This window comes from bacterium, from assembly GCA_016702305.1.
In the GTDB taxonomy this organism is placed as follows: Bacteria; Electryoneota; RPQS01; order RPQS01; family RPQS01; genus JABWCQ01.
In genome coordinates, this window is record JADJEH010000002.1 from 634,388 (window position 1) to 692,058 (window position 57,671).

Here is a 57,671-nt window from a genome sequence, read left to right on the forward strand (position 1 = left end):
TTTTTTACAATCTTGACCTTCGTCCGGTTCCCGATCATGGTCTCGCCGTCTTTGATTGAAGCCATGCGGCGAATCTCCATACGCACCGAGCTGTAGAACTTCAGGGCATTGCCGCCGGTCGTCGTTTCCGGGTTTCCAAACATGACGCCGATCTTCATGCGGAGCTGATTGATGAAAATCAAGCATGTTCGTGAACGAGCCACCACGGCGGTCAGCTTGCGCATGGCCTGACTCATCAGGCGGGCCTGCAGGCCGGGCAGCGAGTCGCCCATTTCGCCTTCAATTTCGGCCTTCGGCACAAGCGCCGCCACCGAGTCAATGACAATCACGTCCAGAGCCCCGGAACGGATCAGCATTTCGGCGATATCGAGCGCCTGCTCGCCAGTATCGGGCTGCGACACGAGCAAATCGTCCAGGTCCACACCCAGTGCGCGCGCATAGTTTGAATCGAGCGCATGTTCGGCGTCAATAATTGCCGCCTTGCCGCCTTTTTTCTGTGCTTCAGATATGATCGTCAGCGCCAGCGTTGTCTTGCCCGACGATTCCGGACCATAGATTTCCACGACGCGTCCGCGCGGCACACCGCCCACTCCCAACGCTGCATCGAGCGATAGCGCGCCGGTCGAGATCACGTCAATCCGCTGCACCTGGCCGTTGTCCCCCAAGCGCATGATCGAGCCCTTGCCATACTGCTTGTCAATCTGTGCCAGCGTCAGATCGAGATTTTTCTGTTTTTCCGAATCCAGTGGTTTGCTCATAGCTATGTCTCTCGAGGGTTTGGATTATACCGAACGGCCCGTCTCGGCGTAGGTCTTTAGCCGCTCGAACCACAACTTATATTGCGACAGGAAGGCGCCCATGACCACTTTCTCAAGCATCTTGTTCATGAAGCCCTTCATTTCATAGTCAATGGTGAAATTCACCGCGCAGCGCTTCTCGGCCAATTCAATGAAGCGGAAACTGGTCCTCAGGTGCTCGACCTTTTCATGCAGCCCGGCACTGCCGCCCGTAACTTCTTCGGCATAATACTCGCCGTTCGCGTAATGCGTCACCCGCGTCTCGAGGGTCACGTCTTTGCCTGCCAAATCGAGCGTGAAGATGCGCATGGCGTCCTTGCCAAAACCGCCGACGGGTTCAATCCGCAAGTCGCGCACGTTGGGCGCCCAGGTTTCAACTTCCTTGGGTACGGTCAGAAGCTCCCACAAGCGCGCCGTCGGAGCTTCGATCTCAGTGGTTATAGTTTGCTTAGGCACGAGTCTTCCCAGTCTCGTTAGGTTGGGTTGAGCAATGAGCTCAACGGAAAATTTCTTAGGACCGAATAGATTGGCCCTTCTTGCCGGAGCGTACTCTTCACCAGACTGACTTCGGTAACGGTGAAGGAATCGCTCTGCAACGCGAAGTTCAGAAATGCCTGTGTCATCCGCTCCTTGCCGATCGGCTCTTTGATTCGAGCGACCGTCAGGTGCGGCACGAATTCCTTTTCTTCCGGTTCGAATCCCAGTGCATCCATCCGCTCGGCGATGCCGCCCTGAAGCGATTTCAGCGCCTTGGAAGGCGTCAGACCAGCCCAATAGGCGCGAGGTCTGCTCTTATTTGGGAAACAACCGACGCCTTGAATGGCCAGCTTGAACGGCCCGATATCGCGGCAGACTTCCTCAACATCGCTCTCGATGCGAGGCAGCAAGTCATCGGGCGTGTCGCCCAGGAATTTGAGCGTCAAGTGCAGGTTCTCGGGTTCCACCCACTTCACGCCGCGTCCGAGCCAGCCGATCTTCTCTTGCGGCTGCCTTAGAATCACCTGCCATTGATCCGGCAGCATTATAGCGATGAACAGTCTCACGCGCTATCGCTTGCCGGTCAGTTGCTTAAACAACAGATAGAGCGCGAAATGGGCCGCGCGTGTGCGCACCAGCTCCCGGCTCCGGCTGCCCACCTGGATTTTTTGGGAGACCGTTGTGTGTGCAGAGGCGATTCCGATCCAAACCGTTCCCACCGGCTTCTCATCCGTGCCGCCATCCGGACCCGCAATCCCGGAGACGCTCACTGCCCAATCCGCTCGCGCCGTTCGCAACGCTCCTTCGGCCATGGCCTGTACTGTCTCTTCAGAGACGGCGCCGTACTGTTCCAGCGTTGCCGCGGGCACGCCGAGCAATTCTTGTTTAGCCTCATTCGCGTAAGTCACGAAACCGCGATTGAACCAGCGCGAAGCTCCCGGCGTGTCGGTCAACATGGCGCTGATCAAACCGCCCGTGCAGCTCTCTGCCACCGTCAGCCACTGGCCGCGGTTGACCAAGACATTCCCGATGACTTGCGCTAACGTGTCCCGTCCGGTCGCGTAAACATGTTCGCCTGCGCGTTCGCGAATATAATGCTCGGCGAATGCGATATCGGCCTCCGCCTCGTACGCGTCCGTTGCTCGCGAAGTCATCCGTAGGTCAAGCAGACCTTGGTGGGGCAAATACGCCAACTCAACCCGCCGGGCCAAAGCATCGAGGTCGCCCAAGCGCTCCATGAGCAGCGACTCACCAATGCCCGCCATGCGCAGCGTGCGCGCGAAATATTTCGCTCCGCCAAACTGGCGCTGCACGATCGGCTCTACCTGTTCATCCATCAACCGTTCAAGCTCCGGCGGCACACCGGGCAACGCAAACAGGTGCTTGCCCTTGCGTTCCAAATATATTCCCGCCGCAGTACCCAGCGGGTTCGGCAAGCGCAGCGCTCCCCCGAGCACGAGCACCTGATTCGACGAGGCTGTAGGTATGGCGCGTCCCAGCTTGCGAAATATCTCCTCGACATGCACCCGCTGTTCCGCCGACTCCACAAGCGGCAAATCGAACAACCTGGCGATGGCGTCGCGTGTCAGATCGTCCGGTGTCGGACCGAGTCCGCCTGACAGGACAATGACGTCAGCCCGGTTCAGCGCCAGACTGATGGCCGCCTGAATCTCGGCCACATCGTCCGCCACGCACGACGACCATTGTACGGGAACTCCGCACTCGGCCAGACGCTGCCCAAGGAATGCCGCATTGCTATTGATGGTCCGGCCCAACAGCAGCTCGTCGCCAATCGTGATCACTTCGCTGCGCAGTCGCTCGCTCATCAAAATGCGCTCAGCAGTTCCGGCTGCCAGTAATGCAATCCGTACAAGCACAGCGCTGCCCACAGCCCGGCCAAAACATCGTCGAGCATCACGCCCCAGCCGCGCGGCAGCTTCTGCAATTGCCCGGCGCCCAGCGGCTTGAAGATATCAAAGGCTCGAAAAGCGAAAAATGCCGCGCTGAAGCCGAGGATCGTATGCGGAACGGCAAGCAGCGTTATCCACTGCCCGACGAGTTCATCAAACACGACCGGATCGGGATCTTCCTTCTTTGGATTCTTCCGCCGTACCAGAGCAAACCTCCCGGGGTCACGAACTTCGTAGCCGTCGATGTAACGGTTTGACAGCCACACACCGACGAAGGTCAGCAGCCCCAGCAGGATCAGCATCCATGGTGACTGCGCACGCGGTACAAACCACAAGATGCCTGCTACCAGCGCCGAGGCGACGGTCGCGGGAGCCACCGGTGAATAGCCCGTCCACAATACGGTCGTGACGGCCTCTTCGAAGCGAGTGATCATTTAGATGGGCCGTCCACGATGCCGGATTTCGCGTAGCAGCTCGCGGTTGCCGTGCAAATACTCAATCAGGGTAAACACTGTATAGGCCGTCACACTGGCCAGAATCCACCAGACAATCTTCTCAAAATACGGGACAGGTGTCACGCGGGCATGCACCCAATGGAGCGTGAGGATAGTCAGCGCCACCGCGCCCTGTAAAATTCCCTTCCACTTGCCGCTGGTGCGCCGCCCCATCGCAGTGCCGGTCAGCGCGGAAAAAACGCGCAGGTAGGCCACAACCACGTCGCGGTAGACAATAATCGCAACCATCCACGCGGCGGCGAAGCCCCACACGAGAAAACTGATGAAATAGGAGATGCGGGCAATGGTGTCACTCATCGGATCCAGCAGTTTGCCCACGTCTGAGACCTGCTTGCGCGATCGCGCCGCGATGCCGTCGGCTACGTCTGTCGCCTCAATCAGTACCGCAACTCCCAGCGCCAGTTCGATCGAGTACTTAAACTCGCCCAAATAGGCTATCAGAAATAGCGGTCCCAATGCCAGGCGCGACAGCGTGAGCTGATTGGCCAGATTAAACCCGGGAATCATAGGTCAATTGTCCATCCGCGTACGTTCAGCCAGCGCCCGCGCCAGCGTCACCTCATCCACGTGCTCGAGTTCGGCACCGATGGGGACGCCGCGCGCCAGCCGCGTGGCGGGAATCTGTTTCTCTTTCAACTCACGCAGCAGGTAGAGCGACGTCGCATCACCGTCCGCAGTCGGACTGATCGCCAGGATCACTTCACGAAAAGTTTCGTGCGTCGTGCGCGTCCACAGTTCAGCCATGCGCAAGGCTTCCGGTCCTACGCCATCGAGCGGGCTCAGCACGCCGCCCAACACGTGGTAGACGCCCCGGTATCCCGTTGCCTTCTCCAGCCGCAAAATATCTTGTGGCGACTCCACAATGCAGAGCATTTGCGAATCGCGCTTCGGGTCCGCGCAGATGACGCACAACTCGCTTTCAGTCAGATTGCCGCAACGCGGGCACAAATGCAACCGCAGTTTGACTTGCATGATCGCTTCGGCCAACGCCCGGGCGTCGGGTTCTGACTGCTTCAGAATGTGCAATGCGATGCGCAGCGCGGACTTCTTGCCCAGGCCCGGCAGCTTTGCAATCTGGTCAATCAGCCGCTCAAGCGTCGGCGACATTTGTGACATGCTACTTCTTCGCCTTCTCGACGCGTGAGGTGACGTCCTCGCCGCCAAACTGCGACATGACGCTGCTGAAAAGGTCGCCGCCTTCCGCGGCAGCATCGCCCGACTCCGCCTTGCGCGGTGCCGCCGAGGTCTTCGCGGTCGGTGCAGGATTGTCGGCCGCCGCTGCCGCTGCCGCCACAATCTTAACTCGTGCGCCCGTGACCTCGAGGATCGCCTGTTCGAGCGCCGCCGAGTTACTCTTGATGTTATCGAGATGGAACTTGCCCGGATGGCGCGGTCGAATAGTCAACGTCGTGCCTTGCAGGCTGACCGTCTCCCAATCGTTGTGGGCGAAGGCCGCCGCGGCCGAGCTGATCCTTTCGATCGCATCACAGATTCCAGCCCATGCTCCGTTCAGTTCGTCCAACTCCAGCGCTGTTGTGCGCGTCGGTGGGGGTGGGGGGGCGGTTGGTGCGGCTTGTGCCGTCGGCGCTTTGGGTTTGGGTTGCGTCACCGTTCGCGGAGTCTCAGCCTCTTTGGGCACCGTCGGTGCGGCCGGGCGCGGAGCGGCCGGAGCGGGCGAAGCGGGCCGCGCTGACTGCGCCACCGGAGTATCGCGCTCCACCTGGCCCAAGAGCTCCTTGATGCTCACCGCACGATCCAGAGTAACCCAGCGGAGCACCGAAATCTCAAACCGTGTTCGCGGCGAAACGGACCACTTGATATCGTCCTCGAGATTCGCGGCGAGACGAATCAGCCGGAACATGTCCTCAATCGTCAGATCACCCATCGCACTGCGCAGCGCCGCACACTCGTCGGGACCCCTCCCCGGTATCGGCAGGTTCTGCAGCAGAAAGACTCCGTCCGTCCAATAGGACTGCAATTCACGCAGAAGCAGGCTGTAATCCGAGCCTTGTCGCGCCAGTAGACCGAAAAACTCCGGCAGTCCATTCATGTCCTGCGTTGCCACCAACTGCGTTGCCCGTTCAAGCACGGCGGCTGACAGCGTGCCCAGCACGTTGCGGGTCTCGTCGAGAGTGATGTTATTCGCGCAGAACGCTACGACCTGATCCAGCAGTCCTTCTGCGTCGCGCAACGATCCGTCCGCAGCGCGCGCGATCTGGTACAAGGCCTCCGGCTCGGCTGCCCAGCCTTCCGCTTGCGCGATATGGCCGAGATGATCGGCAATCTCGACCGGAGACAACGGCCTGAAGTCAAAGCGCTGAACGCGCGAGCGAATGGTCGCCGGCACTTTGTGTACGTCGGTCGTCGCCAAAATAAAGATCACATGCGAGGGGGGCTCTTCAAGCGTTTTTAAAAACGCATTGAACGCCTGCGTCGTCAGCATGTGAACTTCGTCAATGATGAAGACTTTCTTCTGACCTGCGGCCGGCGCCAGCCGCGCCGCTTCGTTGATACGGCGGATGTCGTCCACCTTGTTGTACGAAGCGCCGTCAATCTCGACGACGTCCAATTCACGATCCTCGAGCAGTGCGCGACAAGTCTCGCATTCGTTGCACGGTTCGACGGGTTGGAGCTGCCCGGCCCGTTCACAGTTAATCGCTCGGGCCAGAATGCGCGCTGTCGAGGTTTTCCCCACACCGCGCGGACCCGTAAACAAGAAGCCGTGCGCAAGTCTCGACTGCGCAATGGCATTCTGAAGCGTGCGGGTGATATGCTCTTGGCCGACCACGTCAGCGAAGCGCTGTGGCCGCCAGCGGCGGGCGAGTACCTGATAGCTCATGGGAATGTGAGGAGTGGCGTCTGGCAACGGACGGGTATCGGTGTGCGTCTGGAACAACGCGACACGTAACCACGAAAGTAGCCGTTTTTCCCCGGAAAGTCAACGGTTGGGGATAAATATCTAAACACATGTTCAAATATAAGATAAGTGTTTACAATAAAATATGTGAAACCACCCTGATTACAAGCGCGGTGCGCCTCTACCGTCCGGCCAACCTGGCCGAGTTAGGCTCGGCGGCAAGCACATCGCGAATGCACAGCAGACCGGCCAAAAAGCAGCTCGCGCCGACCAATTCGCACGACTCTTCGAGAATTGGCAGGTAGTGGTGTGCGTTCGCTGATACCCCTGAAACAGTGAACGGGACGACCTCGGCCACCAGCGCCCCGCACCATAAGCCCACTCCGCACCACAGCCAAAGAGTCGCACTTGGAAAGACAGCGGACAATCTCTTCATGGCCCAGATGAGAGCCAGAAGTGCCGCCATGACCGCCGGAGCAAAGTAGAGTATCCATGGGGCGCCGCCAAAACTCAACTCGGTGCCATGCAGCTTCCAATACGCGACGCCGCCCAACCGTTCGTGAAGTGTAGCAGTTTCCGAAATCGAGATAGCCAGAAAGAGCAGCGCAGCCGCTCGCATCGGCCATTTCAAACGCCCCACTTGGCTGGCCAAACTACCTGCTAATAGTGCCGCGACCAGCAATTTCGCACTGCTGACCCAGACTGCGAGGTTGCTCTCCATATCCAGATTGACCAAATCGTCCACCAGCTCGTTTCCGACTGGGAAAAGGTTGAGCAATATGAGGATTGCGTCAGCCGTGAAAGCTGACTTTGTCACAAAAGAGGAGGACTGAAAACGGCCAACCATGCGGCAAGGAGGGAGAATTCGGTGAACGGCGGTGGATAAGTCGGGCAGGGATGGCTAAGGTTCTGACAATCAGCGCAGTACGCCGCAAATATAGTAAGCCGTCCTCGCACACATACTATACTTCGAAAGGCAAGGTTTTTAAGAAGATAGCATCACGGGATTTGTGCATTTTCGTGACGGTTAGCTTCACACTCTGTACATTGTTGAAGCCAATACGGGCCGGAGCGTTGCTTGCGAGTTGGGACAGGGTTGTCGCCAAAAAAGTCTCGGCAGACATCGCCAGGCGGTCCGTACACAGCGATGAACCACTTACCGTTGCTACCTTCCGGTCCTGGCGGGTTTGGGCGGTCACCTCTTGTACGGGGCCCGGCGATATCTGCCGAGGAATTGGAAACGCCGAAGGCGTTAGTGGAGCAGAGCGGGATCGAACCGCTGACCCCCACGTTGCGAACGTGGTGCTCTCCCAGCTGAGCTACTGCCCCAGAAGACGCGCAATATACGGAGCCGAAGACGGAATGTCAAGCTCCAAGCCGCCGAGGGTTCACTATGGACCATCGGGGATTTTTTACGTTGATTGAACGATTACAATATGTTAAGCAAGGAGAAGGTACGATGAAGAAACTTGTGAAGCGTGTACCGACACTCTTCTTGTTGGGCGGGTTGGTTTGCCTGCTGGCCCTTGCCGGTGGTGCATTGGCCCTCAACCCCAATGAAGAAGAGATTAATGATCCGAATCGCGGCAGCGTGGCACTGGACGAGTGCGGCGATTGCACCTGGGACTACACGGGGCTGCGTTGGCTCGGCAGTGGCGGTCAAGGCGGTCGTGGCACCATCCATTGGCCCGGCGGCCAGACCGGCAACAACTACGGCCAAATGTGTTTCACGACCGATTGCGAAATGTCCCCGAATCCGTCGTACGCATGGTGCGTTGACCTGTACCATCCGGCCCAGTCCGCTCCGTATGGCGTAGACGTTTATCCCGGCGTAATTAGCGGTGACAGTTGCCATGCGACGCAATTGCAGGCTCTGGCTTATCTGTTCGCCTGGCATACGCCGGCTTCGATCTTTGAAGATGACGCCTATCAGGTTGCGATCTGGAAGCTGACCAGCTTCCTTGACGGCGGCCCGAACCAAGGCTTGCCGCATTTCTGCTACGACGCTGGTCGCGGCTATCCGAATTTTGCCGACACTCCGGTCTACCCGTATGTCAATACGGTCTACTGCACCAATGCGCCGCGCAACGATCAGGCGAACAGCTGGGCTTTGGAGGCCATTGGCAAGAACGTCGTTCTCCCCGGCGACGTGTGGGGCGACGCCTGCTACGGCCCGGCCATTGAAGGCGACTATGCCACCGTGGATATCCGTCTCTGCCTGACGCGCGGCGATTATGCGTGGTCGCTGAACAACACGGACCTCGAGAATATCAAGGTCGAATTGGCGATTCAGATTGGCGATGGCCCGGTTGAAAACGGTGTGTTCTATACGGATGAAGACGGCTGCATTCACCTGAGCGTGACGCAGTTGATCGCGGAGCGCGCTCCGGTCACGGTTTCGCTGTGCTCGCGCACCGCTTGGCCGTACGCCGTTATTGGCTGCAACGAGTCTGATCGCCTCAACAAGCAATGGCTTGTGATCGAAGGCGAGACCGATACGCTGTGCCAGCGTTGGGTGTTTCCGGGCGACAAGTGGTTGTCGGTGGAACTGGCAGGCTTCGACGCATACACGACCGCGGATGGCGTGGACTTGCAATGGACGACGGCCTCCGAGTCCAATGCCGATCATTGGGAAATTGAGCGTTGTGTGAACGGCACCAGCACGTTTGAGAAGCTGGCCGAGTTGGAAGCGCAGAACAGCGCGTCTGGCGCGACGTATCGTTACGCTGACCGCTATGGCGTGGCCGGCACGACGTACGACTATCGCCTGATTGACGTTGATGCCAGCGGCGTCCGCACGGCGCACTCGACGGTTTCGGCCCGCTTCGGCGAAACCCCGGCTGCAGTGCTCGAATACAATCTGGCTGACGCCTATCCGAATCCGTTCAACCCGAGCACGACGATCTCCTTCACGGTGCCCGAAGTTAGCGAAGTGACCTTGCGTATCTTTGACGTCTCGGGCCGCGAAGTCGCCTCGTTGCTGAATGGTCCTGTGAACGCGGGCGAGCATGTTGTGGAATGGAATGCCGAAGGCCTGCCCTCGGGAACCTACTTCTACAGCTTGACGGCCCCGAACTACACGGCGACCAAGAAGCTCTTGCTGTTAAAGTAAGCTGCCGACGGACGTAGTTTGTGACCAACGACCCCGCCCCGGCGGGGTCGTTGCGTTTCCCGGGCGTCCCTTGCAACTCAGTTAGGGAAGCCTTATACTTAGGGTATTCACTTCACACGAGAATCACGATGCTTCGACTCATACTTCTGCAACTTCTGCTTGCGGCCGTAGCCGCCGCACAAGAAACTCCCCTTCGCGGCCCGGACATTCCGTTTGATCAGGCGAACGCCGTTGTGCGCTACGACTGCACGAGCGTGGTGGTCAACCGGGACGGCTCGGGCGAGACCCTGCGGCGCTACCGTGTTGCCTTGCTGACGGACCGCGCGGTGCGGCAATATGCCCAGGATGAGACGATGTACAATCTCGGCTATGACACCGTGGAAGTCGTGGCCGCCCGTGTATACTTGCCGGACGGCCGGACGATCACGGTGGATTCATCGGCGATCAAAGACGTGCCGTTGCCCGCTTTTGGCAAGTTTTACCTGAACAATGTTCGCGAGAAGATCATCACCTTTCCGGCGCTTGAAAAGGGGGCTGAGGTGGAAGTCGTCTACAAAGAGATCACGCGCGAGCCGCCAATGGACGGGCATTTCAATCTTTCGGAGTATTTTGAGCATACCGACCCGCTCCAGCAGAAAGTTGTCGAAATTACGCTGCCAGACAGCATGACCGTGAACTGGAAGGTGCGCGGCGGAGACGGTGTTAGCCATGTTAAGGCCCACCGCGAAGGCCGTGACTACCATGTGTGGACGATCAAGGACGTACCGCAAATTGTTCCCGAACCGGGCATGCCGCCGTTTCCGGAGACAGCTCGGCAGTTATTGGTTACGACGATTCCCGATTGGGAAACGTGGTCGCGCTGGTACACGGACTTGGCCGAACCGGAAATGGTCGCCGATTCCGCGATCCGTGCGGAAGTCATTGCGCTGACAAAAGGGAAGAGCCGGGAAGACGCAATCCGGGCGATTTTTCAATTCGTATCGAACAGTATCCGCTACGTTGACACCGCGTTAACTGGTCGCAAGGCCGGCTACAAGCCGGAGTCGGCGGCGGTTACCTATCGGAACAAATACGGCGTTTGTCGCGATAAGGCGGCGCTCATGGTAACGATGCTGCGCGAGGCGGGTATAGACGCAGACATTGCGTTGATGAACCCGTCGTGGAAAATTGACGGTGACATCGCCGTGGATCAGTTCAATCACGCGATCGTGTCGGTGCCTGATGGCAAGGGCCGACGCTATATTGATCCGACAGTAGAGAAGACTACGGAGTACCTCGCCGCCAACGAACAAGACCGTGCTGTCCTGACCTGCACGGCGCAAGGCAATCCACTGGCCTGGACGCCGGTGGAAGATCCGAGCAACAATCTCTATCGTGTGGCCGCCACCAGCAAAGTGGACGATCACGGACTGCTGACCTCGACGATCCTGATTGAACCGCGCGGCTTCCCGGACCTCGTATTGCGTTCACATTTGCAGTCCATCTCGCCGCAAGAACGCGAAATCCTCTTCACCGGCTTCGTTCAGGGCTTGGCACCGACGGCGCGATTAGACGGCCTGTCCATCAGCGATCTGCTGGATCTCGATCTGCCCTTGCGGATCGAGCTGCGGGTAAGCGCAACAGATTACGCAATTCAGGCCGGCAAATTCTGGATGTTGAACTCGGTGGCGCAAGGCCGCAAACTGGATTTCCTATCCAGTTATCTCCTGTCGGGTTCTGAGTTGACCGACCGCCGTTATCCCTTGCGTCTCGAATCCACGTTTGCCGTGCAGATGACCGAGACAGTCGAGTTTCCGAAAGAATACATTGTACGCAGTCTACCGGATCCGGTGGAGATCAACGAATCGGAGTTTCGTTTGTCGCGCACATCCAGCTCCAAGGGTCAGTCTGTCACGCTCAAACAGTCCCTTGAAGTGGGTGCGTTGGATATTCCCTTGTCGCGATATCCCCACCTGTTGGCGATGGTCAACCGCCTCGACCTGTTGGAGCGTGGCAAAATTGTGCTGACAACGCGATCTTAGCCGAATATCGTTGAGTTTTGCAGATTGGCTCGTTCGGCGGGATTCTTGCGGTAGCCATCTCCCATGGAAGACTTACGCGAAGCCCCACTGCAGACGACCCAAGAGCAGGTCGAAATCCGCAACCGCAAGATCCTCTGGTGGTTCTTGGCCATCCTTGCGACGTTCGGCGGCACCGTGATGCCGTTCATGCTGGATAACCAGGCCGGGACCATTGCCTGGTCGTTGGGTATTGTGCTGGCTGGGCTTGTGCTGGGCCTTTTGGACTCCCGCCGCCCGTGGATCTACCCGCTTCTGCTGGCCGCTGGTTATACCGTTGTGGGTACGCTGTTGGGCGGTATCGATCAGTTGTCGGATCTTGCCATTCGACTGCAATTGGGTGCGACTCTGGCTGTTCCCGCCGCTATCGGCTCGTATGCCGGCGCGGTGATTCGCAAATTGCTGCGCGGCAGATTGCGATGGGGTGGTCCGGAGACGCCGCGAAGTGCACGCTGGATTGCCTTGACCATTGGTTCTATCGCATCCATCATCTTCATCAAGATGCCCGGCATAGACGGCATGATCGTGGCTTCAGTCCTTCTGCTGGGTGCAGCGGTCTTTCTGGGCTACCGCTATAGTGACCGTCTGTGGCGCTGGGTGATTCTGCTTGGCTTCGGCATTCCCATGGTGGCATTTCTGCGCACCTGCCTTGAGCTTTACTACTATCCTGAGGCGAATGGCCTCTTTCCGATCGAGCTGTCCCTGACGATGGTCCTCGCTGTGCTGCCGACCCTGTTGGGCACCATGGCCGGCCGGGCGTTACACCGCTTCCGCCTCCGGACTCACTGACCTCCTCGCAAACTTTCCGTCCCACTCATTCGGACCTTCCATGTCGAAGCGTTACGTCGTTTTCGTTATTTTGCTGCTCGCCTCATCGCGAGCGTTTTCTGTCTCTGTCCCCGATTGGCTTGAAGCCATGGCCTCAACGGCTGCGGGCTCTGGAGACTTTCCGAACGCATCTGTTCTTGTGCTGCGCGACTACCGTCAGCTAAATGTGGACTCGGGCGGCGCGGCCACGTCGTATGTTGAGCAGTGCTTGAAGCTGCTGGACGATCGGGCCAAAGATGAGCAAGGCGACCGTTCGATTCGCTTTGACTCCGAGCGTGATACGGTGATCTTCGATGCCGTGTATACTCGGCAGGCGGACGGCAGATGGATTGAACCGGAAAAAGACGCGTTCACGGTGACGAGTGCGCCCGAAGTGCAGTGGGCTTCGGCATATTCACAGTTGAAACAGCAAAACGTCAGCTTTCCGGGGCTGGCTGCGGGCGCGGTGATCTACTGGAAGTATCGCGTTGTTCCGAAGTCGGGTCGCACGCCCTGGGCCGATGACTATCAGAGCGGTATCGTTACGTTCGGCGGATTCGAGCCAGTTGCCGATCAGCGCTTCGAGATCGTCGCGGACACGACATACCCGCTGCGGTATGAGATGCAGAATTCGCCCGTCACGCCGACGCAAGCTGTGGATGGTGTGCGTCGCACCCTAACATGGTCGTTCCAGAACCTCAGACAGTTGACACCGGAACCGGACATGGTGGGCATCTCGCACTTGGTCCCGCGGCTGATTTTCACGACATTCGAAGACTGGAGCGAGTTGGGGCTATATGTTGGCGAGCGCTTCTGGCGGGCCGTTGAGCACGCCTCCTACGCGCAGACGCAATATGCTTTGATCTCCACTCCCGGTACGCTGTCGGGGCACCCCTTGGCCCGCAACATTGCCTTTTGGGTGCAGCAGAACATCCGGACGGTTCCGTTGGGATTGGGGGCCGTCGGCTACGAACCGAACGACGCCGACGACGTGTGGGCTAACCGTTACGGCGACGTGCGCGACAAACTGGTGCTGCTCTCGGCGTTGTTGGGTGCCTATGGTATCAACTCTTATCCAGTGTTGTTGCAGGCGAGTAACGCGCCGTTCAGCCAATTACCCTCTCTCGATCAGTTCAATCAGATGGTCTTGGCCGTGCCAGTAGATGCGGACACGATTTTCCTGGACCCCTTGCCGAAGTTCTCGCCGCCTGACGAGATTACGTACGGTCGCTCGGTCGGCATGAGCTGTCAACTAATTCTTGGCGCACCTTTACTCGAACCGGCCGGAGATCTCGTGCGGCAAGAGCGCCGCGCAACGGTGAGCATGTCCCTGACGCTGGACACCGTTGGCACATTAGCCGGGCAGGCGCGTTGCGATGTCATTGCCGATTTTGCGGCATCGGCGCGCGCGACGTTTACGGACCAGAAACAGCAGGAGCGTGAAATCTACTTCCAGCGCGCCGCTTCCCGCATTGGGCAAGGCTGCGAAGTTATTCGGTCGGAGGTCTCTGATCCCAAGCAGTTGGCCCAGCCGATGCGGGTGAGCATGGATTTCTCGTGCCCGGACTTTGCGGTCAAGCAAGGTGATCTGCTGCTCGTGGACATTCCTGTCTCGCCGTTCGCGTTCGCCTCCGCCGGCTTCTACCCATCGTTGCCTACCGTTAAGTATCCGGTTGACCTGCCAATGATGTGTACGGTTTCGCAGACCATCATCGTCTCTTATCCCAAGGGATATCAAGTGGCCTACCTGCCGAACCGCCTATTGGTCGCCAATCCGTTCATGTCCATCGAAGTTGTGCCCAAACAGTTGGCCGACCGCATTGAGTGGCAGCAGTCGGTCACGTATAGTGCGGACATGGTCTCGGTCGAAGACTACCCGAGCCTGCGGGCGGCCTTCGAGAGTCTGATTGCCCCCAAGAACCGTATGTTCGTGTTAGAGAAAGCTAAGTAGTTTGCCCGGCTCAAAGAACGGGAGTCAGTTGACAAAGCCAAAAGTTTTCCGTAGTTTACCGCACAATTAGGCAGGATGCGTTCAACGGGCAACATGGCGCAAGAGTTTGAAATCGCTTAACATGCGATATCTTGAGGCGATGGGTGCTGAAAAACGGGGACTTGAACATCCGTCTCGTGAATTTTGTAGCAAGCCTTGGCCTCCTCCCGCACCCCCATGCCGGACGCCCTTCACTCCAATAATCTTGTCGTCTTTTTGATCCTGTCCGGGGCGGTTGCCGCCGTGGTCGGGCTTTTTGTGGCGCTGACTGTCCTCTTTGGACCGAAGCGCCCGAACGAGACGAAAAATGCACCGTTCGAGTCCGGCTGGATTAGCAAGTCGGACGCATCGCAGCCGTTCCCGATCAAGTACTACCTCGTGGCCATCTTGTTTGTCGTGTTCGACATCGAGGTGGCCTTTTTGTATCCGTGGGCGGTCAGTTTCCGCGAGATCGGGATGATCGGGTTTATTTCGATGAATGTGTTCCTGGCCATTCTTGCGGTCGGGCTTTACTATGCTGTTAAGAAGCGCGTCCTGGAGTGGAAGTAACATGAGCGAACTGATCCAGAGCCCCATGATGGATATGTCGCGCTCGCTGTCGGGGAATGTCCTGACGACGAAGTTCGACAAACTGCTGGGCTGGGCGCGGAAGTACTCGCTCTTTCAGTATCCGTTTGTGACGGCCTGCTGCGGCATGGAGTTCATGTCCACGGCCTGTTCGCATTACGATATTGACCGCTTCGGCGCGGCCTTCCCGCGCTTCTCGCCGCGGCAGGCGGACGTCATCTGGGTGGTGGGCACGATCAGTCACAAAATTGCCCCGATTCTCAAGACCGTCTATGAGCAGACCGCCGATCCCAAGTGGGTGGTCAGTTTTGGCGCCTGCGCCAGTTGCGGCGGCCCGTATGATAACTACGCGACCGTGCAGGGCATTGACACGATTATTCCGGTGGATGTCTATATCGCCGGCTGCCCGCCGCGCCCCGAAGCCGTCCTCGACGGACTGTTGAAGCTCCAGCACCTGATTCAAAATCAGAAGCACGAGTGGAAGTAGCGTGCGCTTGGATCTGGGGCGATCGCCGGCGGCCATGCTCGAGCGAACGATTTAACTGGTAAAGTTAGCATTACGGGTAAATAAGAAATACAAGTATTGCCAGATATAGCATTGTGAGCAAATTCCCGAACATATCGCGATTGAGAAGACGCTGCCTGCGGCGGTGCTGGATTGGCACGAGCGGTTTGGCCAGCGGACGATCATTATTGATAGCCGCCACGTGCTGGCGATCATGACGCTCTTGCGTGACAGTTTTGGCTATGATATGCTGTGCGATCTGACGGCTGTGGACTATCATCCGCGCCGCCCGCGCTACGAGGTGGTGTATCATCTGTTAAACATGACGAACCACGATCGTCTGCGCGTGAAGGTTCAGCTTGAAGATGGGCGTCTGCACATCGCCAGCCTGACGCCGCTCTACCCGATTGCCGACTGGCTTGAGCGCGAGGTGTGGGACATGTTCGGTGTGAAGTTTGACGGGCATCCGTCACTGAAGCGTATTTTGCTTTACGAAGAATTTGAAGGCCATCCGCTGCGCAAGGACTATCCCAAGACGAAGCGCCAGCCGTTGATCGGCCCGCAGAACTAACCATGCAGCATACCGAGCACCTACCGACTCTTGACGCGGCCGTAGAGGCCCACGAGCCCGAGTTCCAGCAGAAGGAAATGCTGCTGAACATCGGTCCCGCGCATCCGGCGATGCACGGGATTATCCGCATCGTGGCCAAGCTGGAAGGCGAGCTGGTGGTCGGGTCGGAAGTGGAGATCGGCTATCTGCACCGCGCGTTTGAGAAGAGTTGCGAAGAGAGCACGTGGAATCAGGCGATCATCTATACGGATCGTTTGAACTACGTCTCCTCGCCGATCAACAACGTCGGCTACTGCATGGCCGTTGAGAAGCTGCTCGGCATCGAAGTCCCGCCGCGGGGACAGTACATACGCACGCTCATGTGCGAGATCGCGCGAGTCAGCGATCATCTGACCTGTGTGGGCGCCTCGGCTATGGAGCTGGGCGGCTTCACGGTGTTCCTCTACATGATCAAGGGCCGTGAGTATTTGTGGGAGTTGATCGAAGAGTATTGCGGCGCGCGCGTCACGACGATGGCAGCGCGGGTCGGCGGCATGCCGCACGATCTGCCCGAGGGTTGGCTGGACAAGTGCCTGTGGGTGGTCAAGGAGATTCGCGAGATTCTGCGCGAGTGCGACATCCTGCTGACGAATAACCGGATCTTTGTTGAGCGCATGGAAAACGTCGGCGTGATGAGCGCTGAACGCGCGATTGCCTGGGGCTGGACCGGCCCGTGTCTGCGCGGGAGCGGCGTGGCTTACGATGTGCGCAAGGATTTTCCGTATCTGGTCTATGATCAGCTTGATTGGGAAGTGCCGGTCGGTCGCAAGGGTGACAATTTGGATCGTTACCTTGTGCGCATGGAAGAGATGGAGCAAAGCTGCCGGATTATCGAGCAATGTGTCGCAAAGATACCCGGTGGGCCGATTAGCTGTGACAACAAGAAAGTGGTCCTGCCCGACAAGAAGGACACATACGGGAATATCGAAGGCCTCATGAATCACTTCAAATTGATCATGTACGGCCACGGCATCCGCGTTCCCGAAGGCGAAGTCTATTTCCCGGTCGAGGGCGGCAACGGCGAACTTGGGTTCTATATTGTTAGTCATCCCGACGAGCATTCGAAGGACGGCTGCAACGACCGCGCGTGGCGCGTTCGCTGCCGACCGCCGTGCTTCCCGATGGTCGCTTGCCTGCCGGAGATGATCAACAACTACATGATCGCCGACATCGTTCCCACGTTTGGTTCCGTGAATATGATCGGCGGCGAGTTGGATCGCTAACCAATTCTCATGCAAATCCCCGATACACTGAAGAAGAAGGCCGCTGAGATCGGCTTTCGCTACCCCGAGGACAAACGTCAATCGGGTCTGATTCCGCTGCTGTTTGAAGTGCAGCGCGAATTGGGCTGGATTACGCCCGAGGCGGAAGCATGGGTTGCGGAAACGCTCGGCGTGACCGAAGTGAAGGTGCGCGAGGTCATCACGTTTTATTCGATGATGCGCGCCGAGCCGAGCGGCAAATACCTGATTCAGGTTTGTCAGAATATCGCATGCTGTCTGACCGGCGGGGAAGAGCTGCAGCACCACATCGAGAAGAAGTTGGGGATCCACCCGGGCGAGACGACCAAAGACGGCATGTTCACGCTGAAGTGCGTGGAATGTCTGGGCGGTTGTTCGTGGGGGCCGATGATGCTCGTAAACGAGGATCAGTATTTCCAATTGAGCAAGGAAAAGGTTGACAAGGTGATTGACGGGCTGCGCGCGGGAGAACCGCTGGTAGCCGACAATCCGACGCCTCTGCTGGGCAACGTAGCCGGAGAGACAGTGGCATGATCGGCAACGGCTCTGTGCGGGTGATATCCAAGAATTTTGCCGTGGCCAACATGGCCTCGTTGGACGTGGCCCTGAAGAACGGCGCGTATGATCAGTTCAAGCGCGCGCTGAAGATGAAGCCCGAAGAGGTGACGCAGATCGTGAAGGATTCGGGTCTGCGCGGTCACGGCGGCGCAGGCTTTTCGACGGGCACGAAGTGGGGCTTCATCCCCAAGGACAAGTTCCCTCGCTATGTCACGGTGAATGGCGACGAGTCCGAACCGGGAACGTGCAAAGACCGTTTGATTCTCGAACGCGATCCGCACCTGTTGCTCGAAGGTGCGCTGATCTGCGCGTATGCGGTGCAGGCTGAACGCGTTTACGTCTATATTCGTGGCGAGTACTTTTATCCGACGATGGTGACCGCCAAGGCCGTGCAGGAAGCGTATGCAAAAGGCTTCGCGGGCAAGAACATACTGAATAGCGGCTGGTCGTGCTCAATTCACATGCATAATGGCGCCGGCGCGTACATTTGTGGTGAAGAGACCGGTCTGCTTGAGTCCATGGAAGGGAAGAAGGGCTGGCCGCGCTTGAAGCCGCCGTTCTATCCCGCGGCTATTGGTCTGTGGGGTCAGCCGACGATTGTGAATAACGTCGAGACGCTCGCCTTCGTGCCGCGTGTCTTGGAGATGGGCGCGGAGAAATTCGCCGCGTTGGGCTCGCCTAAGAATGGTGGCACGGCGCTCTATTCACTGTCAGGTCACGTCAACAAGCCGGGCGTCTATGAATTGCCGATGGGCACGCTTCTGAGTGACTTGGTTTACAAGTATGGCGGCGGCATTCCCAACGGTCGCAAGCTTAAGGCTGTAATCCCCGGCGGGTCGTCGTCGCACATTCTGACCGCAGAAGAGTGTGAAAATCTCCCGCTGGATTTCGAATCGGTCGCTGCTCGCGGTTCGATGCTCGGCAGCGCGGCCGTGATGGTGATTGATGACACCGTGTCAATTCCCAAGCTCATGCATTGGATGGTGCGGTTTTACGCGCACGAAAGCTGTGGTCAGTGCACGCCGTGCCGCGAAGGTTGCGACTGGCTGTTGCGCCTGTCGAAGAAGTTCCTTGATGGCAGCGCCCGCAAGCGCGACATTGACGACATGTGGGAAGTTGCCAATAATATTGACGGCAAAACGATCTGTGCGCTTGGCGCGGCTGTCGCCTGGCCCACGAAGAGTTATCTGGAAAAGTACCGCCACGAGTTTGAAGCGGTTTGCAAGAGTTAACGTCACCAACCTGATCTCCTACCTTGCCCTGGCTTGAAATAGACGGTAAACCGGTTGAAGTGCCGGCGGGAATGAACCTCATAGAAGCGGCTCGGCTTCTGAATGTGGAGATTCCGCATTACTGCTACCACGCGGGCCTGACCGTTGTGGGCTCGTGCCGCATGTGTCAGGTGGAGGTGGAGGTGGGCGGCCGTAAGAGTGTGGCCATTGGCTGTAACACCAAGGCCGCCGACGGGATGAAGGTCTATACTAAGACCGAAGTCGTCCACAAGCTGCGGCAGTCAATTCTTGAGTTCTACCTGCAGCACCACCCGCTCGATTGCCCGATTTGTGACGACGCCGGCGAGTGCGACTTGCAGAACTACTACATGGAGCACGGTCTCCACGAGAGCCGCGTGGCGCTGGCCGAGAAGAAGCACAAGCATAAAGTGGTAGATGTCGGACCGACGGTCGTGCTCGACAGCGAACGCTGCGTACTCTGTTCGCGATGTGTGCGCTTCTGCCGGGAGATTACAGGCACCGATGAACTTGGCATATTTAATCACGGTCGCGACGCGGAATTGCTGACGACGCCGGGCAAGCGCCTCGACAACGACTACTCCGGTTGTGTGGTGGATTTGTGTCCCGTTGGCGCGCTGACAGACAAAGATTTCCGTTTCAAACGCCGCGTTTGGTACATGAAGCGCACTGCGTCGGTATGCACCGGTTGTTCGCGCGGCTGTAATATCTTCATGGACTGGGAAATTGACCGCCGTTACAAAGACCCCGAGCGCCGCATTCAGCGTCTGAAGCCGCGTTACAATCAGATGGTCAATGAGTGGTGGATATGCGACCAGGGCCGGTACAGCTACCACGCAGTGGACGCTGCCAATCGTCTGCTGGCGCCCGTAACCAAGTCCGCGAGCAACGGTCACGCGCCGAGCATTGATGAGGTCATTGCGTCCGTCGCGGAGAAGTTACAGGCCGTCGTGGCGAAGTCGGGCGCGGGATCCATTGCCGTGCTGGCGTCGGCCTCGTCATCCAATGAAGACCTTTACGCGCTGAACCGCCTGTTCGTCGAGAAGCTCAAGGTGCAGAACATTGATTGCACATTCGGCTTCGAACCCAAGGGCAAAGAGGACGAGTTGCTGAAGCGTGCGGATCTGACTCCCAATCGGCGTGGCGCGTTGGAACTCAAGATTAAGCCATGGGGCGGCGACGGACAGGGCGGAGACGAATTGCTGGCGGCGGTGGTTGAAGGCGAATTTGATGCGGTGATTGTCATTCGCCACGATCTCTCAAAAGCGCTGTCCGAACGCGATCTGGCTAAGCTGCGCAAGAACACCGGCTATATTGTCTGCCTCGCCGAGCATACGACCGGCTGGAGCGATGTGGCGGATGTTGTCCTGCCGCTGGCGATGTGGGCCGAGCGCGAAGCCACATACACGAATTTCCAGGGTCGCGTGCAGAAGACTGCCCGACCTTTTGAACCGCATGGGTTGGCGCGTGCCGAATGGGAGATCTGGTCCAAGCTCGGTGCGCACTTCGGGGTCGAACTCGGCGCCGAAACCCCGCAGGCTCTGTTTGACCGGATCGGCGCTCACTTTGAGTCCTTTGCCGGTTTGTCCTGGGATGCGCTGTCCACCGGAGGAAAGATGCTCAACGGCACGCCGGAACCGGCCTATCGGCGCGTGCAATCTGCTCACCCACTGCCTGCCTACTAACCCATGTTTGTTGACCTCGGAATAATTCTCGGGAAGATCGCCTTCGTGCTGGTCAACATACTGAACGGCGCGGGCATTTTGACGTGGGTCGAGCGCAAGCAGAGCGCGCTCATGTCCGACCGTATCGGCGCGAACCGAGCGTCAATCCTCGGTATCAGGCTGTTTGGTCTGGTCAATTCGTTGGCCGATGCACTCAAGCTGATTTTCAAGGAAGACTTTGTACCGCCGCGCGGTGTGCGGGTCCTGCACTTCTTGGCTCCGATCTTTGCAATGGCCCCCGTGTTTTTCACGATGGCTGTAATTCCGTTCGGACCCCCTGTCGAGATTTTCGGTCGCGACGTGAAACTGCAAATCCTCGACATGGACATCGGCGTGCTCTATATTCTGGCCTTCGGTTCGATCGCCGTCTACGGAGCAATGCTGGCGGGATGGGCGTCAAACAGCAAGTACGCTTTGCTCGGCGGCATGCGCGCGTCGGCGCAGATGATTTCTTACGAGATTATCCTCGGCTTGTCGTTGATCGGCCCGATTCTGGTCTTCAATACGATGGAGCCGGGTGCTATGGTTCACGCGCAGAATCAGTACCTTTGGGGCTGGATTCCGCAGTGGGGCATCATTATGCAACCCGTTGCCTTCTTGCTGTTCCTGCCGGCGGCGATGGCCGAAACCAAGCGCGCGCCATTTGATATGCCCGAAGGCGAATCCGAGATCATTGGTTTTGCGACGGAATATTCCGGCATGCGCTGGGGCATGTTCTTCTTGGGCGAGTTCGCGGAAATCGTCGTCCTGGCCGGCGTGATTACGGCTGTTTTCTTGGGCGGTTACCATATTCCGTTCCTGTTCGACGCAGTCGAGAAGAGTGGGCAAGCGGGCTTCCATTTCCCGTGGGGCATGTATATTCCGTTGGGCGAGTGGACGGTCGTGATTATGCGCATGGCTGCATTCGGCGCGAAACTGGTGGCGCTGATGTGGCTGCAAATGCAGATTCGCTGGACCTTCCCGCGCTTCCGTTATGACCAACTGATGCGCGTGTCTTGGCGCGAGATGATGCCCATCGCGCTGGTGAACATCGCGGTGACCGGTTTGATCATCTTGTGGCTGGGCAAATAGAATTATCATGATAACCGTTCGACCCGTACGCGAAGTCAAACTGACGCTCTGGCAGACGACCTACTATCCCGAGCTGCTGCGCGGCATGGCCGTCACGACGCGCCATTTCTTTGTCAACCTCGGCCGGTTCGCGTTGCGCGCGGTAGGAGTCAAGACCGAACGCCCGATCGTGACGTTTCAGTATCCTGAGGAACGCCGCCCAATCTCGCCGCGTTGGCGCGGACGGCATCGCCTCATGTTGCGGCCTGACGGTGCACCGCGCTGCGTCGCCTGCATGATGTGCGAGACGGCCTGCCCGGACAAGTGCATCTACATCACCGCCGGTGAAGCGCTGGATGGGAAGATCGAGAAGTATCCGGTGGCTTTTGAAATTGACTTGCTGCGCTGCTGTTTCTGCGGGCTGTGCGTGGAGGCCTGTCCCGAGGATGCGATACGCATGGACAGCGGCTACGTGGATTTGGGCGGTTATAGTCGCGGCGAGTTCTATCTGGATCGTGACTACCTGTTGACCAATTCTGCCCCGACGACGCATTCTCAGTATCGTGGTGAACTTGATGGAGTCGTGGTGACACGCGTGGACCTGCTGGCGCAGGCCAAGCACCATTAAGACTTGCGCGCAAGATCAATTCGGAACTTTGGCGAGCCGTACGGAAGCAGTTCCGTGCGGCTCATGCATATAATAGCATTTACATGACGAACGTTCCTCCACGCTGGCCTTCGGCGCGAATCCAGTCACTCTTCGGAATCGAGCACCCAATTGTCCAGGCCGGCATGGTCTGGACATCGGGATGGAAACTCTGTGTGGCCTCGGCACGTGCGGGCTGCCTGGGGATGATTGGCGCAGGCTCGATGAAAGCCGAGTTATTGCGCGAGCACATAACAGACGCGCGCAATGCGTTACCCGCAGCGACGCCGTTTGCCGTCAATATACCACTGCTGCGCGGCGACGTGCAGGATCTGGTGCAGGTTTGCCTCGACGAACAGATCAAAATAGTTTTCACATCCGCAGGCAATCCCGGACTTTTCACCCGGACTTTCAAGAAGCATGGTGTGGTCGTCGTGCACGTTGTACCGACGGCGAAGCTCGCAAAAAAGTGTGAAGAGCGCGGCGTGGATGCGGTTGTGTGCGAAGGCACGGAGGCCGGCGGACACAACGGCATAGACGAAATTCCGACCTTTGTGCTCGTGCCGCAAGTACGCGACGCCGTGAAGATACCGGTGATTGCGGCGGGCGGAATCGCGGATGGTCGCGGCATACTGGCAGCGCTGGCGTTGGGCGCCGATGGCGTGCAGATTGGTACGCGCTTCGCCGCGACTGCTGAGTCCGCGTCGCACGAACGCTACAAACAGGCGGTAATTGATGCGGGTGAGACGGACACCGTTTTGGCGCTGAAGAATATTGGCCCGACGCGTATGATCAAGTCGCCGTTCGCAATGAGAGCGGCGGAATTTGAAAAGCGCGGCGCGACGCCGGAAGAAACACTTGAACTGCTCGGCCGCAAACGCGAGCGCATGGGTATCTTTGAAGGCAATTGGGAAGAAGGACAATTTGAAGCGGGCATGGGCGCGGGTCTGATTCACGACGCGCCGCCCGTGGCTGAAGTCGTCGAGCGCATGCTGCGTGAATACGAAACCGCGCGGCTGACCTTGACCGGAGAGGAGAACCACACATGATGCGTGAAATGCTCGGCGGTAAGATTCATTCCGCCACCCTGACTGAAACAAAACTCAACTATGAAGGCAGTTGCGCCATTGATCGCGACCTGCTCGACGCGGCGGGGATTGCAGTCTATGAGCGCGTACACATCTACAATGTAAACAGCGGCGCTCGCCTTGATACCTATGCCATTCCGGCCCGCCGCGGTTCGGGTAAAGTCGGACTGAACGGTGCGGCCGCGCGACTGGGGCAAGTCGGCGACAAGGTGATCATCGCGACATATGTGCAGTTGACCGACGAAGAGCTGCGCAAACATCGCGCACGCGTCGTCCTTGTGGATGGTCAGAACCAAATTAAAGAACTAATCGAGCACAAATGCGAGGTGCCCAAATGAAGATTACCGCCTACACAGGTTCGCTCAAAGGCAAACCATCAGCCATCGCCGTCTGCCTGTTTGATGACGAGGTGCGCGCTCCGAAACTCGCAGGCCTCGACCGCCGCACGGTTGCCGCAATCGAGAAGTTAATGGCCGCCTCGCACTTCACGGCCGGGCATGGCGAGACGTTTGTGCATTTTTCTGAGACGGCCACGGCCCCTGTGCTCATTCTGCAGGGCCTGGGATCTCGCAAGGACTTTTCGTGGCGCCGTCTGCGCCTCGCGTCGGGCGCAGTGCTGCGCGCGGCGCGCCAGAATCTGGCCAAGCATGTGGCTCTGTTTAGCTCGTCGGCCTACGATGAAGACTTGAGCGCCGAAATCACGTCCCGCGCGCTCGTGGACGGCGCAATTCTTGGTCACTGGAGTTTTGGTCATTACAAACCGTCGAACAAGCGCACGGCGCACACTGTCGCCGCGCTGGACCTTTATTTCGGTGGCGTCGCCCGTAAGAACGCCGCCGAGCGCATCATTCACACGGCACAAGTGATGGCCGAGTCGCAGTGCCTTGCACGCGACTACGGTACGCATCCCGCCAATGTTGTGACGACGGACTATCTCCGCAGCGAAGCGAAAAAACTCGTCAAGTTCGGCATTCATGTCACGACGATCGAGCGCGCGCAACTGAAGCGGCTCGGCATGAACCTGATGCTCGCGGTCGGGCAGGCGAGCGTGATGCCGCCGCGCGTGATCATCATGGACTATCGTCCGCGCGGCGCGACCAAAACGCTCGCGCTTGTAGGCAAGGGCCTTGTGTTCGACTCGGGCGGTTTGAACATTAAGGTGGCTATGATGGAAGAGATGAAATCTGACATGTGCGGCGCGGCGGCGGTACTCGCGGCCATGCACGGCATCGCGCGCTTGAAACCCAAGCAGCGCGTTATCGGCGTCATCGGCGCGTGCGAGAACGCCATTAGCGGTAACGCCTATCGTCCGTCGGACATCTACACGGCATATAACGGCAAGACTGTGGAAATCGGCAATACCGATGCCGAAGGCCGTTTGGTGCTCGCTGACGTGATGGCTTTCGTCGTGGACAAGTACCGACCGCATCTCATGGTGGACATCGCAACGCTGACCGGCGCGGCGAAGGTGGCGCTGGGCAATCATGCCGATGCCGTGTTCGCCAACAGCGACCGCGTGACTCAGCAGGTTCTTGCGGCGTCGGAACGCGCCTTTGACCGCATGTGGCCACTGCCGCTCTTTGACGAGTATCTGGATGAAATGAAGGGTGACACCGCGATGCTGAAGAACAGTGGGGGACATCGTTGGGGCGGCGCGTCCATGGCCGCGGCCTTTCTGCGCGAATTTGTCGGCAGCACGCCATGGGCGCATCTCGACATCGCGCCGACGTCTTTCCCAGCCTATCCGACCTCAGTCACTCCCAAGATGACCGCCAGCGGCACCGCGACGAAAACGCTGATTGAATTGGCGATTGGAGGAATATAGTATGGCACTCTTTGGCGCCTCAATTGAAGTCCTAACGAATAACTTGCTGGCTACTGTTGTTCAAATCGTGGAAGAAGCTCAAAAGAAGGAAAAGGTGTATTTGATTAGTCCTTACCTTCAACTAAACACGAATGTTTGCGACGTAATCAACAAGGCCATAGCGGAAGGTGTAGAAGTTCGCTTAATATATCGAGCGGGCTACGAGCTTCGCCAAGAAGACAGAAAGTATCTTGCGACGGCACACGTTGGCTTGAAAACTCTTGGCCATTTGCATGCCAAACTCTACGTGAGTGAACTGACCGCGCTTGTAACAAGCCTAAACCTCTACAACTACTCTGACAAGGAGAGCCGGGAGCTTGGCATCCGTTTCACCGACAGCAAGACAGTGCAAGTACTGAAGGAGCAAGCTGAGTCGTGGTGGGAGATGGCCGACAAAGTCGACAAGGCAGAATTGCTCTCGCAGGAAAAAGCGACTGCGACGAAATCTTTATTTTCAGGTGCCAAGACACAAGGACATTGCATCCGGTGCGGCGCACCAAAGTCATTCAACCCGAAGTACCCTCTTTGTGATACATGCTATCCAATTTGGTCGAAATTCAAAGACGAGACTTACGAAGAAAAGTACTGTCACAAGTGCGGCAACAAGAATCCAACCAGCGTCAAATCGCCACTTTGCAGACCGTGTTGGTCCGCCACTAGATAGGACGATAATCCATGGAACGAGAAACCCTCCCGGTAGATGTTCTAATTGTTGGCGCGGGTCCGGCAGGACTGTCGTGCGCCTACCATTTGAAGCAACTGCTCAAGCGCGCCAAAGCCAATGGCCAGAGCCCGGCTGACGCCGAGATCATGGTTATCGAAAAGTCGCGCGAGTTGGGGGCGCACAATCTCAGCGGCGCCGTCATGGATCCGCGCGGAATTTCGGAGCTGATTCCTGATTGGCGCGCGCGTAATCTCCCGATTGAGCATACCGTCGAAGATGAAGGCGTATACTATCTGACGCAGACGGGCAAGTTCAAGTCGCCGATAACTCCGCCGCCGATGCGCAATCACGGTTTTCCGATCGTTTCCATTAATCGCCTGGTCAAGTGGCTCGGTGAACAATGCGAAGCCGAGGAGATTCTGATCGCCACAGAGACGCCGGGGCAGCATGTACTCTACAACGGCGCGCGAGTAACTGGTGTGCAAACCGGCGACAAAGGCCTCAACAAGAACGGCGAACAAAAGCGCTCGTATGAGCCCGGCGCGAATATTGAAGCGCGCGTGACCGTATTGACCGAAGGCACTCGCGGCTCGTTGACAAAACAGGCCGTCGAGAAGCTCAGTTTGCACGGTGAAATGCCGCAGACGTATGTGCTCGGCGTTAAGGAAGTTTGGGAACTTCCCAAATCGCTCTCGACGCGCGGTACGGTCTATCACACACTCGGCTATCCGCTTGGCGATCTGTTCGGCGGCAGTTGGATCTACACCATGCGCGACAACATGGTGTCCATTGGCCTCGTGACGGACCTTGGTTACAAGAACCCATATACTGATCCGCATTACAATTTTCAGAAATTCAAACAGCACCCGTGGATTGCGGAATTGCTGCGCGACGGCAAACTTTTGGGCTACGGCGCCAAGACGATACCCGAAGGCGGGTGGTTCTCGATGCCGAAGCTGTATGCCGATGGCCTGCTGCTCGCGGGCGACAGCGCGGCCTTTCTCAATGCCCAGCGCCTAAAGGGTATTCACCTCGCCATCAAGTCTGGCATGCTTGCTGCCGAAGCCATCTTCTATGCGCTGCAGAAAGATGACACATCCGCCTCGACGCTGAAGATCTACAAGGACGCGGTGGATGCCAGTTGGGTGCGCGAAGAGCTGTGGGCCGTTCGTAACTTCCACCAGTCATTTGAGTCCGGTCTGTTCCCGGGAATGCTTCACGCGGGAGCGCAGGTGCTTACGGGCGGACGCGGCTTCAAGAGTAAGATGCTTTCGCCCGAGACGCATACTCACATGCAGAAGGTCAAGGCGCTTGGGCTGAAAGATCGCGACGCCGTGCTCGAGGGGCGGTCCAAGGAGTTTGATCGCGTGCTCACGTTTGACAAACTCTCAGACGTGTACAAGAGCAAGACTCTGCATGAAGAGGATCAACCGGTCCATTTGCACGTCGCCGACACAGAAATCTGCCGCACGAAGTGCCGCGAAGAGTATGGCAACCCGTGCCAGTTCTTCTGCCCGGCCAGCGTGTATGAAATGGTGCCCGATGCGGAGCGCGGGGGTGTGAAGCTGCAAATCAACTTCAGCAACTGCGTTCACTGCAAGACCTGCGACATCATGGATCCCTACCAGATCATCACATGGGTGCCGCCCGAAGGCGGCGGCGGACCGGAGTACACGGACCTCTAAGCCGCTCGTGTACGATATTCACAACCACGTCCTACCGCAAGTTGACGACGGCGCCAAAGGCATGCGTATGTCGTTGCGCATGCTTGAACACGCGATTCGTCAAGGAATAACGCACGTATTGTCCACACCGCACGTCAATGACCGCGTTGGTGCGCAAGCGGGCGACCTGTTTGCGCTGCGCCTGCACGAGCTTCAAAGTGAAGTGCAAAGGCTCGGCCTGCCCGTAGAAATTGGTCTGGGTTCCGAAGTGATGTTTGGCGCCAACATGCAGGACTTGTTTCAGCACACCTATTCCACGTTGAATGGAACGGGGAAGTACTACCTCGTTGAGTTTCCTCGGCAAACGCCATTTGAGATTATCCTGAACGTCATCAAGGCTTCGCGTAAATGGGGCAAAATTCCCGTTGTCGCGCACCACGAGCGCTATCCGCTTGCCTTCCGCAGCGTTGATCAGCTAATCAAGTTGCGTAGCGAAGGAGCGATTCTAAGTTTGGACGCCGGATCGCTGACCGGACAGTTCGGCAAGCCGATGATGAAACACGCGCGCGATTTGCTGGCGACGGGACACATCGAGATGCTCATGAGCGATGCGCATGACGACGAGTCCCAGAATTTTTGTCTGGCCGCCGGCCGCGACGAAGCGGCGACCATAGTTGGCGCTGCGGCGGCGCGGCAAATGGTTACGGATGCGCCTCGCCGCGTCTGGGATGGCATGGATTGGCCCAAGTTTGAAATGAAAACATGAAGATCGCAGGTTACGAGATCATTCCCTTGCACGCCGGGGACTTCAAATTGGATGGCGGCGCGATGTTCGGCGTGGTGCCCAAACCTCTGTGGGAAAAGCACTGCCCGGCCGACGAACACAACCGCATTGAAATGACGGCCCGCGTGCTGTTGCTGAAGGCTTACAATCGGTTCATTCTCGTGGACGCCGGCATTGGCGACAAGGATGACGCGAAATTCCAGAGCATTTTCGCGATGTCTTTTCCGCGCGGGTCAATCGTTGACGAGCTGGCGCGCCACGACGTCACGCCGGAGCAAATTACGCACGTCATATACACACACCTGCATTTCGATCATGCCGGGGGCACAACAGTTATTCGCGACGGGGTTGCTGTGCCGCAATTCCCCAATGCGCGTCACTATGTGCAAAGCGTCCAATATCACCACGGCAAAACGCGCAATCCGCGCGATCGCGCGAGTTACATGGACGACAATTACGAACCGGTGCGGGCGGCGGGACTGCTTGAATTTCTGGACAACGACTTGGAACTTCTGCCAGGGCTGCATTTGCACCTGACTTCGGGGCACACGCCCGCGCTGCAGATGCCCCGCATTACCGACGGCAGGCGCTCACTCTTCTTTCCTTCCGATCTGATACCGCTGGCTGCGCATGTGCCGCTTCCCTATATCATGGGTTATGACTTGTTCCCGTTGACGACGCTGAATGACAAAGAGCATTGGCTGAACCTTGCGGCGCGCGACAATTGGATCATCGTGCTCGAACACGATCCGCATGTTGAGGCGATCACGGTCAAGCAAGATGACAAAGGTCGTGTAGTCATTGACCGTGCCGGGAAGCTCGAACAATTCACATCAGGAGAGTTTGTATGATGTTCAAGAAGATGCTTGCCGAGTTTGTTGGCACGTTTGCATTGATTTTCATTGGCGTTGGGGCGATTGTATCGGATCATCTGACCAACGGCGCAGTCGGGTTGACGGGTATCGCTCTTGCGCACGGTCTGACGATTGCCATCATGGCCGCCGCCACCGGAGCGATCAGTGGCGGCCATTTGAATCCCGCCGTGAGCTTCGGTGCGCTGCTTACAGGGAACATGAATGCCAAGGAATTTGCGGGCTATGTGGCCGCGCAGTGCCTGGGCGCGATTGCGGCGTCGTCACTCTTAATGAGTGCGCTGCCCAAGCTGGCGCTGGACGCCGTGAACTACGGCATCCCCGCCGTCGGTGAAAGCGCGACCCCTGGCATGGCCGTCATCGCCGAAATTGTGCTGACGTTCATTTTAGTCTACGTGATCTTCGGTACCGCCGTGGATAAGCGTGCGCCGAAAATGGGGGGACTCTTCATCGGCTTGGCTGTCACCGTTGATATTTTCATGGGCGGCCCGATCAGCGGAGCCGCGATGAATCCCGCGCGGTGGCTTGGCCCGGCTTTGCTGAGCGGCGACTTTCAGAATGCATGGGTCTATTGGGTCGGCCCGTTGGCGGGCGGAGCGTTGGGCGCGGTCGTGTATTCGTCGTTCCAACAGGAGAAATAGCAACAGCCGATGGCGTTGTCGTCCATCGGCTTGACAAATTGACGCGATGTTAATCCGCGTTTGCGTTAGGCGAAGTGTCGTTACGAATCCATAGGAATCAGCGAGAGCGAAATTGAGTCGGCGGAATCAGGAAATATTGGAGCGGTTGAGCACTGAGGTGCTTGTCGCGGACGGCGCGATGGGCACGACGCTCTATGCGTCGGGCTTCTCGCATCGCACGTGTTTTGACGAACTCAATGAAACGCATCCGCAGATTATTGAAGATTTGCATCGCGATTACATCGCCGCCGGTGCCCAGATCATCGAGACAAATACCTTTGGCGCGAATCCCTATCGCCTTGGTGACCACGGTTTCGCGGAGAAGACCCGCCTGCTGAACCGACTTGGTGCAGAGCACGCGCGCCGTGCCGCGGGAGACATCATCTACGTCGCGGGGTCTATCGGCCCGCTCGACCGTGTGCTCGAACCCATCGGCCCAGTAACTCTCGCGCAAGCGCGGTCTGCGTTCAAGGAGCAGGTCGCCGGCCTGCTTGACGGTGGCGTGGATCTGTTCATCGTTGAGACGATTTCCAATCTGGTCGAAATGCGGGAGGCAATCGCCGCGATTCGCGAGCTCTGCGATTTGCCGATCGTGGCGACCATGACATTTACCGAAGACGGCAAGACGTTGATTGGCGACAAGCCTTCTCAAGTCGCGCGCGCACTGGTGGAATTCGGCGCGGATGTCGTTGGCGCCAATTGCTCGGTGGGACCGCAAGCTATGCTGGACGTGATGGAACGCATGAGCGGCGTCAACGTCCCGCTGTGCGCGCAGCCCAACGCGGGTAACGCGCGCGTCGTCGGTGGTCGCTTCATCTACCTTGCGTCGCCGCAATACTTCGCTGATTATGCGGCGAAATTCGTGGATGCGGGCGTGGCGCTCGTGGGCGGCTGCTGCGGCACTACCCCCGAGCACACGCGGGCCATCGCGGATGCCGTGAAGGGTCGCAAGCCCGGCAAGCTACACGTTGCGGTGACGAGCGATATCGGTGATGACGAAGAGCGCTTGGACGGCCCGCATCGCGGTCTGCCGTTCTCTGAATTCCGAGCCAATCTCGGTCGCCGTTTTCAGGTTTCGGTCGAGATTGACCCGCCGCGCAGTTATGATCCCGGCCCGTTCATTCGCCACGCGCAGAAACTGAAAGCCGCGGGCGTTGACTTGATCAACGTGGCGGATTCGCCGCTGGCGCGCGCGCGCATGAGTGCCGTGGCTATGGCGCATTTGATTCGCCGTGATGCCGGTGTAGACGTGTTGTTGCACGTCTCGTGCCGTGACCGAAACGCCATCGGCCTGCAATCCGAATTGCTGGGCGCACACACGCTGGGCGTGCTGAATATTCTCGCCGTCACGGGCGATCCGACGAGTATCGGGGACTATCCGTTCGCCAAGGGCGTGTTCGAACTCGATTCCATTGGTCTGTCGCGCATGGTCACGTCTTTGAACAAAGGCAAAGATCTCACGGGGCGCGACCTTGATGAATCCACGCACTTTCTGCTGGGCGTGGCGGTAAATCCCACTTCACCGAATCTTGATCTTGAGTACGATCGCTTCCAACAGAAGATTGACGCCGGTGCGCAGTTCGCGTTTACGCAGCCGCTGTTCGATCCGCGTACGTTGGAACAATTCATGAACCGCATTGCGAATGTTACGCGCATACCGATTTTCGTCGGCATCATGCCGCTCCGATCTTCAAAACACGCTGAGTTCATTCATAACGAAATCCCGGATATGTTTGTCCCCCAGGATATCCGCGAGCGCATGCGCTCAGCAGGTACCGAGGGGGCCAAAGTTGGTGTTGAGATCGCGCAGAAATTTCTGCTCGATACTCAGCCGATGGTGCAGGGCTGTTATCTCATGCCGCCGTTCAACAAGTTTGACATGGCGATTGACGTGATGAAAGTCCTTGAGCGCGAACCGGCTTCGGAGTAGTTCTGTATTTAACCCGTCTACGAATAGGCGGCGATTCCGGTCAGATCTTCAGCGACGATTAACGAGTGGATGTCATACGTTCCCTCGTACGTGTTGACCGATTCGAGGTTGGCCATGTGGCGAAACGTCTGGTACTCGTTGGAGATGCCATTCGCGCCAAGAATGTCGCGGCCGACGCGGGCGATCTCCAGCGCGGTACCAACATTATTGCGCTTAGCCATTGAAACATGCTGCGGACGCAGTTTGCCCGAGGCCTTCAATTGGCCGAGGCGATAGACGAGAAACTGCGCTTTGGTTATCTCCGTCGCCATCCACGTGAGCTTGTTCTGCACGAGTTGGAAGCTGGCAATCGGCTTGTCAAACTGGATCCGCGACTTACTGTATTGCAGCGCTTCGTCGAACACGGCCAAAGCGGCGCCGACGGCCCCCCACGCGATACCGTAGCGCGCCTGCGTCAGACACGACAGCGGTCCCTTCAGTCCAGTAACACCGGGCAGAATGTTTTCTTTCGGGATTTGGACATCCTGCAGGATTAGGTCCGACGTTACGCTGGCCCGCAGCGAGAACTTATTCTTGATTTCCGGCGCGGAAAAACCTTCGCGATCCGTTTCCACGATGAATCCGCGCACGATGCCGTCGAGCTTTGCCCAGACCACCGCGATATCGGAAATCGTTCCGTTCGTAATCCACGCCTTGCTGCCGTTCAGCAGATAGTGCGATCCTTTGTCTTCCGCGCGGGTCAGCATCCCGCCCGGATTCGAACCGAAGTCCGGCTCCGTCAGTCCGAAGCAACCGATCTTGTCGCCGGCTGCCAGTTTAGGCAGCCAGTAGTCCTTCTGGGCTTCACTGCCAAACGCAAATATCGGGTACATCACCAAACTCGTCTGCACAGAGACGAATGAGCGGATACCCGAGTCGCCGCGTTCGAGCTCCTGATTGATCAGGCCATACGCTATCGGGCCGAGGTTCGCGCAGCCGTACTTTTCAGGGTACGGCGCACCCAACAAACCGAGGTCGGCGGCGGGTTTGACGAACTCGCGCGGGAAGCGCCCTTCCATATTGCAATGCTCGATGATCGGCATCAAATTGTCCGTTACGAACTCACGTACCGTGTCCCGAGTCAGTCGTTCTTCGTCGGTCAGCAACTCGTCTAAATTGTAGTAGTCAAGCGCCTGAAAGGCCATGCGTGTCTCCTTGTTTACAGATGCCTCCGAAGATACCCAAACTGTGACAAAGAAGCAAACGAAGGCATGGTCCGTACCTCCTCAATGGGTGGGTGTAAACGGAGGAATATCAACAACTTCCAGCGGCGCGCTGGCGTGGGGCCGCGGATCGGTCCCAGAAATCGCCAAGAATCGGCTTGATTGGGCCGAAAAAGCTGACTTTATTATTGGATTCGCAGTATCGCTTGAACAGGTTCACGGGACAAGGGTTGTAGAGGTCACGGCCGCCAACGGTGGTGCGGGATTTTTGGACCCGGCGACCCGGATTTCGGCGACGGACGGGCTGTTCACACGGGACCCCCACGTCGTGCTTCTGACCTCCCATGCGGACTGCGCACCGATCTTTCTGTACCATCCTCAGGCGCGCTCGATCGGCCTGATCCACGCTGGTTGGCGCGGCACGCTAGCGGGAATTGCCGCCTCCGCCGTGGCAACGCAGTGTCGGGCTCACGATCTGAGGCCCTGCGATCTACTCGTCGCCATCGGCCCGACCATCGGCACGGTGAACTACCCCGTCGGGGAAGATGTCGCGGCGCAATTCGTCGCGAAGTTTGGACCGAATGTCGTCACACGTTACGCCGGCTGCCCGCATCTTGATGTGTACGCGGCCCTGATCGTGGATCTATTGCGGGCGGGTGTGACGGATGCCCGGAACTGCCCGCGGCCGCCGGATACTTTTGCTAATCCAATCTGGAGTTCCTACCGTCGCGACGGTGAGCGCGCGGGGGGAATGCTGGCTTATTTTAATTTGACTTCATCGATGTCTGAATAGCGGACGTCTGAACCAACTAACATCCTTCAGGTCTCAGCACCACAGGAATCACTATGAAGAAAAACACTCCTACTAAGAAATCGTCCGACAAGCCCACCAAAGCCGCCGCGAAGAAGCCGATGATGGCTAGCACGCCGACCGCAGTGGCGCCGCATCGCGCGACGCACCACGGTACGGATGGTCATCAGTCGCAATCCGCCTTTGATAACGCCATGAAGCAGTTTGATCAGGCGGCGGGAATTCTCAAATTGACTGCAAGCCAAACCGCGATGATCAAGCAGCCGCGCAAGTGCGTCGAGGTCACGCTGCCTATCCGTATGGATGACGGCACGATCCAGACCTTCACCGGTTATCGCGTTCAGCATAACATCGCGCGCGGCCCGGCCAAGGGTGGTGTGCGTTACCATCCCAACGTCTCGCTCGACGAAGTCAAGGCCCTGTCCTTCTGGATGACGTTCAAGTGCGCCGTCGCCAATATCCCGATGGGCGGCGGCAAGGGCGGCATTATCGTTGATCCGCAGAAGCTGTCCATGGGCGAACTTGAGCGTCTGTCGCGCCGCTACTTCTCGGAACTCGAAGATATGTTCGGTCCCGACCGTGACGTTCCGGCGCCGGATGTGAACACGAATCCGCAGATCATGGCGTGGTTCATGGACACCTATTCGATGCACAAACGCGAGAACCTTCCCGCGGTCGTCACGGGCAAGCCGTTGGAAATCGGCGGCAGCAAGGGCCGCGTGCTGGCTACGTCGCTCGGCCTGCTCTTCGCCACGCGCCGCGCGGTCGCCGCTAATGGCGAGAAGATGGCCGGCCTGACGGTCGCCATTCAGGGCTTCGGTAACGTCGGCGGCAACGCCGCGGTGCTGCTGCATCAGGACGGCTGCAAGATCCTCGGCATTTCCGACCAATACGGCGCTTTCTACAATCTCGCCGGCATCAATGTCGTCGAAGCGTTCAAGTATTCCGAAAAGCACGGCGGCCTGAAGGGTTTCGAGTCCACGAAACTCGCGAAGAAATTCGAGAATCCGATGGACTTGCTCGAAATGGACGTGGACATTCTGGCGCCGTGTGCCCTTGAACTTCAGCTCACGAAGGCCAATGCCAACAAGGTGAAGGCGCGCTACGTATCCGAAGGCGCGAACGGTCCGTGCGACTCGGACGCTGATGCGATCTTCAACAAGAAGGGCATCTTTGTCATTCCCGACATTCTTTGCAATGCCGGCGGCGTGATCGTCAGCTACTTTGAGTGGGTGCAGAACCGCATGGGTTACTACTGGGCGGTCGAGCGCATCAACCGCGAGCTCGAAGACGTGATGAACACGGCGTTCGACGCGGTCTACGAAACGCACATTCAGTACAATTGCCCGATGCGCGTCGCGGCGTTCGCCGTGGCCATCAAGCGTGTGTCGGTGGCGTCTGAAATGCGCGGCCTCTACGCGTAATTGTGAATGAGAACGCCCGCATCGCCTCGCTGCTTCCGCCGCGGTTTGACGCCGTGTTGGTGGCCGGAGGCGACCGACCGCGGCGCGTTCTCATAGACATCGCCGTCGCCCGTGCCGCTCGCGTCGTCGCTTTGGACGGCGGTTTGCGGCACCTGCGCGCCCTCGGAGTGGCTCCGCAGGTCGTAATCGGCGATTTGGACAGTGCTTCACCCGCGGACATAACGTGGGCTCGCCGCCGGCGGGCCCACGTTCTCTTGCGGGCCGAGCAGGATTCATCCGACATGGACAAAGCGTTGCGGCTCTGTAGGGAACGGGGCTGGCGCAATGTTGCCATCGCGTCCGCGGACGGACTGCGCGCCGATCACTTCTTACATGGGCTAAGCCGTGCTGCCGCGCTGCGCGGTCTGCGCATCACTTTCCTACTTAAACAAGGCCTCGCCTTTCCGCTCTCTGGCCGGATGCGACTCGTTCTGCCCATCGGAGCGGGCCGCACCTTTTCGTGGTTCGGGCTGCCGGAAGCGCAAGGCGCGTCGCTCACCGGAGCTCAGTGGCCCTTGCGCAATCAGTCGCTTGTACTCGGCGACCTACAGAGTCTTTCAAATCGCGCAACGGTGGACTCTGTTGCCGTAGCGCAGCAATCCGGCCGATCTGTGATCATCATTCCAATAGGCAAAGCATGAAAATCTCGCGCACACTCTGTGTATGGCTACTCCTCACACTTGGGTCAATGGACGCCCTGGCCGATGCCCCATATGAAATGGTCGGGAATGCCCTGTCCCGCTTCGGTATGACGCCGGACGCATTCAAATCGGATCGCGTTTGGATGGAAGACGACACATTCTTGTTGGATCCGATTCGCAACGCACTATCATCCCCGCTGGCCGCTCGCGAATTGGCACAGGTCGCGGCGGGTTTCGCGCCGCTCAAGCTGTCAGAATTGAATCGGTACCCGGACCTCGTCGGTCTGCTCAATCTCTCCATTCCTCAGGCGGTTTACGCCGACATTGATTCTCAGCTCGCGCATGCTCCGGCAGACAATCCTTTGGAACCACTGCAAAGCGCGCTGTCGCTCGCCGAAGGCTATCGCAAGCAGGCGTTCGACTCTTTGACTCCGGATCAGCGACAAGCCTTGTTGCTCGCGCTGCCGCTGTGGTTTGAAGACGAAGATACGCCATCGGACGACAGCTTGAAAGGTTCACTCTACCGTGCGTTCGGCATTGAAGCCGATACGACTCAAGTTGTGACATCGGACAGTGTCCTGACACTGTTAGCGCGGGTCAATCGCCATGCGCTGTCGGCGGCGGGTTACGCGTTTCTGCGCGGCGTCGCTGAACTGAGCACGAAGACCTTGACATTCCCACCCAAGCCACCATCACCCAAAACCAAAGGCAAAGCCGAGTCTGCTCCGCCCGTAACAGGCGTTGAAGGCGAGATCCTGTACTATCAAGACACGCCGCTCGGTCGCTGGGTCGTTGGCGGGCCGGGATCAAATCGCTACACGGAAGAGTTCGCGGTCATTATAGACCTCGGCGGTGACGATCGCTACACGGCCCGCTGCGCATCAGCCGTAGGCGGCATTCGCCGTTCTACATCTGTCGTTTTGGACTATGGCGGCAATGACATCTATGAACCGGCCGGATGGCTTTCACAGTCGTCGGCGATACTCGGACTGGCGGCGCTGGCAGATCTGAATGGTGATGACACCTACCGAGCCGGTTCATTTTCGCAGTCCGCCGCGTTCTGCGGAGTATCTCTGCTGTTTGACGGCGGCGGTGACGATCTCTACACGGCAGGCTGGTTCTCGCAGGGCGCTGCCGTCTGCGGTATCGCGCTGTTCACGGACGTAAGTGGCCGCGATCTCTACGACGGCGCCGGATATGGTCAGGCCTTCGCATCAACTTATGCCTATGCCGCGTTGACGGACGGCGAAGGCAACGACGTGTATCGTTCAGGCGGCCTCGTACGCCATGAGCCGCTGCGGCCCGAAGACTATCGCTCGCTTTCGCAGGGCTTCGCCACCGGTGCGCGTCCGCGCAGCGGCGGCGGGATTGCCATCTTGCATGACATCAGCGGCAACGACTTTTACGACGCCGAAATTTACGGCCAGGGAGTGGGCTATTGGTATTCGCTCGGCGCTCTGCTCGACGACGGCGGGAACGACTCGTACAGTTTGACCCAATACGGTCAAGGAGCGGGTATTCATCTCGCGTGCGGTGTGCTCGAGGATCGCAGCGGTGACGACCGCTATGACGCCCGCTTTGGACCGAGTCAAGGCGCAGCGCACGACTTAGCCGTCGGCGCGCTGATTGACTATAGCGGCGACGACCAGTACACGGCTTCCGGCGGACAAGGAATGGCCATCACAAACAGTGGCGCGCTGTTCGTGGACATGCAAGGGAATGATCTCTACGCCGTGCAGGAAAACTCTTCATCGCACGGTGGAACTCGTGCCGCCCGCAATTTCGGGAATCTCGCTCTTTTTGTGGACGGCGAAGGCAAGGACAGCTATTCGGGCGGTGAAGGTGCGGATTCAAGCGTCTGGTTTCGCGATGCGTACGGTTACGCGGTGGATGTGGCCTTCGACAGCACGCGGCCGCGGGAGACCGAACCTGAAGTCGCTTTCGTGCCCGACGACACCACACGCTCAATCGAAGATCTATTTGCCGAGTCCGCGCTCTGGGAGGTTACGGACAATCGCGCCAAAGTTCGCCGCGCGCGGCTTGCACTGAAAGCGATTGGCACACGCGCAGTGGAATGGGCGGGCCAGAACAAACTGACGACCAACGATGCGCTCGAACGGCGGGCGATTGTCGAGCTGTTCAAGGACAATGTCAACGCCGCGCTGCCCTATCTGCGCACGGCGTTCGAGGGATCGCATCCTGAAGGGCGACGCACAGCGGCGTCGGTCATCGGCGAGATCAAGGCGACCGCCGCCGCCGCTTGGCTTGAACCCAAACTGCGCGATGCGTCCTACACCGTGCTGCGGCCCACGATTCTGCGCACGCTGGGCGACATCAATTCCTCATCGTCGCTGAAGATATTACAGGAGTTTAGCGAGAGCACCTCTGAGCGCGAACGACTCGCCGCCGTGGTCTCGATCGGCAAGCTGAAACTCGCTGACGGTTACGCGGACCTCTTTCACGCGCTGGAGGATTCACTTTACACCGTGCGATCGGCCGCGCTCTACGCGCTTGCCGAACAATCCACCGCTGTTATTCCGGCGATGGATCGCGCATTGGCCGACAACCGAGCTCCGGCCTATATCGAGCAGGTGCTGTTGTCGGTGCCTTTGCTCGTGGACAAGTGGAAGAGCGACGCGGCGACCGCCGTGCAGGTCAAGAGCGCGTTGCCGCTTATCAAAAAATATCTTGAATTTCCCGACGCCCGCGTGCAGGGCGCGGCGCTGATCGCCGCGGCGTCAGCGTACGACGACAAAAACTTCAACAAACTCCACGCGCGGTTTGCCGCCGCCACCGATCCGATCCTTTCGGCGCGTTGGAAGCAGGCGCAATCACGCCGCAACTAATCTCGATTATGGACAACAACTACTTCGTTTCACTTCTGCGCGACCTCTCCGACGCGTTCGGCCCGTCGAATCATGAAGATCAAGTGCGTGACCTGATTCGCAAGACGATCACACCCTGGGTTTCCGACATCCGCGTGGACGCGCTGGGCAACATGATTGCGCACAGGCCCGGCACCAACGGCATGCGGCTGATGCTCGATGCTCACACGGACGAAATCGGCATCATGGTTCGCCACATTGATTCGCGCGGATTCGTGCGCTTCGCGACGATTGGCGGCTGGGATGACCGCATGTTCCCCGGCCACCGTGTGACCTTCAGATCGCGCTCCGGTGGTTTCTACCACGGTGTGATTGGCATGACGCCGCCGCACGTCCTGCCCCCGGCCCAGCGCGAGAAGGCAATTGCCGCCGAAGATTATTTTGTGGACCTCGGCGTGGACTCGTTTGACGAGGCCTCCGCGCTCGGTGCTGCGATTGGTGATCCCGGGACGCTGGCCTACCCGTTCCAGCAACTGAAGCAAGACGTGTATGTCGGCAAGGCCTTCGATGATCGCGTCGGCTGCCTGACTGTGATCGGCCTGATCAAAGCGTTGCATGAAGGTGAAATTAAGACGGAGATGGACGTCTACTTCAATTTTGCCACCAGCGAAGAAGTCGGTCTGCGCGGCGCGGGCCCTGCCGCATTTGGTATTGATCCGCACGTCGCCATCGCATTTGAAGGAACGATTGGATCGGACTTTCCCGGTGTACCGGAAGAAAAACGGCCCTGTGCGCAACGCAAAGGGCCGGTGATAACGATTGCCGACAAGAGTATTCTGGTGCCGCGCCGCATGGTTGACTTCATGACAGAATGCGCGCGCGAGTTGAGTGTGCCCTATCAATACAAGATGCCGATTTACGGCGGAACGAACGCGGGCGCCATTCACATGACTCGTGCCGGCATCCTTACGGGTTGCATCGCCACGCCGTGTCGCTACATTCACTCGCCGAACACGACACTGTACTGGCCGGACTTCGAAAACACATTACGGCTTGCCAAGCGCTGCGTCGAACGCGTTCACGAACTCGTCTAACGTACGAGCACGACACGAACCGGAGCGCTGTCTCCGGCCCGTGTCCAATAGGCCCCGCTGCCAAGTTCCGGGAGCGTGAGAATCAACCGGTTTCGGCCCGCGGCCAACGTGGCCGGGCGGCTTGCCGCGAGTCGGCCAAGAACATCGAAGAACTGGATGACTATGGCGCGGCTGTCCCGGCTGGCGATCGTCAGCCCGAGCTGGCCGTTAAACGGATTTGGATAGGCGCTCTCGATCTCGATTTCAGACGGTAGGAGAACGGGAGCAGGGGGGTGGACTTCCATAAACGTCAGCGTGAAATTCGTATCGCTCTCGACGAGAAAAGACAATTCGCCGTCGGCGGAGACCGCCTGTACCGGAACGCCATTCATGACCGCCACCAAATCCTCCGACAGGCCCGCCAATCTGACGACGGGTTCACCTGCCGCCGGATCGGCGTTATGCCAATGACATCTTAGCGTGTCGACATCGGTCCAGGGAAATGCGAAATTCACGGTCAGCTCAGCCACATTGCGCAGTAGTGCAATGTCGAGTCGTTTGGCCGCAGCGTCCTTGCGTACGTCAGCGCGCGCAAAGGTGTAGGCCGCGTCCCCCAGAACGACATCACAGTAATAATAGCGCCCGTCCTCATCGGCGGCCAAGGCCAGCGTATCGGGAAAGCGATTGACAGAGTGTTGCGCGAACCACGCGCACACGTCCTCTGTGACCATGGTCCCGAAACCATGCGCGACCCACGACGCCGGGAAAAAACGTGACTCCGCGCCGCCCGTGCGCAGTACCGACAAGTTGAATGCGGGATAACCGTATGCGTCCCATTCCGCCTGCGTGTCGCCCCAATTGCTCCAGACCGGCACCGTTAGAGCGTTGAAGTGCATGGACTCGGTCGTATCGGCAAAAAAAACGGCGCTGTATCGGTGGTACTCGTAGGCGATGGAGTCGCTCTCGAACGGGAAACCGCCGAACGCAACGCGCATGGAACGGTTGGTATCCCCGCTGGCCAAGTACTGCTCCTGGCGCAATTGCGTATCGAGAATCATGGAACCGCCGGCCGTGGCCGCAATCAAGTAGTCGTCGTAGGCGCAGTTGTTGTTGTGCCACACCTGCCCTGCTGCCGCGCCCATCGAACCGCCGCACATGTAGATTGAATCGCGTGAGAAGGGGTAGCGCGCTTCGATCCACTCAAGCATCGTACGGCAGTGCACTTGCGGCAGCCGTGTATTCCAATGCCGGTCATTTGGCCCCATGTGGCTAACGATGATCCATCCGCGTTCGTCGCAGATCTCATCGTAAAGCTGCGCAAATATCTCCACTTCTGTCCCGCCGAGCGCGTGCCACCCTACAAGGATGGCGGGAGGCCGCGCAGCGTCGTAGCCTGATGGTATTTGGACATGAAATCGCGCCAAATCGCCGGACGTCGTCACGACTGTGGTGTCAAACACCAGCGGCTGGGCCACCGCCGTCGCCGCCAGGAAAAACACGATCATGAAGATTCGGAACATAACATGCACTATGAGTTGAACGGCAAAGTCGCGTTGGTTACGGGAGCGGGGCGCGGCATCGGTCGCGCAATTGCCCTGAAGCTCGCGCAGGCCGGAGCCGATGTGGTCGTGAACTACCTCGAACGCGAAGACTCGGCTCACGAAGTTGTCGAGTGGATCCGCGGACTGGGCCGCCGCGCTGTCGCTATTCGCGCAGATGTTGCGGCCGAAGAGGGTGTGGACGCGCTCTTCACGGAAATGGGCGCTCACTTCACGCGGCTGGATATTGTGGTCAATAACGCCGGTCCCTTCAAGGTCAAGCGGGCCCTGGAAACCACGACTGAGGAGTGGGACTTGATGCTGCGTGGCAACCTGCTCAGCGCCTTTTGGGTTACACAGCGCGCGATTCCCTGGATGGACCGCTCCGAGAACGGAGGTTCCGTTGTCTTCATTGGTGCCCCCAACGCAGAGCGCGTTGGTTCGCAGCACGTGTCCTGTGCCTACTCGATCGCGAAAACGGGAGTCGTCATTCTGGCGCAGACCCTCGCCCGCGACCTTGGTCCCAAACACATCCGCGTTAACGTGGTCAATCCGGGCTTCATCGAAAACGACTCAATGACCCCGCGCATGCGGCAATGGATGCCCTCGGAAGTGCCCTTGGGTGAAATCGGTTCGCCGGGCATGATTGCGGATGCCGTCCTCTACTTGACCAGTGCCCAGGCAGCGTACGTCAACGGCGCCATCCTGAACGTCCACGGTGGGTTATGGATATAGGCCTCACAGGAATATAACGCCTCCGATTCCATTTGCCAACCGAATTCATAGATTAGTTAAAGTCAGAACTGAACATTGGATTGTAGGGTTTGCCCTATCTTAAATTTATATTTTATATTTATTTATGTAGACAAAATCTCATGAACTGAAATTGCAAGTTGACCATCGGGTGCGCGATTCGCGCACTTTTTGCGTTTCAAGGCCTCGCCTCAAAGTGCAAAAACCTCTGCTAACTCGTTGCAAAGGTGATTAATTACGTCTATTTTTGTGAGTCGAATCCCCACGAAATTGAGTACTGTCTTTGGAGGTAACACCATGACCCGCATCTCAGCACGGTTCGTTCTGAGTCTCCTGTCCCTGTTTGTCGGATCGGCGCTGTACGCGTCCACGATAGAGACGGGATCTCCCTACCTTCACGTCAATAGCTTTTCGCCGGCCTACACGAACATCGAGTGGCGCGACGGCCAATTTAACGTCGCCTCGACCGTGCTGGACGGCGAACTGTTGTCCGCGGTGGACATCCCCGGTGAGCGTCTGCTCATGCGCGAAGGGATGCCCGCTCTTCCGCACATCACGCGCATCTACCAGATTCCTAATACAGGATCGGTTGAGCTCGTTATTAACAACGCCGAGTATCGCATCGAAGAGAATTTCAACTCGATTCCCTCGCAGCGTGAAGATCAGCAGTCGTGGGGTACGCCGCTGAAATCGCCGTCGGTCTACGGCGTGGATGCCTGGTACCCGCCGGCGGTAGCGGAAATCAGCGCACCTTCAATTTTTCGCGATTTTCGCGTTGTAACCGTGACGCTGTACCCTGTGCAGGTCAACCCTGTCACTCGCCAAGCTCGCTTCTACGACAATTTGAGCGTGGATATCGTTGCCAACGAACTTCCGGGCATCAACGAACTGCATCTGAATCGCCGCCCCAGCGGCACGTGGGCCCCGATGTATGAAGCCCTGATCGAGAATCTCGATGAGAATGCCTTGGACGACGCGGATCCTGCACCGGGCAGCTATGCCATCATTTGCCGCGACAACGCCACCGCATTGCAGTGGGCCGACTCCCTGAAAATGTGGCGTGAGCGCATGGGTTTTACGGTGACGGTAGAAGCGCGTAACAACTGGTCCAGCAGCACCCTGCTTAGCTACCTTCAGGATGCGTACAACAATTGGGAACCGCCGCTGGAATACGCCTGCCTCCTGGGCGACGTTAGCGGTACTTGGTCCTTACCGATGAGTCCCAATTCCCGGTACGATCACGGTTACGCCGACCTCCAGGGGAATGACGATTTCGAGGAAATCTCGGTGGGCCGTTTGTCCGTATCTCAAGCCAATCACTTCCCGATCGTCTTCAACAAGATCACGGCCTACGAGCGCACGCCGTACATGGACGATCCGTCGTGGTTCACCCGTGCGTTCCTCTACGCCGGGACGAGCAACAACGTTAGTTCAAATGAAATTCTGATGCTCTGGGCTGCCGACATGTTCCGTAACTACACCGGCGTATCCAATCCTCAGGTTTCAACGCACAACGGCTCGGTCAGCAATTCGCTTATCGGCGAGCGCCTCACGGAAGGCGTGACGTTCTTCCTGTGGCGCGGTACGGTCGTTGGAGAAATGCAGGAATCTGCGGCTACATCAATGAGTTCGTCCACGAAGCTGCCGGTTGTGCTGACAATCACGTGTGGCTCGGGTGACTTCGACGGCAGCGGTCTGAATGAAGCGTGGCTGCTGGCTGGTACCGCGACGGCGCCGAAGGGCGGAGTCTGCGGTATTGGTACTGCGACGTTTAACACGCACGTCCCCTTTAACAACACGATTGCCGGCGGTCTGGCCTACAACATCACCAACCGAGGCGTCCGCCACATCGGCCCCGCGCTCTCCGGCGCGAAAGCCGAGCTGCTGCGCTCGTTTCCCGGTGACGGTTTTGGCGCCCAATTCTCGTGGTGGAATAACTTGATGGGCGACCCGGGTCTCTCGATGTGGACCGATGTGCCGGTAGTCATGGATGTCACGTATCCCGGCACGTTGAATGTTGGCGCTCGCCGCGTAAGACCGCAAGTCGTGGATCAGCTGTCAGGCGAGCCGATTGCGGACGCGTTGGTAGTTCTGATCAAAGACGACGAGACCTTCGTGAAGGGCTTCACCGATGCCGGTGGATTCGTTGATTTGCCGGTGACCGTGAACTCCACGGGAACCATGACGCTGACGGTTTCCAAGCGTAACCACAAGCCGTTTCTCGCGGACATAAGTTGTGTAACCGCCGACGAGATGGTGACGGTTCTGACATACGGCCTCGATGACGACAACAGCAACGGCACGGTTGGCAACAGTAACGGCGCCTTCAATCCCGGCGAAACCGTGGATATGGCGCTGACACTGCGGAACTTCGGCACGGCGACGACCGCGCAGAACGTGACGGCCAGTGTGACTGTGGACAACCCGGATGTGACCATCCTGCAATCTACATCGTCTTTCCCGTCATTGGCGCCGGGCCAGCAGGGTGTCGGCAATTCCGCGTTCAGGCTGCATCTGGCGCCCACAATGCGCCATCTTGAGACGGCTAAGCTCACATTCGAGGTATCGTCGTCCAGCGGCACCGCCTTCAGCACGGTCGAGCTGACGATCCTTGCCGGAAGTTGCGTTTGGGTGTCGTCTCAGATATCCGGAGGCAATGGCAACAGTCGGTTGGATCCGGGCGAAATCGCCAACTTGCGGCTGACGGTCCGCAATGAAGGCGGTTTGACGATGGATGACGTGACCGCCACCTTGATTTCTCGATATAGCCTGCTGTCTGTCAATGACGGAACAGGGGTCTTCGGAGACATCGCCATTGGGCAAAACGCATCCAGCGGCGCCACCGATTTCGTGATTCGCGGCAACAGCGTTGCCTATCCCGGCAGTCAAGCGAGTCTGGTCGTCGTTCTGGAAACTCCGACGGGGTTCGTGGACACCGTGAGTTTCAATCTGCCCATCGGAGTCGCGGCCAACACCGACCCGTCCGGTCCGGATGCCTTCGGCTACGTGGCCTACGACAACATTGACACGGATTATGAGTTCAGTCGGCCGTTCGCCTGGACGGATATTTCCGCCACAGGTGTTCGCCTGACGCACGCCAGCGCCGATCCGGGTGAGCAGGCGCCCAATGGTCAGACCAATAGCGATGTCATTCCACTCCCGTTCCCCTTCATGTTCTATGGTGAAGTCTACGACACCCTGACGATTTGTTCCAATGGCTGGGCGGCGTTCGGGGATCAGGACCACTTGGACATGTTCCGCAATTATGCGATCCCGGGACAGCAGGCGCCGGACGCACTCGTTGCGCCGTTCTGGGATGACCTGCGTACGAATCAGAATGGCGATGGTGTGTACTATCTGTACGATGAAGGCAACCATCGTTTGATCATTGAGTGGAACGCTACCGGCGCCTTCGCCTCTGGCACTCAGTTGGACTTTCAACTCATCCTGTTAGACGAAGCGTTCTACCCGACCAACGACGAGAATGGTATCCTGGTCTTCCAGTATGACAACGCGCAGACTGTTGGCCAGGATAACTTTGAAACCCCCGGCGAGACGATCGGTATCATGGCGCCGCAGTCGCTGTACGGTTTGCAGTATCGGTTCGGCAGCTTGAATGCACCGGGCGGCAATGGCATCGGCAACGATCGCACGATCGTCATTACAACGGAAAAGCGTTTTGCCACCGGCATCATCGAAGGAACCGTGCTGGACGCCGCTACCAACCAGCCCGTTGCCAATGTCCTGATTTCAATTGACGGTGAAGAAGATCAGGCGCTCACGAACGCGCAGGGCGAGTATCAGATGACCGACGTCGAGATCGGCACGTACACGGTTCGGGCCAGCCGTTTCGGCTACAACGACGGCGTTGTGACGAATTTCGTGGTTGAGATGGACTCGACGGAGGAAGCCCTCTTCAGCTTGACTCATCCGGAAATCACGCTCTCCCGCGAATCAATGGTCGTGAATGTCCCCGGCGACCCTGTCGAGCAGAGTTTTGACATTGAGAACGCCGGCAACGGACCACTGGAGTTTCGCATCAGTGTGGAGTATCATGGCGTGGACGGCGAACGCGGAACGTGGGCGACCATCGGTCAGGAAAGTGTTACACAGGAAACTGAAGACGCCCAGATTCTGGGTTGCGCATTTGACGGTGCAAACTGGGTCGTCAGCGGCGGCTCGGGCCCCAGCGGACCGAACTACCTGTACTTCTACGACCTCCAGGGCAACTTGAGCCGCACAGTGGAGCAGCCGACCACGACGCAGTTCGGCTACTACGATCTGGCGTTTGACGGCGATTACATTTACGGCAGCACGGATGGGTTGCAGGAGCTGCAAGGTGTGGACGGCAACGGCGTGATTCGCACAACGGTGCCCGTTTCTCAGGTCAGCCCGGCCCGCTGTATCGCATATGACTCTGCGCTCGATCAGTTCTGGGTTGCGGACTATAGCACGCCTGTCTACTGTGTGGATCGGCAAGGCAATGAGCTGCACCGTTTCAATAACACGTTGGACAAGACCGGTTTGGCCTGGTATCCCGATGATCCCGACGGCTACAAGCTTTACATTTTCCATTGGAATACGCAGGGCGCTGGCGGCACCTTTATCAGCAAGATGCACCCGTCTACCGGCCAGATTGCTGCTGTCACGCAGATTGTGGATGTTGCCGGAGATCGTGCGGGCGGCTGTGACATCAGTTCAACTTGGAACAGCATGCTAACGGTATTTGGCGGAATCTACCAGAACCCGCAGGGCGACCGACTGGAAATGCGTCAGATGAAATTCGACACCGATTGGATTGGTGTGACGCCGTTGAATTCCTCTGTCTTGCCGCAAAGTACACGGGACGTGTCTGTCTCGATCAATGTGGACGAACTGCGCGACCTGACCTACACGGTGGATATCGTCGTTCGCAATAACTCCTTGGACAGCGCAATGGTCCTGCCGCTGACGCTTACCCGCACGCTGGTCGCCGATGAGCCGCGTAACGAACTGCCGCAGGTCTACGCGTTGCATCAGAACTACCCGAATCCATTCAATCCCAGTACTCAAGTGAGTTTTGACCTGCCGGAGGCTGGAATGGCCAGCCTGCGCATCTTCAACGTGCTGGGCCAGGAGGTCGCGGCGCCGTTGAACGGGTCCCGGCTGAATCTTGGTCACCACATTGTCAACGTGGACATGGCCGGTCTGCCGTCCGGAGTCTACCTCTATCGCCTCGAAAGCGGCAGTTTCGTCGAGACCCGCAAAATGGTCCTGATGAAGTAGAATCGGACAAATCCAATCCAAATAAGCGCGGCGGTCCTTCGGGCCGCCGCGCTTGTTGTTGCGGCTTGCTTTCCACGCCGGGCGGTTGTAAATTCTGCCTATGGACTCGACGACACCAAATCCGACGCTTCACAAGTTGCAGGAGCGGATCAAGGAGCTGACGGCGCTGCATCAAACGGCGCGTCTGCTCCAGAATGACGATCGCCCCGAGCACGAGCTTGTCCAGGATGTGGTGTCGGTCATTCCTTCCGCGTGGCAATACCCCGAGATTGCGGTCGCGCGGATTTCCTGCGGCGCGTTAGTCGTCTCATCTCCAGGCTATCAAACGTCAAACTGGTCACAGGTCTCGTCTTTCAGAGTGGGGCCGCACGTCGAGGGCAAGGTCGAGGTCTGTTACCTGGAGGAGCGCCCACCCGCCGATGAAGGCCCGTTCCTCGCCGAAGAACGTGACCTGATAGATTCGCTGGCGGACCTGCTCCGCTCCTACTTCCAGCACAAGCAGTCAGCAGCGGAGATTCGCGCCGCGAATGACGGTCTCGAACGGCTTGTCGTTGAACGCACGCGCGACCTGCGAAGATTGGCCACTGAACTGTCACTGGCCGAAGCACGCAAGGATCGTGAATTGGCCGCCGACCTGCATGACCATGTGATGCAGGAGTTCGCTTTCATCAAACTTCGTATTATGCAGTTTCGCGGTGACGCGGTCTTCTGCGGCTTCGAACAGCGCTTCGATGAGATCATCGCTTTAGTCGAACGGGCCATCAAGTTCACACGCCGAATGAGCTTCGAGCTTAGTACTCCAATGCTCTACGAACTGGGTCTGGTCGCGGCATTAGAGTGGTTGGGAGAACAAGTTTCCCAGCGGCACAATGTAGTGGTGCATGTCCACCAAGGCACGGCTGGAGCCGACGCAAGCCTGCCCGAAGCCCTGCGCATTACGCTGTTTCGCGGCGTACAGGAGCTGCTGACCAACGCGGTGAAACATGCGGCGGCGCGCAGTCTCGATGTGACCGTTCAGCGGCATAGCGGTGCCGTCGAAGTCATCGTCAAGGATAACGGTCGCGGTTTCGATTCCGACAGCGCGCTCCGGAACGCAACGGCGAGTTCAGGCTTCGGTCTGTTTAGCATTCGCGAGCGTCTCCGGCACTTCGGCGGCGCGCTGACCGTCCACTCGATAATCGGCACGGGCACCACCATCGCGATGCGCGTGCCATTGGAGCAAGCATGAGCGCGTTGCGCATCGTTCTGGCCGACGATCACCAGCTCTTTCGCACGGGGCTGCGCCAGTTGATCGAGAGGCACCCTTCAGTCACGGTCGTCGGCGAAGCGGCTACAGGCATTGCCGCTATTGACGTCACGAAACGACTGCTGCCGGACCTGCTCTTGCTTGACATATCCTTGCCGGAGCTTAATGGTATCGAAGTAGCCCGCCGACTGACGCAGGAACTGCCGGATGTCCGCATTCTGATTATTTCGATGCACTCCGACCGGCGTTACGTCGTCGAGGCCTTGCGAGCCGGCGCCAAGGGTTATCTGCTTAAAGACTCGTCACCGGACGAGATGGTGCGGGCGATTCAGAAAGTGATGCGCGGCCATTTCTATCTTTCGGCGCAAATCAATGAACAGGTCGTCGCCGATTTCGTCCGTCAGTCCAAGTCCGCAGACGCCACGGCCTTTTCGGTGCTCAGCGCGCGCGAACGCGAAGTCTTGCAGCTTATTGCCGAAGGGAAAACGACCAAGCAGATTGCCGAGCTCCTGAACTTGAGTGCGAAAACCGTTGAGACCCATCGTATGCACATCATGGACAAATTGCAATTGCACACGCTGCCGGAACTGACGCGCTATGCCCTGCGCGAAGGGCTGACCTCGCTCGAGTAGCCCCGCCCTCAGGCTTTTTCCCCGTCTGAATCAGGAGAATCCCGATACCCGGTCCGCGGGGATTGTTGTAAGTTGTCGAACAGGTACCATCTCACATATTCTTGAGGATTAACCATGTTCGACACTGGTAATACTGGTTTCATGCTGCTGGCCACGAGTCTGGTGATGCTCATGACACCCGGCCTGGCGTTCTTCTACGGCGGTTTGGTCAGCCGTCGCAACACGCTGGCCATCATGATTCAGAGCTTCGTTTCGATGGGCGTTACCACCATTGTCTGGTGGGCAGTCGGCTACTCACTCTGCTTTTCGGGCGGCGAGGGCGGTATCATTGGCAATCTGGATCAGGCGTTCCTGCGCGGCGTTGATCTGAACACCCCGTGCCCGATCAACCCGACGATTCCGGCCTTCGTGTTCTTCGCTTACCAGATGATGTTCGCCATCATCACCCCCGCCTTGATCACCGGTGCGTTCGCCAACCGCATCAAATTCCCGGCTTATCTGATCTTTTTGGTGTTATGGCTCCTGTTCGTCTACTGCCCGTTCGTGCACATGGTGTGGGGCGGCGGCGTCTTGCAGAAGTGGGGCGTGCTGGATTTCGCGGGCGGAATCGTGGTGCACAATATCGCCGGTATGGCGGCATTGGCCTCGGTGCTTTATGTCGGTCGTCGCAAAGTCGTCGAGAATATCCCGCATTCGATCCCGCTCGTGGCGCTGGGTACGGGCCTGCTGTGGTTTGGCTGGTACGGTTTTAATGCGGGCAGTGAGTTAAAGGTGGACTCGATTACCGGCCTGGCCTTCTTGAATACAGACATTGCCGCATCTTTTGCGGGCGTGGTCTGGTTATTGCTCGCCTGGTTCTTGGAGAAGAAACCCAAATTTGTGGGCTTGCTGACCGGGGCGGTTGCGGGGCTCGCGACGATTACCCCGGCGGCCGGATTTGTTTCGCCCACCAGTGCGGTTATTATCGGCTGCGTGTCAGGGGTTGTATGCTACTTCGCCGTCTCGATCAAGAACTCGTTGCAGTGGGATGACGCCCTTGACGTCTGGGGAGTGCACGGCGTCGGTGGCCTGCTGGGAATCGTCATGCTTGGCCTGCTCGGCAGTACCGTTGTCAATCCTGCCGGAGCCAACGGACTGTTTTTCGGCGGCGGCGACTTCCTTTTCAAACAGGTGGCGACAATCGTCATCTCTTCAATTTACGCCTTCCTCTTCACGTACGTCATGCTGGCCGTGATTAACAAATTCACGCCGGTCAAGACCACCGAGAAGGAAGAGCAAGAAGGCCTCGACGTCACTCTGCACGGCGAGGCGGCCTACGAACGGTAGTCCCATCCATTCATTTAGAGGATAGTATGAAGAAACTGATTGCTTTGACGTTGCTCGTATTTGCGACCTGCGCGTGGGCTGAGGATGCCTGCTGCCCGTCTGACCAGGAATGCTGTGCCGAGTTCACGGGCTTCGTGGACGGCGCATGGTTCAACGACATGAATGCCAATCCCGATTCCGGTGAGTTCAACCGATTCAGTCTGGATCAGGTTGAAGTAGACATTCAACGCAAGCTCGGTGCGCGCGGCTTTGTGCGGGCCGATCTCGAATATGTCAACGGCGCGGATCCCATGAACGCCATTGACTACCTTGAACAGGGTTACATGCAGTACGGATTCCCGGTCGGCGAGAAGCAGATTGACGTGATGTTCGGCAAGTTCAATGCTCCGATCGGCTATGAATTGCTGGACCCTGTGGACATGTATCAGTACTCGCATTCCGAAGTCTTCACTTACGGCTTGCCGACGAATCTGACCGGCGTCAAGGGCTACATGGACTTGTGCAAGCGCCTCGATCTGCACGCCTACATTGTCAACGGCTGGGACAACAATGCCGAGAACAACGACGGCATGACGTTTGGCGCTCGTCTCGGCGTCAAGCCGACGGAAAAAATCGGTTTGGGAATTTCGGCCATCGTCGGTCCCGAAGCCGCGGGCAAAGGCCCGGAGAGCCGCACCGTGATTGACATTGATGCCACTGCCAACCTCGTCGAGAATCTCGTTCTCGGAGCGGAACTTAACATGGGCTCCGAAGCCGAAGCCGCGCAGATCGGTACGGAGCTTGAGGACGCGGGCTGGATGGGTTTCCTGATCATGGGCCACTACGACTTCGATGACACCTTTGGTCTTACGGGCCGCCTCGGTTCGTTCTCCGACGATTTCGGCATTCGCACCGGCGTGCCGCAGGGTAAGGACCTGAGCTACACGAGTATCACGCTTGCCCCGACGGCGAAGTTAGGCGACGGGATGGGTTGCTTGCTTGAATTGCGCATGGACTCAGTCAACGAAGAAATCTGGTTAGATGCCGACGGGAAGGCCACGGACGCGCGCACGACGGTGGCGTTTGAAGTGACCTATTCGTTCTAACAAGCATTGACCAACTTGATCCGTGCCGGCGTCTCCTCCGGCCGGAGCGCAACAGAAGCGGCTGGCACGATGTGCCAGCCGCTTTGCATGGAGACAGGTATCAGCCTGACTTAGTCGCGGCTATTCCGTAACAGGATCAAACGTGCCATTTGCAAGAGAGCCATCGTCGCTGCAGCCACGTAGGTCCACGCTGCCGCGTTCAGCACCTTGCGTGCGCCTGCGACTTCGTCTGGAGCCAGGAAACTACCGTTACCCAGTATTGCCAAAGCGCGATTGGAGGCGTCAAATTCCACAGGCAGCGTCACCATGTGAAACAGCACGGCGGCGGCAAAGAAGATGATCGCTAGGTCCATCATCCAACTGATGTTGGGAATGAACATGCCAATGAAAAACAGCGGCATCGCGGCCATGCTTCCGATGTTAGCCACGGGCACGAGGGACGCACGCCAGCTCATTGGAGCGTAACCGACCTTGTGCTGGATCGCATGGCCGACTTCGTGCGCCGCCACCGCCAACGCCGACAGGCTGGTCGAGCCGAAGATACCTTCCGACAGGCGGACCTTGCGATCGCCCGGGTGGTAATGGTCAGTAAGCTCGCCCGCAATCGGTTCTACGGCCACGTCATGCAGGCCATTCTGGTCCAGAATCCTGCGCGCGACCTGCTGGCCGGTCATGCCCAGCCGCGAGTGCACGTCACTGAATTCACGATAGGTGCCTTTCACTTTGAACTGCGCCCACAACGCCAGCGCGAACGCGGGCAAAATGAGAACCATTGTCCAATCGAAAAACGGTAACATCACGTCAATTTACTCCAAAGTGGTTAAGTCAAAGCAGTGCGGCAGAGCGGGACGGCCGCGCAAGAAATCTGCGATCAGCATCTCCCGCTTGCCAGCCGGTTTCACAATCTTTAACGAAATCGGCACATCCCCTGTTCCAATGAGCATAGAATCCTGATTTAGCTGAACTTGCCCGGGCGTTAGCGGCTCTGGGTTGTCCGCAAGTTCGGCCCGCATGATCTTCAAACTAAATTCACCTGCCCGAATGACAGCCCCGGGCGCCGGGCTGAACGCACGAATCCGGTTCACCAACTGTCCGCCGGATTCCCGTAGGTTCAGCTCAAAGTCAATCACCCTAAGTTTCGGAGCGGCGGTGACCTGCGATTCATCTTGAGGTATCGGGTTAAGGCTCGCTCCAGCCGCCAACAGGTCAAGCACTCCAACGAGCATCCGTGCGCCAATGCCTGCCAGACGATTGTGCAGCTCCCCGAAATTCTCCGACGGTGCCACAGCCGTCCGCTCCTGTGCGAGCATGCCACCGCCATCAATCTGCTCCGTCAAGCGAATAATCGTCACGCCAGTCTCAGTTTCGCCGCGCAACAGCGTCCACTGAATCGGTGCCGGACCTCGGCCCTTCGGAAGTAGGCTCGGATGTACGTTTAACGAACCCCATTTCGGCAGCGCAAACATCTCCCGCGGCAGGATCCGAAACGCCACGACCACCAACGCCTCCGGACCAATGTCGCGCAGTTGTTCGAGAAAGCCGGCGTCCCTGAGCTTGCCCGGTGACAAGACCTGCAAGCCGCGCTCGAGTGCGATGGCCTTGACGGGCATCGGGGCGAGCTTACGGCCCCGACCCTGCGGCTGATCAGGGCTCGTGACGACCGCCGCCACCTCATGGTCACTTGCCAGCAACGCATCAAGCGTCGGCACGGCGAATTCCGGATTACCGCAAAAGACGATGCGCAATCTCTTAGGACTCCTGTGACTCGCGTTCGAGGCGCTTGAGTTTACTCGAGAGCAGCGACCGTCGAATGGGCGAAAGATGGTCAATGAACAGCACGCCGTTCAGATGATCAATTTCATGCTGCAGCACCCGCGCCAGCATTCCCGACGCTTCGATCGTTTTACGCTCGCCGTTCAGCGTATCAAATTCAACGGTGATCGTCTCCGGCCGCGTAACCGTTTCCCGAATCTCAGGAATCGAAAGGCAGCCTTCTTCAAAATCCAATGTACCAGAGGACTGCTTTATCACAGGATTGGCGATGGCAAGATAGTGGCGGTCGTCAGATTCGTCATCGTCGTCCGGCAGGCCAATAACGAGCAGCCGCACAGCCCGGTCCACTTGATTCGCCGCCAACCCGATCCCTTCGTATGCGTCCATAGTCGCCATCATCTCACGTGCAAATTCACGCAGAGAATCATCGAACACCGTGACCTCGTCAGCACGGCGCCGCAGCGTGGGGTGACCGTAGATAATCACCCGGTGACGCTTCGTCGTCTCTTCGTAAGGAAGTTTCATGACCGGTGCCGGGATCAGGCGCCGATGACGCGTGCGACGGCGGCGCGGTCCACCTTGATCTTGACTTCGTCCGAGATCTTCAGCCACAGTGTGTTGTCCTTCTCGTCAATACCCGCCACCTTGCCGTACACGCCGCCCATGGTCACGACTTCGTCACCGGCTTTTACTGCTGCCAGCATAGCGTTGTGCGCTTTTTGACGCTTCTGCTGCGGGCGGATCATCAGGAAGTACATGACAACAATGATCAGGACGAACGGCAGCAGAGCACCCAGAATGCTCGGCTGGGCGGCGGCATCGGCTTGTAACACGGGGAGAAACATCGGGGAAATTCCAAAGTTGGGCATGTGGCCTCCAGTTAAGAGTCTTTCTGTTCAACTTGTGGCAGTACGCTCTGCATCCACGGGCCGAAATCTCCGGCGTCGAGGTGCGCGCGCATCTGCCGCATCAAGTCTTGATAAAAATGGACATTGTGCAGCGAAATCAATCGCAGGCCTAACAATTCGTCGCACACGAACAAATGCCGCAAATAGGCGCGGTCATAGGTCCGGCACGTGTAGCACTCACAGTCTGCTTCAAGTGGCACAAACTCGCTCTTGTGCCGCGCCGTCTTGATGATCACGCGGCCGTTCCAGGTGAAGGCGCAACCGTTGCGGCCGTTGCGGGTCGGCAGAACGCAGTCGAAGAAATCCACGCCCCACGACACGCACCGCAGTAGATCTTCCGGGAACCCCACGCCCATCAGGTAACGCGGTTTATGCTTTGGCAACATCTCGACCGTCAGCGGTACAAGCTCGTGAAAAATACTCTTCGGCTCGCCAACCGCCATGCCGCCGATCGCGTAGCCCGGGAAATCCAAATCAATCAGCGCCGCCGCCGACTCTTTGCGCAAGTCATGGTACGTCGAGCCCTGCACAATTGCCCACAGATTCTGCCGATGTCCATACAGGATCGGTTGTTCCGCCTCGGCTACCAGCGCCTGCTTCGCCCATTGAATGGTCAGCCGATTCCAGTCATCGGCCTGGCTATGCGAACACGGATAGGGTGGACACAGATCAAGGACCATCATCATGTCGGAGCCAATGTGCCGCTGAATCTTGACGACCGACTCGGGCGTGAACTCGTGATAGCTTCCATCGAGGTGTGACTGAAACCGGACACCGTGTTCGTGGACCTTACGAATCTCCGCAAGGGAGAACACTTGAAAACCGCCCGAGTCCGTGAGAATAGGGCGCTCCCAGCGCATGAACCTATGCAGACCGCCGGCCTCCTTGAGAATGTCGAGCCCAGGCCGCAAATAGAGATGATAGCTATTCGCCAGCATCGCCTGCACATGCGACTCGACCAATTCGCGCGGCGTCAGCGTTTTGACAACACCCAGTGTACCGACGGGAAAGAAGTGCGGCGTCTGAATCTCGCCATGCTCCGTCGTCAACACCGCGCGCCGTGCGCTCGTGCCGGACGGATCCTCAAACGCAACTGAAAATGGATGACGTTCTACTTCTGCCACGGCCGTCTGGATTTTTCGATGACGACACCAAAATCATTTGTCGGCAATTCACACCCAAAATTCCGGCAGAAGTACCAAGTAGGCTTGCCATCCATCAGGTCTTTGCCTGACAGGAGTGACTCAAGTGGATGATTAGCGGGCAGGCGCGCGGCGAACTGGTCATCAATCGAGATGACTTGCCGATTATGATCCTGCACGCGGCCGCCTGGTTTCCGCCCGGCTGGGCTTACAATGATAACTTGTTCCGGCGGAAACATCAACCACTCCGCAGTCAATAGCGCTTGTGCGAACGCAGTCGGATGGCTTTCTAACAGCGGCAGCATTGTATCAATTTGCTTTTCAGCTCGCTGTCTGAACTTCTCTTCGCCGGACAAATAATAAAGCTTGATAAAAAGATTGCCCGCCAGCGAGTTCCCTGACGGCATCGCGCTGTCATACAAATCCACCGAGCGCACTCCGGCGACGGAGTCTTCACTCATGTAATACAGGCCATCGCCTTTCGCAAACCGCCGTTCAATCTCGTCCGCGAGCTTGTAGGCACCGTCAAACCAGCGAACTTCACCGGTCGCACAAAAGAGGTCAAGTAACCCATTGCCCAATGCCGCGTAATCGAGGAGTAGTTGCACCCGAAGTTCCTTGTCCCCAAGAAACGAATGCACAAGCTCTCCATCCCGTTCGAACGGAGTTAGAAAGCGATTCGCAATTCTTTCTCCGGAAGAGTCGAACACGAGATTGCTGATGAGCATTCCATTCCAGTCGCAGAGCACCTTCTCATCACGCGTCGGCATGATGCGTTGCGACCGGGCGACCAACAATCTCATCCTATGCGGCCATCTGTCCCTGTGAAAGTTCTGTAGCTTGTCGTCCGCGTTGTTCAGCAAGTTTGGAATCGAGAGGCCGTGCTCGAAGTTTCCCTGCGGGGTAATATCGAAATCATGGCAGAACTTCTCGGCATCTTCTCCAAGAACCTGTCGTACTTGCTCTGGATTCCAAAGATAAAACCAACCTTCTTTGCCCTCAGAATCTGCATCAATAGCTGAAATGAAGCCACCTTCGGGCGCTTGCATTTCTCTATGCAGCCATTCCCAAGTTAAATACGCAGTTCCCCAAACGCCTAACCCGCCGAAACTCTCTTTCACAGCATCGCTATACACGCCACCGAGCAGCGCATTGTCATAGAGCATCTTCTCGAAATGCGGCACAAGCCATTTATCGTCCGTCGAGTAGCGGTGAAAACCGCCGCCAATCTGGTCGAATATTCCGCCCCGCGCCATCTTGTCTAGCGTGAATCCGACCATGTGCCTGACGCTGTCGTCACCGGTGCGCGAGTAGTAACGCAGCAGCATCGCCAGCTCCATCGCATGCGGAAATTTCGGTGCCCGCGCGAATCCGCCGTGGACGGAATCAAAGTTCCGCGCCGACTCGCGCACGGCGTTTTCCAACAGAGCAGGGGAGAGTGTGCCTCCTGAAGGCGGCAGATTGAATTCTACATGCACGGCGTCGTGCAACTGTAACGCGATGTTCATGACGGAATCGCGTTCTGTTTCCCACGCCTTCGCAATCCCTTGCAGCACATCCATGAATCCGGGCCGACCGTATTTCGCTTCCGGTGCCCAGTATGTGCCGCCATAAAAGGGCTTTCGGTCAGGTGTCAGAAACACCGACATCGGCCAGCCGCCGCCACCCGTCATGCGCTGGACGGCCTGCATATAGTGGTGATCCACATCGGGCCGCTCTTCGCGATCTACCTTGACCGCAATAAAGTGCTCATTCAAATACGCCGCAAT

At 58.0% G+C, this 57,671-nt stretch carries 50 protein-coding genes, 1 tRNA gene and 1 other RNA gene (2 of these 52 running past the window's edge); 33 read left to right on the plus strand and 19 right to left on the minus strand.

Going from position 1 to position 57,671, the window contains the following annotated elements; genetic code table 11:
• The 11 genes from recA to IPH10_07235 form a co-directional block, all read right to left on the minus strand.
• A protein-coding gene (gene recA / locus IPH10_07185; GenBank protein MBK6910705.1) for a recombinase RecA crosses the window boundary here: on the minus strand, nucleotides 1-746 show its 5' portion. It extends 313 nt beyond the left edge of the window; 746 of the gene's 1,059 nt are visible here — the first part of the coding sequence; its start codon is at nucleotides 744-746; its stop codon lies off the left edge, out of view.
• Between the two features lie 36 nt (nucleotides 747-782).
• Nucleotides 783-1,253, minus strand: a complete 471-nt coding sequence (locus tag IPH10_07190; GenBank protein ID MBK6910706.1) for an SRPBCC family protein — start codon at nucleotides 1,251-1,253, stop codon at nucleotides 783-785.
• A 17-nt stretch (nucleotides 1,254-1,270) separates the two neighbouring features.
• Nucleotides 1,271-1,840, minus strand: a complete 570-nt coding sequence (gene thpR, locus IPH10_07195; protein MBK6910707.1) for an RNA 2',3'-cyclic phosphodiesterase — start codon at nucleotides 1,838-1,840, stop codon at nucleotides 1,271-1,273.
• 3 nt (nucleotides 1,841-1,843) lie between these two features.
• Nucleotides 1,844-3,100 carry a competence/damage-inducible protein A gene (locus IPH10_07200; protein MBK6910708.1) on the minus strand — a complete coding sequence of 419 codons (1,257 nt, stop codon included), beginning with the start codon at nucleotides 3,098-3,100 and terminating at the stop codon, nucleotides 1,844-1,846.
• Nucleotides 3,100-3,618 carry a phosphatidylglycerophosphatase A gene (locus tag IPH10_07205; protein ID MBK6910709.1) on the minus strand — a complete coding sequence of 173 codons (519 nt, stop codon included), beginning with the start codon at nucleotides 3,616-3,618 and terminating at the stop codon, nucleotides 3,100-3,102. Before IPH10_07205 ends, IPH10_07200 begins: the two co-directional genes overlap by 1 nt.
• Nucleotides 3,619-4,206 carry a CDP-alcohol phosphatidyltransferase family protein gene (locus IPH10_07210; protein ID MBK6910710.1) on the minus strand — a complete coding sequence of 196 codons (588 nt, stop codon included), beginning with the start codon at nucleotides 4,204-4,206 and terminating at the stop codon, nucleotides 3,619-3,621.
• 3 nt (nucleotides 4,207-4,209) lie between these two features.
• Nucleotides 4,210-4,815, minus strand: a complete 606-nt coding sequence (gene recR / locus IPH10_07215; GenBank protein ID MBK6910711.1) for a recombination protein RecR — start codon at nucleotides 4,813-4,815, stop codon at nucleotides 4,210-4,212.
• A gap of 1 nt (nucleotide 4,816) precedes the next feature.
• Nucleotides 4,817-6,538: a DNA polymerase III subunit gamma/tau gene (gene dnaX / locus IPH10_07220; GenBank protein ID MBK6910712.1), complete on the minus strand. Its 1,722-nt coding sequence runs from the start codon at nucleotides 6,536-6,538 to the stop codon at nucleotides 4,817-4,819.
• Nucleotides 6,539-6,737: 199 nt separating this feature from the next.
• Nucleotides 6,738-7,301 carry a hypothetical protein gene (locus tag IPH10_07225; protein MBK6910713.1) on the minus strand — a complete coding sequence of 188 codons (564 nt, stop codon included), beginning with the start codon at nucleotides 7,299-7,301 and terminating at the stop codon, nucleotides 6,738-6,740.
• A 376-nt stretch (nucleotides 7,302-7,677) separates the two neighbouring features.
• An RNA gene (gene ffs, locus IPH10_07230) (signal recognition particle sRNA small type) lies at nucleotides 7,678-7,775 on the minus strand.
• A 37-nt stretch (nucleotides 7,776-7,812) separates the two neighbouring features.
• A tRNA-Ala gene (locus tag IPH10_07235) sits at nucleotides 7,813-7,885 on the minus strand.
• 130 nt (nucleotides 7,886-8,015) lie between these two features.
• On the opposite strand from IPH10_07235, the gene IPH10_07240 reads away from it, so the two are divergent.
• The 22 genes from IPH10_07240 to IPH10_07345 all read left to right on the plus strand — a co-directional run bounded on the left by IPH10_07240 (nucleotide 8,016) and on the right by IPH10_07345 (nucleotide 32,219).
• Nucleotides 8,016-9,668 carry a T9SS type A sorting domain-containing protein gene (locus tag IPH10_07240; GenBank protein MBK6910714.1) on the plus strand — a complete coding sequence of 551 codons (1,653 nt, stop codon included), beginning with the start codon at nucleotides 8,016-8,018 and terminating at the stop codon, nucleotides 9,666-9,668.
• A gap of 128 nt (nucleotides 9,669-9,796) precedes the next feature.
• Nucleotides 9,797-11,689, plus strand: coding sequence for a DUF3857 domain-containing protein (locus IPH10_07245; GenBank protein MBK6910715.1), 1,893 nt, complete (start codon nucleotides 9,797-9,799; stop codon nucleotides 11,687-11,689).
• Between the two features lie 63 nt (nucleotides 11,690-11,752).
• Nucleotides 11,753-12,514, plus strand: coding sequence for a hypothetical protein (locus tag IPH10_07250; GenBank protein ID MBK6910716.1), 762 nt, complete (start codon nucleotides 11,753-11,755; stop codon nucleotides 12,512-12,514).
• Nucleotides 12,515-12,554: 40 nt separating this feature from the next.
• Nucleotides 12,555-14,483 (plus strand): DUF3857 domain-containing protein, encoded by a 1,929-nt coding sequence (locus IPH10_07255; protein MBK6910717.1) that lies wholly within the window; start codon nucleotides 12,555-12,557, stop codon nucleotides 14,481-14,483.
• A gap of 216 nt (nucleotides 14,484-14,699) precedes the next feature.
• Nucleotides 14,700-15,071, plus strand: a complete 372-nt coding sequence (locus IPH10_07260) for an NADH-quinone oxidoreductase subunit A (protein MBK6910718.1) — start codon at nucleotides 14,700-14,702, stop codon at nucleotides 15,069-15,071.
• A 1-nt stretch (nucleotide 15,072) separates the two neighbouring features.
• On the plus strand, nucleotides 15,073-15,576 hold the full coding sequence (gene nuoB, locus IPH10_07265; GenBank protein MBK6910719.1) for an NADH-quinone oxidoreductase subunit NuoB: 504 nt from the start codon (nucleotides 15,073-15,075) through the stop codon (nucleotides 15,574-15,576).
• A gap of 232 nt (nucleotides 15,577-15,808) precedes the next feature.
• A complete protein-coding gene (locus IPH10_07270; GenBank protein ID MBK6910720.1) occupies nucleotides 15,809-16,165 on the plus strand; it encodes an NADH-quinone oxidoreductase subunit C in 357 nt (118 codons plus the stop codon).
• 2 nt (nucleotides 16,166-16,167) lie between these two features.
• A complete protein-coding gene (locus IPH10_07275; GenBank protein ID MBK6910721.1) occupies nucleotides 16,168-17,427 on the plus strand; it encodes an NADH-quinone oxidoreductase subunit D in 1,260 nt (419 codons plus the stop codon).
• Nucleotides 17,428-17,436: 9 nt separating this feature from the next.
• Nucleotides 17,437-17,979, plus strand: a complete 543-nt coding sequence (nuoE, locus tag IPH10_07280) for an NADH-quinone oxidoreductase subunit NuoE (protein ID MBK6910722.1) — start codon at nucleotides 17,437-17,439, stop codon at nucleotides 17,977-17,979.
• Nucleotides 17,976-19,235 (plus strand): NADH-quinone oxidoreductase subunit NuoF, encoded by a 1,260-nt coding sequence (gene nuoF / locus IPH10_07285; GenBank protein ID MBK6910723.1) that lies wholly within the window; start codon nucleotides 17,976-17,978, stop codon nucleotides 19,233-19,235. The genes nuoE and nuoF overlap by 4 nt, the downstream gene beginning before the upstream one ends.
• A gap of 23 nt (nucleotides 19,236-19,258) precedes the next feature.
• Nucleotides 19,259-20,938: a molybdopterin-dependent oxidoreductase gene (locus IPH10_07290; GenBank protein MBK6910724.1), complete on the plus strand. Its 1,680-nt coding sequence runs from the start codon at nucleotides 19,259-19,261 to the stop codon at nucleotides 20,936-20,938.
• Between the two features lie 3 nt (nucleotides 20,939-20,941).
• Nucleotides 20,942-22,048 (plus strand): NADH-quinone oxidoreductase subunit H, encoded by a 1,107-nt coding sequence (locus tag IPH10_07295; protein MBK6910725.1) that lies wholly within the window; start codon nucleotides 20,942-20,944, stop codon nucleotides 22,046-22,048.
• Between the two features lie 85 nt (nucleotides 22,049-22,133).
• On the plus strand, nucleotides 22,134-22,655 hold the full coding sequence (locus IPH10_07300; protein MBK6910726.1) for an NADH-quinone oxidoreductase subunit I: 522 nt from the start codon (nucleotides 22,134-22,136) through the stop codon (nucleotides 22,653-22,655).
• Nucleotides 22,656-22,738: 83 nt separating this feature from the next.
• On the plus strand, nucleotides 22,739-23,722 hold the full coding sequence (locus IPH10_07305) for a nitronate monooxygenase (GenBank protein MBK6910727.1): 984 nt from the start codon (nucleotides 22,739-22,741) through the stop codon (nucleotides 23,720-23,722).
• Nucleotides 23,719-24,099, plus strand: coding sequence for an aspartate 1-decarboxylase (locus tag IPH10_07310; protein ID MBK6910728.1), 381 nt, complete (start codon nucleotides 23,719-23,721; stop codon nucleotides 24,097-24,099). The genes IPH10_07305 and IPH10_07310 overlap by 4 nt, the downstream gene beginning before the upstream one ends.
• Nucleotides 24,096-25,586, plus strand: coding sequence for a leucyl aminopeptidase (locus tag IPH10_07315; GenBank protein ID MBK6910729.1), 1,491 nt, complete (start codon nucleotides 24,096-24,098; stop codon nucleotides 25,584-25,586). Before IPH10_07310 ends, IPH10_07315 begins: the two co-directional genes overlap by 4 nt.
• A 1-nt stretch (nucleotide 25,587) precedes the next feature.
• Nucleotides 25,588-26,289: a hypothetical protein gene (locus IPH10_07320; protein MBK6910730.1), complete on the plus strand. Its 702-nt coding sequence runs from the start codon at nucleotides 25,588-25,590 to the stop codon at nucleotides 26,287-26,289.
• A gap of 11 nt (nucleotides 26,290-26,300) precedes the next feature.
• On the plus strand, nucleotides 26,301-27,974 hold the full coding sequence (locus tag IPH10_07325) for an electron transfer flavoprotein-ubiquinone oxidoreductase (protein ID MBK6910731.1): 1,674 nt from the start codon (nucleotides 26,301-26,303) through the stop codon (nucleotides 27,972-27,974).
• Between the two features lie 7 nt (nucleotides 27,975-27,981).
• Nucleotides 27,982-28,719 carry a hypothetical protein gene (locus IPH10_07330; protein MBK6910732.1) on the plus strand — a complete coding sequence of 246 codons (738 nt, stop codon included), beginning with the start codon at nucleotides 27,982-27,984 and terminating at the stop codon, nucleotides 28,717-28,719.
• On the plus strand, nucleotides 28,716-29,588 hold the full coding sequence (locus IPH10_07335; GenBank protein ID MBK6910733.1) for an MBL fold metallo-hydrolase: 873 nt from the start codon (nucleotides 28,716-28,718) through the stop codon (nucleotides 29,586-29,588). The genes IPH10_07330 and IPH10_07335 overlap by 4 nt, the downstream gene beginning before the upstream one ends.
• Nucleotides 29,585-30,250: an MIP family channel protein gene (locus tag IPH10_07340; protein ID MBK6910734.1), complete on the plus strand. Its 666-nt coding sequence runs from the start codon at nucleotides 29,585-29,587 to the stop codon at nucleotides 30,248-30,250. The genes IPH10_07335 and IPH10_07340 overlap by 4 nt, the downstream gene beginning before the upstream one ends.
• A gap of 145 nt (nucleotides 30,251-30,395) precedes the next feature.
• Entirely contained in the window at nucleotides 30,396-32,219 is a 1,824-nt protein-coding gene (locus tag IPH10_07345) for a bifunctional homocysteine S-methyltransferase/methylenetetrahydrofolate reductase (GenBank protein MBK6910735.1), read from the plus strand.
• A gap of 17 nt (nucleotides 32,220-32,236) precedes the next feature.
• Here the strand turns inward: IPH10_07345 and IPH10_07350 are convergent, their stop codons facing one another.
• Entirely contained in the window at nucleotides 32,237-33,403 is a 1,167-nt protein-coding gene (locus tag IPH10_07350; GenBank protein ID MBK6910736.1) for an acyl-CoA dehydrogenase family protein, read from the minus strand.
• A gap of 43 nt (nucleotides 33,404-33,446) precedes the next feature.
• Between IPH10_07350 and IPH10_07355 the strand changes: the two genes are divergently transcribed.
• The 5 genes from IPH10_07355 to IPH10_07375 all read left to right on the plus strand — a co-directional run bounded on the left by IPH10_07355 (nucleotide 33,447) and on the right by IPH10_07375 (nucleotide 40,255).
• Complete coding sequence (locus IPH10_07355) at nucleotides 33,447-34,214, plus strand: polyphenol oxidase family protein (protein ID MBK6910737.1); 768 nt, start codon at nucleotides 33,447-33,449, stop codon at nucleotides 34,212-34,214.
• A 122-nt stretch (nucleotides 34,215-34,336) separates the two neighbouring features.
• On the plus strand, nucleotides 34,337-35,656 hold the full coding sequence (locus IPH10_07360) for a Glu/Leu/Phe/Val dehydrogenase (GenBank protein ID MBK6910738.1): 1,320 nt from the start codon (nucleotides 34,337-34,339) through the stop codon (nucleotides 35,654-35,656).
• A 2-nt stretch (nucleotides 35,657-35,658) separates the two neighbouring features.
• A complete protein-coding gene (locus IPH10_07365; protein ID MBK6910739.1) occupies nucleotides 35,659-36,336 on the plus strand; it encodes a thiamine diphosphokinase in 678 nt (225 codons plus the stop codon).
• A 47-nt stretch (nucleotides 36,337-36,383) separates the two neighbouring features.
• Nucleotides 36,384-39,182 (plus strand): HEAT repeat domain-containing protein, encoded by a 2,799-nt coding sequence (locus IPH10_07370; GenBank protein ID MBK6910740.1) that lies wholly within the window; start codon nucleotides 36,384-36,386, stop codon nucleotides 39,180-39,182.
• A complete protein-coding gene (locus IPH10_07375) occupies nucleotides 39,152-40,255 on the plus strand; it encodes a M42 family metallopeptidase (GenBank protein ID MBK6910741.1) in 1,104 nt (367 codons plus the stop codon). The genes IPH10_07370 and IPH10_07375 overlap by 31 nt, the downstream gene beginning before the upstream one ends.
• Here IPH10_07375 and IPH10_07380 read toward each other — a convergent pair.
• Nucleotides 40,252-41,754, minus strand: a complete 1,503-nt coding sequence (locus IPH10_07380) for a hypothetical protein (protein MBK6910742.1) — start codon at nucleotides 41,752-41,754, stop codon at nucleotides 40,252-40,254. The genes IPH10_07375 and IPH10_07380 overlap by 4 nt on opposite strands.
• A 3-nt stretch (nucleotides 41,755-41,757) precedes the next feature.
• Here IPH10_07380 and IPH10_07385 point away from each other — a divergent pair, with 3 nt between their 5' ends.
• From IPH10_07385 to IPH10_07410, 6 genes are all read left to right on the plus strand, one after another.
• Nucleotides 41,758-42,507 carry an SDR family oxidoreductase gene (locus tag IPH10_07385; protein ID MBK6910743.1) on the plus strand — a complete coding sequence of 250 codons (750 nt, stop codon included), beginning with the start codon at nucleotides 41,758-41,760 and terminating at the stop codon, nucleotides 42,505-42,507.
• 315 nt (nucleotides 42,508-42,822) lie between these two features.
• A complete protein-coding gene (locus tag IPH10_07390; GenBank protein MBK6910744.1) occupies nucleotides 42,823-47,790 on the plus strand; it encodes a carboxypeptidase regulatory-like domain-containing protein in 4,968 nt (1,655 codons plus the stop codon).
• Nucleotides 47,791-47,890: 100 nt separating this feature from the next.
• A complete protein-coding gene (locus IPH10_07395) occupies nucleotides 47,891-49,018 on the plus strand; it encodes a sensor histidine kinase (GenBank protein ID MBK6910745.1) in 1,128 nt (375 codons plus the stop codon).
• Nucleotides 49,015-49,668, plus strand: coding sequence for a response regulator transcription factor (locus tag IPH10_07400; protein MBK6910746.1), 654 nt, complete (start codon nucleotides 49,015-49,017; stop codon nucleotides 49,666-49,668). Before IPH10_07395 ends, IPH10_07400 begins: the two co-directional genes overlap by 4 nt.
• 114 nt (nucleotides 49,669-49,782) lie before the next feature.
• On the plus strand, nucleotides 49,783-50,994 hold the full coding sequence (locus IPH10_07405) for an ammonium transporter (GenBank protein ID MBK6910747.1): 1,212 nt from the start codon (nucleotides 49,783-49,785) through the stop codon (nucleotides 50,992-50,994).
• A 26-nt stretch (nucleotides 50,995-51,020) separates the two neighbouring features.
• A complete protein-coding gene (locus IPH10_07410; protein MBK6910748.1) occupies nucleotides 51,021-52,079 on the plus strand; it encodes an outer membrane beta-barrel protein in 1,059 nt (352 codons plus the stop codon).
• 110 nt (nucleotides 52,080-52,189) lie between these two features.
• On the opposite strand, the gene IPH10_07415 is transcribed toward IPH10_07410, so the two are convergent.
• The 6 genes in view from IPH10_07415 to IPH10_07440 are tightly spaced (at most 35 nt apart) and all read right to left on the minus strand, a layout consistent with a single transcriptional unit that may run on beyond the window.
• On the minus strand, nucleotides 52,190-52,876 hold the full coding sequence (locus IPH10_07415; protein MBK6910749.1) for a zinc metallopeptidase: 687 nt from the start codon (nucleotides 52,874-52,876) through the stop codon (nucleotides 52,190-52,192).
• Between the two features lie 9 nt (nucleotides 52,877-52,885).
• A complete protein-coding gene (locus tag IPH10_07420; GenBank protein ID MBK6910750.1) occupies nucleotides 52,886-53,824 on the minus strand; it encodes a methionyl-tRNA formyltransferase in 939 nt (312 codons plus the stop codon).
• 4 nt (nucleotides 53,825-53,828) lie between these two features.
• A complete protein-coding gene (def, locus tag IPH10_07425; GenBank protein MBK6910751.1) occupies nucleotides 53,829-54,377 on the minus strand; it encodes a peptide deformylase in 549 nt (182 codons plus the stop codon).
• A 14-nt stretch (nucleotides 54,378-54,391) separates the two neighbouring features.
• Nucleotides 54,392-54,697 carry a preprotein translocase subunit YajC gene (gene yajC / locus IPH10_07430; GenBank protein ID MBK6910752.1) on the minus strand — a complete coding sequence of 102 codons (306 nt, stop codon included), beginning with the start codon at nucleotides 54,695-54,697 and terminating at the stop codon, nucleotides 54,392-54,394.
• Between the two features lie 35 nt (nucleotides 54,698-54,732).
• Nucleotides 54,733-55,884 carry a tRNA guanosine(34) transglycosylase Tgt gene (gene tgt / locus IPH10_07435; protein MBK6910753.1) on the minus strand — a complete coding sequence of 384 codons (1,152 nt, stop codon included), beginning with the start codon at nucleotides 55,882-55,884 and terminating at the stop codon, nucleotides 54,733-54,735.
• Nucleotides 55,872-57,671 carry the 3' portion of a thioredoxin domain-containing protein gene (locus tag IPH10_07440; GenBank protein ID MBK6910754.1) on the minus strand. Its footprint extends 225 nt past the window's final position, so the window shows 1,800 of its 2,025 coding nt (coding positions 226-2,025); its start codon lies beyond the right edge, outside the window; its stop codon occupies nucleotides 55,872-55,874. The genes tgt and IPH10_07440 overlap by 13 nt, the downstream gene beginning before the upstream one ends.

What these genes read in the sequence shown, in the direction of transcription:
- IPH10_07200 (MBK6910708.1), bottom strand. Translation starts at nt 3,100, where the DNA reads ATGAGCGAGCGACTGCGCAGCGAAGTGATCACGATTGGCGACGAGCTG.
- IPH10_07205 (MBK6910709.1), bottom strand. Translation starts at nt 3,618, where the DNA reads ATGATCACTCGCTTCGAAGAGGCCGTCACGACCGTATTGTGGACGGGC.
- IPH10_07210 (MBK6910710.1), bottom strand. Translation starts at nt 4,206, where the DNA reads ATGATTCCCGGGTTTAATCTGGCCAATCAGCTCACGCTGTCGCGCCTG.
- recR (MBK6910711.1), bottom strand. Translation starts at nt 4,815, where the DNA reads ATGTCACAAATGTCGCCGACGCTTGAGCGGCTGATTGACCAGATTGCA.
- dnaX (MBK6910712.1), bottom strand. Translation starts at nt 6,538, where the DNA reads ATGAGCTATCAGGTACTCGCCCGCCGCTGGCGGCCACAGCGCTTCGCT.
- IPH10_07240 (MBK6910714.1), top strand. Translation starts at nt 8,016, where the DNA reads ATGAAGAAACTTGTGAAGCGTGTACCGACACTCTTCTTGTTGGGCGGG.
- IPH10_07245 (MBK6910715.1), top strand. Translation starts at nt 9,797, where the DNA reads ATGCTTCGACTCATACTTCTGCAACTTCTGCTTGCGGCCGTAGCCGCC.
- IPH10_07250 (MBK6910716.1), top strand. Translation starts at nt 11,753, where the DNA reads ATGGAAGACTTACGCGAAGCCCCACTGCAGACGACCCAAGAGCAGGTC.
- IPH10_07255 (MBK6910717.1), top strand. Translation starts at nt 12,555, where the DNA reads ATGTCGAAGCGTTACGTCGTTTTCGTTATTTTGCTGCTCGCCTCATCG.
- IPH10_07260 (MBK6910718.1), top strand. Translation starts at nt 14,700, where the DNA reads ATGCCGGACGCCCTTCACTCCAATAATCTTGTCGTCTTTTTGATCCTG.
- nuoB (MBK6910719.1), top strand. Translation starts at nt 15,073, where the DNA reads ATGAGCGAACTGATCCAGAGCCCCATGATGGATATGTCGCGCTCGCTG.
- IPH10_07270 (MBK6910720.1), top strand. Translation starts at nt 15,809, where the DNA reads ATGACGCTCTTGCGTGACAGTTTTGGCTATGATATGCTGTGCGATCTG.
- IPH10_07275 (MBK6910721.1), top strand. Translation starts at nt 16,168, where the DNA reads ATGCAGCATACCGAGCACCTACCGACTCTTGACGCGGCCGTAGAGGCC.
- nuoE (MBK6910722.1), top strand. Translation starts at nt 17,437, where the DNA reads ATGCAAATCCCCGATACACTGAAGAAGAAGGCCGCTGAGATCGGCTTT.
- nuoF (MBK6910723.1), top strand. Translation starts at nt 17,976, where the DNA reads ATGATCGGCAACGGCTCTGTGCGGGTGATATCCAAGAATTTTGCCGTG.
- IPH10_07295 (MBK6910725.1), top strand. Translation starts at nt 20,942, where the DNA reads ATGTTTGTTGACCTCGGAATAATTCTCGGGAAGATCGCCTTCGTGCTG.
- IPH10_07300 (MBK6910726.1), top strand. Translation starts at nt 22,134, where the DNA reads ATGGCCGTCACGACGCGCCATTTCTTTGTCAACCTCGGCCGGTTCGCG.
- IPH10_07305 (MBK6910727.1), top strand. Translation starts at nt 22,739, where the DNA reads ATGACGAACGTTCCTCCACGCTGGCCTTCGGCGCGAATCCAGTCACTC.
- IPH10_07310 (MBK6910728.1), top strand. Translation starts at nt 23,719, where the DNA reads ATGATGCGTGAAATGCTCGGCGGTAAGATTCATTCCGCCACCCTGACT.
- IPH10_07315 (MBK6910729.1), top strand. Translation starts at nt 24,096, where the DNA reads ATGAAGATTACCGCCTACACAGGTTCGCTCAAAGGCAAACCATCAGCC.
- IPH10_07320 (MBK6910730.1), top strand. Translation starts at nt 25,588, where the DNA reads ATGGCACTCTTTGGCGCCTCAATTGAAGTCCTAACGAATAACTTGCTG.
- IPH10_07325 (MBK6910731.1), top strand. Translation starts at nt 26,301, where the DNA reads ATGGAACGAGAAACCCTCCCGGTAGATGTTCTAATTGTTGGCGCGGGT.
- IPH10_07335 (MBK6910733.1), top strand. Translation starts at nt 28,716, where the DNA reads ATGAAGATCGCAGGTTACGAGATCATTCCCTTGCACGCCGGGGACTTC.
- IPH10_07340 (MBK6910734.1), top strand. Translation starts at nt 29,585, where the DNA reads ATGATGTTCAAGAAGATGCTTGCCGAGTTTGTTGGCACGTTTGCATTG.
- IPH10_07350 (MBK6910736.1), bottom strand. Translation starts at nt 33,403, where the DNA reads ATGGCCTTTCAGGCGCTTGACTACTACAATTTAGACGAGTTGCTGACC.
- IPH10_07360 (MBK6910738.1), top strand. Translation starts at nt 34,337, where the DNA reads ATGGCTAGCACGCCGACCGCAGTGGCGCCGCATCGCGCGACGCACCAC.
- IPH10_07370 (MBK6910740.1), top strand. Translation starts at nt 36,384, where the DNA reads ATGGACGCCCTGGCCGATGCCCCATATGAAATGGTCGGGAATGCCCTG.
- IPH10_07380 (MBK6910742.1), bottom strand. Translation starts at nt 41,754, where the DNA reads ATGTTCCGAATCTTCATGATCGTGTTTTTCCTGGCGGCGACGGCGGTG.
- IPH10_07385 (MBK6910743.1), top strand. Translation starts at nt 41,758, where the DNA reads ATGCACTATGAGTTGAACGGCAAAGTCGCGTTGGTTACGGGAGCGGGG.
- IPH10_07390 (MBK6910744.1), top strand. Translation starts at nt 42,823, where the DNA reads ATGACCCGCATCTCAGCACGGTTCGTTCTGAGTCTCCTGTCCCTGTTT.
- IPH10_07395 (MBK6910745.1), top strand. Translation starts at nt 47,891, where the DNA reads ATGGACTCGACGACACCAAATCCGACGCTTCACAAGTTGCAGGAGCGG.
- IPH10_07400 (MBK6910746.1), top strand. Translation starts at nt 49,015, where the DNA reads ATGAGCGCGTTGCGCATCGTTCTGGCCGACGATCACCAGCTCTTTCGC.
- IPH10_07405 (MBK6910747.1), top strand. Translation starts at nt 49,783, where the DNA reads ATGTTCGACACTGGTAATACTGGTTTCATGCTGCTGGCCACGAGTCTG.
- IPH10_07410 (MBK6910748.1), top strand. Translation starts at nt 51,021, where the DNA reads ATGAAGAAACTGATTGCTTTGACGTTGCTCGTATTTGCGACCTGCGCG.
- IPH10_07415 (MBK6910749.1), bottom strand. Translation starts at nt 52,876, where the DNA reads ATGTTACCGTTTTTCGATTGGACAATGGTTCTCATTTTGCCCGCGTTC.
- def (MBK6910751.1), bottom strand. Translation starts at nt 54,377, where the DNA reads ATGAAACTTCCTTACGAAGAGACGACGAAGCGTCACCGGGTGATTATC.
- yajC (MBK6910752.1), bottom strand. Translation starts at nt 54,697, where the DNA reads ATGTTTCTCCCCGTGTTACAAGCCGATGCCGCCGCCCAGCCGAGCATT.